We start from the raw sequence: 52,165 nt of genomic DNA, 5'->3' as shown, positions 1-52,165 counted from the left end.
CCCAGCTCGGCGCCCTCGACTCCCTCCTCCCCGCCGGCGGAGCCTCCCGCACCGACCTCGTCCACCACCTCGAGCTCCAGCACTCCGCCACCCGCTCCACCGACCCCGGCCGCACCGCGCGGCGCTCGCGGACCGCCCGCCCCCGCCAGGTGGACGGCCAGCTCGCCCTGGACGTGCCGGACACGGAGCTCACCGCCCTGACGCCGCTGTTCCCGGAACCCAGCCGGGACGCGGCGGTGCGCACGGAGCTGGACCTCACCGCCCTGGACGTCACGGCGCACCTGATGGACTCCCACGCCCCCTACCTGGGCGCGCTCGGCGTCACCCGGGCGGAGGACCTGCTCTCCCTGCGCTCCCAGTCCCGGGTGCTCGTGGCCGGGGTGCGGGTGGCCACGCAGACCCCGCCGATGCGCTCGGGCAAGCGCGTGGTGTTCGTCTCCGTGGACGACGGCACCGGTTGCGTGGATGCGTCCTTCTTCACCGAGGCCCAGCACGCCTCGGGGGAGATGCTCTTCTCCGCCCGGCTGCTGCTGATCGAGGGCACCGTCCGGCGCACCGGGGCGCGGGCGGTGTCCGTCCAGGGTGTGCGGGCCTGGGACCTGCACCGCCCGGAGCGCCTGCCGGACCCGGACTACCTGGACGCCACACGCGAGCAGTGGCGGGCCTGGCTCGCCGCGGACCGCAGGGCCGCCGCCGCCCGCCGGCGGGGGGAGACGCCGGTCGGGGCGGTGCCGGACATCCCCCACCACTCCACGGGGGGCTGGCCGGTGAAGGTCCGGGCCGACGTCGCCGTGGGCCGGGAACGCGCCGCGGTGGAGCGCCCCGCCCCGGCGCCCTCGTCCCGGCCGATCCCCGTGCCGCACCCGGAGACGTGGGAGCTGCTGCCCACGCCCGAGTCCTGACCCTCCCGGGCCCCGACCCGCCCCGGGACCCCGCCGGCCGCGGCGCGCCTAGAATGGTCCGCGGCTGGCGGTGGCCCCCGTACGCCATCGGCCATGAAGCCTGACCCCGAGAAGGAGACCTCGTGAGCGAGTCGAACCCCATCCTGCTGACCGTCGACGGTGAGATGCGGGAGGTGACCCACGCGATCACCGGCGCCGAGCTGTTCAAGGACCAGCCCACCGCGGTGGTCATGCGCGTGGATGGCCAGCTCTGGGACCTCTCCCGCGAGCTGCACGGCGGTGAGGCCGTCGAGTCCGTGGACATCACCGAGCAGGACGGCCTGAACGTGCTGCGCCACTCCACCGCCCACGTGATGGCCCAGGCCGTGCAGGAGCTCCGCCCCGACGCCAAGCTGGGCATCGGCCCGTTCATCACGGACGGCTTCTACTTCGACTTCGACGTCGCCGAGCCCTTCACCCCCGAGGACCTCAAGCAGCTGGAGAAGATGATGCAGCGCATCGTCAAGTCCGGCCAGACATTCCGCCGCCGCGTGGTCACCGAGGACGAGGCCCGCGCCGAGATGGCGGACGAGCCCTACAAGCTGGAGCTGCTCGGCAAGAAGAACGACGCCGAGGCCGCCGGCGAGGGCGCCACCGTCGAGGTCGGCGCGGGCGAGATCACGATCTACGACAACGTGGACCGCAAGTCCGGCGACGCCGTGTGGTGCGACCTCTGCCGCGGCCCGCACCTGCCCACCACCAAGCTGATCGGCAACGGCTTCGCCCTGACCCGCTCCGCGGCCGCCTACTGGCTGGGCAACGAGAAGAACAAGCAGCTGCAGCGCATCTACGGCACGGCCTGGCCCACCAAGGAGGACCTCAAGGCCTACCAGGAGCGCCTGGCCGAGGCCGAGCGCCGCGACCACCGCAAGCTCGGCGCCGAGCTGGACCTGTTCTCCTTCCCGGACGAGCTGGGCTCCGGCCTGCCCGTGTTCCACCCGCGCGGCGGCATCATCCGCAAGGAGATGGAGGACTACTCCCGCAAGCGCCACGCCGCCGCCGGGTACGAGTTCGTCTACACCCCGCACATCACCAAGCAGCACCTCTACGAGGTCTCCGGCCACCTGGACTGGTACGCGGACGGCATGTTCCCGCCCATGCAGATCGACGAGGTGCGGGACCCGGAGACCGGGCAGATCACCAAGCAGGGGCAGAACTACTACCTCAAGCCGATGAACTGCCCGATGCACAACCTGATCTACCGCTCCCGCGGCCGCTCCTACCGCGAGCTGCCCCTGCGGCTGTTCGAGTTCGGCTCCGTGTACCGGTACGAGAAGTCCGGCGTGGTCCACGGCCTGACGCGCGTGCGCGGCATGACCCAGGACGACGCCCACATCTACTGCACCCGCGAGCAGATGAAGGACGAGCTCACCACCACGCTGAACTTCGTCCTGGACCTGCTGAAGGACTACGGGCTGGACGACTTCTACCTGGAGCTGTCCACCAAGGACCCGGAGAAGTTCGTGGGCTCGGACGAGATCTGGGAGGAGGCCACCCGCACCCTCGCCGAGGTCGCCGAGGCCTCCGGCCTGGAGCTGGTCCCGGATCCGGCGGGCGCCGCGTTCTACGGACCCAAGATCTCCGTGCAGGCCCGCGACGCGATCGGCCGCACCTGGCAGATGTCCACCATCCAGCTGGACTTCAACCTGCCCGAGCGCTTCGACCTCGAGTACCAGGCCGCCGACGGCAGCCGGCAGCGCCCGGTGATGATCCACCGTGCCCTGTTCGGCTCCATCGAGCGCTTCCTGGGCGTGCTCACCGAGCACTACGCGGGCGCGTTCCCCGCGTGGCTGGCGCCCGAGCAGGTCGTCGCGATCCCGGTGGCCGAGGCGTTCAACGACTACCTGGCCGATGTCGTCGCGACGCTGAAGGCCGAGGGGATCCGGGTGCGCCTGGACGACTCCTCGGACCGCTTCCCGAAGAAGATCCGCACCGCCTCCAAGGAGAAGGTGCCGTTCGTGCTCATCGCCGGCGGCGAGGACGCCGAGGCCGGCGCCGTGTCCTTCCGCTACCGGGACGGCTCGCAGGACAACGGCGTGCCCGTGGACGAGGCCGTCGCCCGCATCGTGAAGGCGGTGCGCGAGCGCGAGGTCACCCCGTGACCACCACCCCGCACGACGACGCCGCGGAGGTCTCCGCGGACGGCGCCCCCGCCGGGGAGCGCCCCTACGGTGACCCCGCGGCGGACGCGGCGGCACTGGACGGCTTCGAGCTGCCGGGCACGCCGGACGCGTTCGACCGGCTCTGGAACCCGCACCGGCTGGCCTACATCCAGAAGGGCCCGGAGCAGGTGAAGGACGAGGACACGTGCCCGTTCTGCGCCGCACCCGGCCGGGACGACGAGTCCGCGCTGATCGTGCACCGCGGCGCCACGTGCTTCGTGATCCTCAACCTGTTCCCGTACAACCCGGGCCACCTGCTGATCTGCCCGTATCGGCACATCCCCATGTACACGGACGCCACGGCGGAGGAGACCGCGGAGCTGGCCGACCTGGCGCAGACCGCCATGATCGCCTTCGAGCTGGCCACCCGCCCGAAGGGCTACAACCTGGGCATGAACCAGGGCGTGGCCGGCGGGGCCGGGATCGCCGCGCACCTGCACCAGCACGTCGTGCCCCGCTGGACCGGCGACGGGAACTTCCTGCCGATCATCGCCCAGACGAAGAACATGTCCCAGACCCTGGGCCAGACCCGCGAGATCCTCGCGGACGTGTGGCCGCAGGCCCTGGCCGAGCACGCGGAGCGCCGCGCCCGCAACGCGGCCGCCGCGGCGCAGGCCCCCCGGGCGGACGCCTGATGCTGGACCGCCGCGCGCGGGGGACCACCACCGCCCTGTTCACGCCGCTGGCCCGTCGCCTGCTGCGGGCCGGGGTCACCCCGGACGCGGTGACGGTGGCGGGCACGGTGGGCGTCAGCGCCGCGGCGCTGCTGCTCTACCCGGCCGGCCACCTCTTCTGGGGCACGATCGTCATCACGCTGTTCGTGTTCTCCGACGTGCTGGACGGGGTCATGGCGCGGGAGGCCGGGACGACGGGCCCCTGGGGCTCGTTCCTGGACTCCACCCTGGACCGCGTCCAGGACGCCGCGATCTTCCTCGCGCTGTCCTGGTGGGGGTTCGGCGTCGGGGCGCACCCGGCCGTCGGCGTCCTGGCCGGGGTCTGCCTGGCGCTCGGGATGCTCGTCTCCTATGCGCGCGCCAAGGCCGAGTCCCTCGGCTTCACGGCCGCCGGCGGCATCGCCGAGCGGGCCGAGCGCCTCATCGTCACCCTCGTCTTCGCCGGGCTCACAGGCCTCGGCCTGCCGTCCGCCGTGCTCACGGCCGTCCTCGGCCTGCTCGCGCTGGCCTCCCTGATCACCGTGGCCCAGCGCGTCGCCGGCGTGCGCCGCCAGTCCCGCACCGCCTGAGCGCACGCTTCAGCGCGCGGCGATCGGCGCCACCACGGCATCGGTCACCGCCACGAGGTCGGCGGGGGCGAGTTCGAGGTCGCGGCCGCGCTGCCCGGCGGAGACGTAGAGGACGTCGCCGTCGAGGGCGGAGGAGTCCACGACCACGGGATGCCGCTGGCGCTGCCCCAGCGGGGAGATCCCGCCGCGCACGTACCCGGTGCGCCGCTCGGCGACCGCCAGGTCGGCCATGGCGACCTTCTTCACGCCCAGCGCCGTGGCCGCGGCGCGCAGGTCCAGCTGCCCGGACACGGGAACGCAGCACGCCGCGAGCGAGCCGTCCGGCAGCGCGACCATCAGCGTCTTGAACGTCCGCTCGGGCGGCACGCCCAGCGCCTTGGCGGCCTGCACGCCGAACCGCTCGCCGGCGGCGTCGAGGTGGACGTCGAAGGACAGCACCCGGTGCGGCACGCCCGCATCCACGAGGGCCCGGATCGCGGGGGTCGCGGCCCCGTGGGCGGCGTCGGCGGCCTTCCTCCGGCCCATCGGCTCAGGCGATCCCGGCCTGCTCGCGCACGTTGCGCTTGATGCGGCCGAGCATCGCGGACATCCCCCGCAGGCGCAGCGGGGTCAGGGCCTTCTGCAGGCCCAGGCGGGAGGGGATGTCCTCGGGGACGGCGAGGACCTGCCGGGCGGTGCATCCGTCCAGGCCCTGGGTGAGCACGGAGGCGAAGCCGCGCGTGGTGGGGGCCTCGGGCGGGGAGGAGATGAACAGGCGGACCACGGCGTCGTCGCCGGTGGCCCCGTCCTCCAGCTCCACGGCGAGGAACAGCGGGGACTGGCACTCCACGACCTGCTCCATCTCGTCCTCATGCCCGGCGTAGCGCTCGGGCAGGGCGGGCAGCTCGTCGGAGAACTCCAGGAGCAGCTCCAGCTTCTGCGGGTCGGGCACCCCGGCGAAGTCGTCGACGATCTCAGCAAGGTTCGCGGGCACGGCGGTGTCGGTCATGGTCCCCGAGTCTACCGACGACGACGGCGCCCGCCCCGGGAGAGGGGACGGGCGCCGTCGAGGACGGGGCCGGGGCCGGCCCGGCGGCGGCCCGGACGGTCTCCGCCGGCTCAGCGGGCGGGGGCCTCGCCCGGCTCGTCGCCGAGTGCGATGGGCAGGCGCACGCCGTTGCCCCACTCGGTCCAGGAGCCGTCGTAGTTGCGCACGTTCTCGTAGCCGAGCAGCTGCTTGAGCACGAACCAAGTGTGCGAGGAGCGCTCACCGATCCGGCAGTAGGCGATCACGGAGTCGGACTCGCCGAGGCCGGCGCCCTCCTTGTAGATCTCCTCCAGCTCGGCGCGGGACTTGAAGGTGCCGTCCTCGTTGGCGGCCTTGGCCCACGGCACGGAGGCGGCGGTCGGGATGTGGCCGCCGCGCAGGGTGCCCTCCTGGGGGTAGCCGTCCATGTGCGTGGTCTCGCCGGTGTACTCCTTGGGGGAGCGGACGTCCACCAGGGGGGTGGAGCCGATCGCGGCGAGCACGTCCTCGCGGGCGGCGCGGTCGGTCGCGTCGTCGCGCTGGGACACGGGGTAGGAGGGCGCGGGGGTGACCTCGGGGACCTCGCGGGTGGTGGGGCGCCCCTCGGCGATCCACTTGTCGCGGCCGCCGTTCATGAGGCGCACGTCGCGGTGGCCGTAGAGGGTGAACACCCAGAGGGCGTAGGCGGCCCACCAGTTGGACTTGTCGCCGTAGAACACCACGGTGGTGTCCGGGCCGATGCCCTTGGACGCCACGAGCTCGGCGAACGCCTCGGGGCCCACGAAGTCGCGGGAGACCGGGTCGTTGAGCTCGGTGTGCCAGTCGATCTTCACGGCGCCGGGGATGTGGCCGGTGGAGTAGAGGAGGGTGTCCTCGTTCGACTCGAGGACCACCACGCCCTCGTCGTCGATGTGGTCCGCCACCCACTGGGTGGAGACGAGCTTCTCGGGGTGGGCGTACTCGGCGAACTCGGCGGGGGTTTCGGTCATGGCGTTCCTGCCTTCACATCGGGACGGGCCCGTCCGGGCCCCTGGGCGTTCTCGGCACGACGACGCCGCGCGCCGTGTGCTCTCGACCGTCAGATTACGCCACACCCATGCGACGTAATAGGCGCAGGCGGGCGGTCCGGCGACACGGGAGGTCATGTGGCCCGGCCGGTAGCATGGCGGGACCACGCCGCCGTCACGAGAGAGGGAGCGCCCGTGCCCCAGACCGTCCACCTCGCAGACCGCTCGCCGCAGGTCTCCGCGGACCAGCTCCTCGCGGGCCTCCACCCGTCGTACCGCTTCGGGGAGGTCTCGTTCGACTCCTACATCCCGGATCCGGCGCACCCCTCCCAGGCGCAGGCCGTGGAGCGGCTGCGCAGGTTCGCGGCGAGCCTCGGAGGCCCCCGCGGGGGCTCCGGCGGGGGCGGCTTCCTCGGCGGCCTGTTCGGCGGAGGGAGGAAGCGCGGGCCGGAGCCCGCGGGCATCTACCTCGACGGCGGCTTCGGCGTCGGCAAGACCCACCTCCTGGCCTCCACCTGGCACGCGGCCCCGGGACCCAAGGCGTTCGGCACCTTCGTCGAGTACACGAACCTGGTGGGCGCGCTGTCCTTCCGCCAGGCCGTGGACGTGCTCAAGGGCTACACCCTGGTGTGCATCGACGAGTTCGAGCTGGACGACCCGGGTGACACCGTCCTCATGTCCCGCCTGATGCGTGAGCTGGCCGACGCCGGCGTCCGCCTGGTGGCCACGTCCAACACGCTGCCGGGCTCGCTGGGCGAGGGGCGCTTCGCGGCGCAGGACTTCAAGCGGGAGATCCAGGTCCTCGCGGACCAGTTCGAGGTCATCCGTGTGGACGGTGAGGACTACCGCCACCGCGGCCTGTCCGCCGCCCCCGAGCCCCTGGCCGACGACGCCGTGGAGTCCACGGCGCAGGCGAACTTCCCGCACGCCGACGTCGTCTCCGTGGACGACTTCGCCGCGCTCACCGCGATGCTCTCCCGCGTGCACCCCTCCCGCTACCGCGAGCTCGTCAAAGACGTGGACGTGGCGGCGTTCCACGACGTGCAGACCATCACGGAGCAGGCCACGGCGCTGCGCTTCGTGGTGTTCGCCGACCGGCTCTACGACAAGGACGTGCCCGTGGTGGCCTCCGGCGTGCCGTTCGACCAGCTCTTCACGTCCGAGATGATGCACGGCGGCTACATGAAGAAGTACTTCCGCACGGTGTCCCGCATGACCGCGCTGGTCCGCGAGGGCCAGACGGGCGAGACCGTGGAGAAGTGACCTCCGGCGTCCGCTGAGGTCCTCAGGATCCCCCCGACGACGGCGACGCACCCTTCCGGGGGTGCGTCGCCGTCGTCGTCCGTGGGGGAGGGGGCGGGCGGTGCCCTGCATCGGGGGATGCGCGAAGGGCCCCTCCGAACGGAGGGGCCCTTCCCATGGAGCGGATGACGAGATTCGAACTCGCGACCTCCACCTTGGCAAGGTGGCGCTCTAGCCAACTGAGCTACATCCGCGTGGTGCGATCCTCACGGATCTCATCCGTGCGCGATACTGGGTTCGAACCAGTGACCTCTTCCGTGTCAGGGAAGCGCGCTACCGCTGCGCCAATCGCGCTCGACCTCAGCCCGGGGGCTTCGGCAAGCTTGCCGCCGTTCCTCATCGGAAGGGCCTGCGAGGTCGGGACGGGATTCGAACCCGCGTATACGGCTTTGCAGGCCGCTGCCTCGCCTCTCGGCCACCCGACCAGGGATGGGGGACTTGCGAGCGGATGACGAGATTCGAACTCGCGACCTCCACCTTGGCAAGGTGGCGCTCTAGCCAACTGAGCTACATCCGCATGATGGGCTTCGCAGCACCGGTTCAGAACCGTTCTCCGCGATTTCCAACGAGAAAGAACTCTAGACCATCTTCGCGGCGGATGCCAAATCGAGGATCGGGGGAGCGTGTCGTGTCCGGTCGTTCGGCCAGAATGGAGCACCATGACGCAGCCTCGCCTCGCCCACCAGACGCCCCAGGGACGCATGTACGCGCGCTCCCTCTCCGGGCTGCCGGAGGTCCCCTCGATCACCACCGTGATCGGCATGGAGAGGACCGACCTGGACGGCTGGGTGGGGTGGATGGCGGCCAACGCCGTCGCCCAGGACCCTCGCCTGGGGGAGTCGCTGGGCTCGCCCGCGCGCCTGCGGCAGGTGGCCAAGCAGTCCGCCGACGCCGCCGCCCGCTACCGCGATGCCGCCGCCGAGCGCGGGGACCGCGTCCACGACTACGCCGAGCAGGTGGCCCTGCGTGCCCTGGGGCGGCCCCACACCATGGCCGCGTCCCGCGAGGAGCTGCAGCGTCACGGCGAGGGCGCCTACGCCGACCGCTTCGACGAGTGGTGGGACCTCTACGACGTCCAGCCCGTGGCCGCCGAGATCACCGTCTGGAACCACTCCGTGGGCTACGCCGGGACCCTGGACCTCGTGGCGCGGATCGGCGGGCGCCTCTGCCTCATCGACTACAAGACCAAGGGCACCGGGCGCGACGGCCGCGTGAAGGCCCTGGACCCGAAGGTGGTCATGCAGCTCACCGCCGGGCTCAAGGCGGAGGAGTCGCTCGTGGACGCGGAGGCCGGCACGTGGGAGCCCTGGGCGCACGGCGGGGCGGAGATGCTGCTCGGCGTCGCGCTGGGGGAGACGGAGGTGGCGGTCCACCAGGCCAACAACGCCGCGCTGCCCCGCCACTGGCACAAGTTCTGGGCCCTGCGGCAGGTGTGGAAGCACGCCCTCGCCGTGGACGACGCCGGACCCGCCCTCCGTGTGATCGGCCCGCCCCCCGTGTCCGTCCCGGGAGCGGCCGGCGGCCTGAGCGCCGCCCGCGCGGCCGCCTTCGGGGCACCGCCGGCCGTGGCGCACGACCCGGGGACGTCCGCCCCCGCCGATAGGCTTCAACCGTGACCGTCCTGACCCTGCGTACCGTGCCCGACCCCGTCCTGCGCACCCCCGCCGCGCCCGTCGCCGCCGGGCAGGACGTGCGGGCCCTCGTGGAGGACATGGTGGAGACCATGCACGCCGTGGGCGGCGTGGGCCTGGCCGCGCCCCAGGTCGGCGTGGGCCTGCGCGTGTTCGTGTTCGACTGCGCCGGCGCGTCCGGCCACGTGCTCAACCCCGTCCTGGAGACGTTCGGCAGTCCCGTCCGCGAGCCCGGCGAGGGCTGCCTGTCCGTCCCCGGGCTGCGCTACCACCCGGCCCGCGCCGAGCGCGCGGTGGTCCGCGGCGTCGACGTGGGCGGGAATCCGGTGGAGCACCGCGGCGAGGGCCTGCTGGCCCGCTGCCTCCAGCACGAGACCGACCATCTGGACGGGATCCTCTATGTGGACCGCCTGGACGGGGACGACCGCCGCGAGGCCCGGCGCCGCCTGCGCGCCGACGCCCCCGATCCGGAGGCGGAGCGCATCCGCGCCCGCCGGGACGCCCTGGCCGGCTCGGTCTTCGGCGCCCGACCGTCGGTGTCCCCCTCCGCCGCCCGCACGACCCCCCGCCGAGGAGCACAGTGAGCATCCCCGAGACCGCCCTCAGCCCCGACGCCGGCAGCGCGCCGGCACGATCGCTGCGCGTCCTGTTCGCCGGCACGCCCGAGGCTGCCGTGCCCGTCCTCCGCGCGCTGGTGGGCTCAGCCCACGAGGTCGCCGGCGTGCTCACCCGCACCGACGCCCCCGTCGGCCGCAAGCGCGTGCTCACCCCGTCGGCCGTGGCCCGGGCCGCCGCCGAGTCCGCGCCCGACGTGCCCGTCCTCAAGGCCGACCGGCTGCGCGGCCCGGAGGCGGCGGAGGTGCTCGAGGCCATCCGCGCGCTCGAGGCGGACGTGGCGGTCGTCGTCGCCTACGGGGCCCTTGTGCCCGCGGAGGCGCTGACCATCCCGGCGCACGGGTGGCTGAACCTGCACTTCTCCCACCTGCCGGCCTACCGCGGGGCCGCTCCCGTGCAGCGCGCCCTCATGGACGGGGTCGAGCGCACCGGCGCGGACGTGTTCCAGCTCGAGGAGGGCCTGGACACCGGTCCCGTGTTCGCGCGGATCGGCCGGGACGTCGCCCCCGAGGGCACCGCCGGTGACCTCCTCGCCGCGCTCGCCGAGGACGGCGGGCCGCTCGTGCTCGAGGTGCTCGACGCCCTCGCGGCCGGCGAGGCCCGGTCCGTGCCGCAGACCGGTGAGCCCACCCACGCCCCCAAGCTCACCGCCGCCGACGGCCTGGTGGACGCCGCGGCGGGGACGCGCGAGGTCGCCGCCCGGATCAACGGCACCACCCCCGAGCCAGGGGCGTGGGGCTGGCTCGTGCCGGCCGGGGAGGCGGACGCCGCCCCCGCGCGGCTCAAGCTGGGCGGCGTGGTCCCGACGCACCCCGGGGAGGACGGCTGGCCCGAGGCCGCCGAGGCGGCCGCCCCCGGGGCGATCGTCGCCGCGGGCGGGACGGCGTGGCTGCGCACCGCCGGCGGCGCTGTCCGCCTGGACCAGGTGCAGCCGGCGGGCAAGAAGCCCATGTCCGCCGCCGACTGGGCCCGGGGCCTCACCGCGCCGGTGCGGTTGCTGGCCGGGGACGAGCTCGCCGCCCACCAGGCGGCACTGGACGCGGAGGCGGCCCGCAGGGCCGCGCAGCAGGCCGCGGCACGCGCCGCGCAGGCAGGGGAGGGCGCATGAGCGCTGGACAGGGCGGATCGACCGGACGCGGTGCCGGTCAGGGCGGCCGGGGACGAGGCGGTGCCGAGGGACGGCAGGGCCCCGGCGGCCGGCAGGGTGCTGGCGGGCAGGACCGCCGCGATGCCCAGGGCCGGCAGCGGAACCGCGGCGCCTCCGGCACGGGGCGCCATCGCACGACCCTGGCGCCGAAGGAACGCGCCCGCCGGGCCGACCCGGCCCGGCGGGTCGCGTTCGAGGTGGTGCGGGCGGTCCACGCCGAGGACGCGTACGCGAACCTCGTGCTGCCCGCCCGCATCCGGCAGGGGCGCCTGGACCGCCGTGACGCCGGGTTCGCCACGGAGCTGACCTACGGGACGCTCCGTGAGCAGGGTCTCTACGACGCCGTCCTGGCCCGCTGCGTGGACCGCGCGCTCGACGCGCTCGACGCCCCGGTCCTGGACGCGCTGCGCCTGGGCGCCCACCAGCTGCTGGGCATGCGTGTGCCCGCACACGCCGCCCTCGACGCGACGGTCGCCCTCGTGCGCGCGGAGGTCGGCGCCGGACCCGCGGGATTCGTCAACGCCGTGCTGCGCCGCGTCTCCGAGCGGCCCCGCGAGGACTGGCTCGCGGAGGTCGCGCCGGCCGACGGCGGCGACACCGCCCGCGCGGTGCGCCACTCCCATCCGGCATGGATCGTCCGCGCCCTCCGCCAGGCCCTCGCCGGCCACCCCGGCACTGCGGACGTGGAGGACCGCGACGCCGAGCTGGAGGCGCTGCTCGCCGCAGACAACGCGGCCCCGGTCGTGAACCTCGTCGGGCTCCCCGTGCCCGGCGGCCGCGAGGCCCTCGCCTCCGCGCTGGGGGACGGCGCCGAGCCCCACCCCCTGACCCCGGACGCGGCCCTGCACGCCGGCGGCGACGCCGGCCGCCTCCCCGGCGTCCGGGAGGGCGTGCTGCGCGTCCAGGACGCCGGGTCCCAGCTCACCGCGCGGGCCCTGGCCGCGGTGCCCGCCGCGTCCGGCCGCGACGCCGGCGGCCGGAAGGCCGAGCGCTGGCTGGACCTCTGCGCCGGGCCCGGCGGCAAGGCCGCCCTGCTCGCCGCCCTGGCCTCCGAGCGCGGGGCCACGGTCCTGGCCAACGAGGTCGCCCCGCACCGCGCGGACCTCGTCCGGTCCGCGCTGGCAGGCGTGCCCGCGTCCGCGTGGGAGGTGCGTACCGGTGACGGGCGGACCATCGCGGAGGACGCCCCCGCCGGCGGCTTCGACCGGATCCTCGTCGACGCCCCCTGCACCGGACTGGGCGCGCTGCGGCGTCGCCCCGAGTCACGGTGGCGGCGCACCCCGGCCGACCTCGCCGAGCTGACCGGCCTGCAGGCCGAGCTGCTGGACGCGGCCGTCGGCGTGCTCGCCCCCGGCGGCGTGCTGGCCTACGTCACCTGCTCGCCGCACGTGGCCGAGACGCTGGTGCAGGTGCAGGACCTGCTGCGGCGGCACCCGGTGCTCGAGCAGCTCGACGCCCCGGCGGCCCTGCAGGACGTGGCCCTCGCCGACCTCGGCCTCGCCGCGCCGGAGGACGCGGACCCGGTCCTCGCCCGCACCGCGCAGCTGTGGCCCCACCGGCACGGCACGGACGCGATGTTCCTGGCCCTGTTCCGTGCGCCCGTCGCCTGAGCGGCCTGTCCGAACACACCTGCAGCCACCGACCGCCCCGAGGAGCACCGTGAGCGCCCACCCCTGCATCCACCCCTCGATCCTCTCGGCGGACTTCGCCCGCCTCGCCGACGAGCTGGCCCGCATCCCCGGCTCGGACGCCGTCCACGTGGACGTCATGGACGGTCACTTCGTGCCGAACCTGACCCTGGGGCTCCCCGTGGTGGAGGCCATCCGGGCGGCGACGGACCTGCCCTTGGACATCCACCTGATGATCGAGGACGCCGACCGCTGGGCTCCCGCCTACGCCGACGCCGGGGCGGAGTCCGTGACGTTCCACGCCGAGGCGGCCCGCGCGCCGATCGTCCTGGCCCGCTCCCTGCGGGCCGCCGGGGCGCAGGCCGGTCTGGCGGTGCGACCAGCCACCCCGATCGAGCCGTACCTGGACCTGCTGCCCGAGCTGGACATGCTCCTGATCATGACCGTCGAGCCCGGCTTCGGTGGGCAGTCGTTCCTGGACGTGACGCTGCCCAAGATCCGCCGGGCGCGGCAGGCCCTCGACGGTGCCCCCGTGCCGGTGCGACTCCAGGTGGACGGCGGCGTGAACCGGGAGACGATCCTCCGTGCCGCCGAGGCGGGCGCCGACGTGTTCGTGGCCGGTTCCGCCGTGTTCGGCGCCGACGACCCCGGCGCCGCGATCGCCGGTCTGCGCGATCTGGCTGCCGGCGTCGCCCCCGCGTGCCATACTCGCTGACAGCAACGTGCTCCGAGATGCGGTGGAAGTCCGCACCGGCGGTGACAGCCCGCTAACCGCGCGTCCGCCCCTCGCCCGAGGGACCCGGACCGCGGCCTGACCGGTGGAATTCCGGTGCCGACCGTACAGTCGGGATGGGAGAGGCACGCGGCCGAGCCCTCCTGCGCCCGTCGGCGCGGACAGGGTCCCGGAGCGCACCCCTCGGAGCCTGATCCGAGGAGGAACCGGTCGGCATGCAGTCGCTCGTGGACGTCTTCAACTGGACCATCCCCGTCGCCGGCGGCGGCCTGCTCATGCGCGAGGTCGTCGGCAACGTGTTCGGGCTCGCCTCCGCCCTGGGCGGCATGGCCCGCAAGGTCTGGGCGTGGCCGGTGGGCATCCTCGGCAACCTGCTGCTCCTCACCGTCTTCCTGGCCTCCCTGTTCAACGACGCCCCCCACGCCACGCTCCTCGGCCAGGCCGGCCGCCAGGTCATGTTCATCGCCGTGTCCGTCTACGGCTGGAAGCGCTGGCGGGACGCTCAGCGCGGCCGGGCCGACCACGCGCCCGCCATCACCCCGGAATGGGCCGGCTGGGGCAACCGGGCCTTCCTGGCGGTCGCCCTGGTGCTGGGCACCGTGGCCCTCACCCCGGTCTTCCGCGCGCTCGGCTCGTGGGAGCCGGTGTGGGCGGACGCCTGGACGTTCGTCGGCTCGCTGCTGGCCACGTACGGCATGGCCCGCGGCTGGGTGGAGTTCTGGCTGATCTGGGTGGCCGTCGACGTCGTCGGCGTGCCCCTGCTGTGGTCCTCCGGGTACTACGCGTCCGCCGTGATGTACGCCTTCTACGGGGCGTTCACCCTGACCGGCTTCTTCGTGTGGATGCGTGCCCGGGACCGGGACAAGCCCGCCGTCGAGACCCTCCTGCCGGACGGCCCCGCACCCGAGGAGGCCGCCCGATGAGTGCCCCTGCCGCCCGCCACGACGACGCCGGCCGGCCCGCCGAGCCCCTCGACCTCGCGGCGGCGGCCGCCCTCGCCGGCGTGCGCGGCGCCAACCCGCTGGTCGGGGCCGTGATCACCGGCCCCGACGGCGCCGTCCTGGCTGTCGGGCACCACCGCGGCCGCGGCACCGCCCACGCCGAGGTCGACGCCCTGAACCGCTGGGCGGCCGCCCGCGCCGCGGATCCGTCCCTCCACGTCGACCCGGCCGCCTGCACCATCCACGTCACCCTCGAGCCGTGCGACCACACCGGCTCCACCGGGCCCTGCGCCGGCGCCATCCTCGACGCCGGCCTGGGGGCCGTCCGCTACGCGGTCGCCGACGCCACCGGCACCGCGGGCGGGGGAGCTGCCCGCCTCACGCGCGCCGGGCTGCGCGTCGAGGGCCCCACCGGGCACGCCGCCTCGGCCGCCCTCACCGCCCGCTGGCGGCGCGTGCGCGACGCCGGCCGCCCGTGGATCACCGTGCACCTGGCCCAGTCCCTCGACGGGAGGGCCGCCGCCGCGGACGGCACCAGCCGGTGGATCACCGGCCCCGCCTCCCGAGCCCACGCCCACGCGGTGCGGGCCCGCGTGGACGCGGTCGTCTGCGGCACCGGCACCGTGGCCGCCGACGACCCGCGCCTCACCGCCCGGGACGCCGCCGGGGAGCAGCTGCCCGTCCAGCCTGTGCCCGTGGTCATGGGGGAGCGCGACCTCCCCGCCGGCGCAGCCCTGGCCGCCCGCGCCGACCTGATCCACGTGCGCTCCCACGACCCCCGCGCCGTGCTCGCGGCGCTGGCCTCCCGCCCCGGCCCGTGGCCGCACGGCGGCTCGCGCCCCGGCCACGTGCTGATCGAGGGCGGCCCCCACGTCCTCGGGGCCTGGCTGGCCGCCGGCCTCGTGGACGAGGTGTTCGCCTACACCGCACCGGTGCTGCTCGGGGACGGACTGCCCGGCGTCGCCGGCCTGGACGTCCCCACCCTCGCCGCGGGCCACCGGTGGGCGCCCGACCCCGCCGAGGACGGACCCGTGCGCGCCCTCGGCGACGACGTCCTCACCCACCTCGCGCCCGTCACCGACCCCGCCGACTGACGCCGACCGAAGGAGCCCCATGTTCACCGGGATCATCACCCACCTCGGCACCGTCCTCTCCCTCGAGGAGCGCCCGGAGACCGACACCGCCGTCCTCACCGTGGACGCGGGCGGCGCCCTCGACGGCCTGCCCGCCGGCGGCTCCCTCGCCGTGGACGGGGTCTGCCTCACCGCCCTCGACGACGACGCCGCCTCCGCCGCGCCCGGCGTCTTCCGCGCCGACCTCATGGGCCAGACCCTGCGCATGACCAGTCTCGGCGGCCGTCGCCCCGGGGACCGCGTCAACCTGGAGCGCTGCCTGCGCCCCACCGACCACCTCGACGGGCACGTCGTCCAGGGCCACGTCGACGGCACTGGCACCGTCCTGGCGGTCAGCCCGCACGGGGACTGGACCACGCTGCGCATCGGCCTGCCCGCCCGCCTGGCCCGCTACGTCGCGGCCCAGGGGGCCATCGCCCTCCAGGGCGTGTCCCTCACCGTCACCGGCGTGTCCCCGGCGGACGCGCGCGAGCACTGGTTCGAGGTTGGCCTCATCCCCGCCACCCTCGAGGCCACCACCCTGGGGCGGCTGGCCGCGGGGGACACCGTCAACCTGGAGACCGACGTCCTCGCCCGCTACGCCGAGCGTCTCGCCGCGATCCCCGCCCCGACCACCGAGGAGCCCCACGCATGAGCATCGACACCGCCGTCGAGCCCGCCGCCCCGGTGGACATCCGCCTGGACCCCGTCGCCGACGCCGTCGCCGCGATCGCGCAGGGTCGGCCCGTCGTCGTCGTGGACGACGCCGACCGGGAGAACGAGGGCGACCTCATCTACGCCGCGGCCCTGGCCACCGACGCCGTCACCGCGTTCACGGTCCGCCACACCTCCGGCGTGATCTGCGCGCCCCTGCCCGCAGAACTGGCGGACCGCCTGAACCTCCCGCCGATGACCGCCCGCAACGAGGATCCCAAGGGCACCGCCTACACGGTGTCCGTGGACGCGGCCGCCGGGGTCACCACCGGCATCAGCGCAGCTGACCGCACCGTCACCCTGCGCGTGCTCGCGGGGGAGGAGTCCACCGCCGCGGACCTGACCCGCCCCGGCCACGTCTTCCCGCTCCGCGCCGTCCCCGGGGGCGTGCGCGCCCGACGTGGGCACACCGAGGCCGGCGTCGAGCTGTGCGAGCTGGCGGATCTGCCCCCCGTCGCCGCCATCGCCGAGCTCGTCCACGACGACGGCACGATGATGCGCCTGCCCGCGCTGCGCGAGTTCGCGGACGAGCACAGCCTCGTGCTCATCTCCATCGAGGACCTCGTCGCCCACCTGCACGAACACCGCCCCGAGCAGCGCGTCGTCCCCGCGGAGGCCGCCCTGCCCACCGCCCACGGCGACTTCCGCATCTCCGTCCACCCCGACACCGCCACCGGAGCCGAGCACGTCCTCCTCGTCGCCGACCGTCCCGGGTCCGCCGCGGACGGCGACGCCGACGCGCCCGTCACCGTCCGCGTGCACTCCGAGTGCCTGACCGGCGACGTGTTCGGCTCCCTGCGCTGCGACTGCGGCCCCCAGCTGCAGGCCGCCCTCGACGCCGCCGCCCGCGACGGCGGGGCCGTGCTGTACCTGCGCGGCCACGAGGGCCGGGGCATCGGTCTGACCAACAAGATCCGGGCATACCGGCTCCAGGAGGAGGGCCTGGACACCGTCGAGGCGAACCTCGCCCTCGGCCTGCCCGCCGAGGGGCGCGCCTACGCCGGCGCCGCCGACCTGCTGCGCGAGGCCGGCCTCACCCGCATCCGCCTGGTGACCAACAACCCGGCCAAGGTGGACGCCCTGCGCGCGGCCGGCATCGACGTCGTCGAGCGCGTGCCGGCCCCGACCCCGGTGACCGAGCACAACGCCGCGTACCTGCGCACCAAGCGGGACCGCATGCACCACGAGCTCGCCGACCGCGACCTCGGCGACGCCTGAGCGCCGCCGTCCCACCCGGCACCCCCGACAGACACCCCGACCCGACACCCGTCACGACCGTCCAGGAGGACACCCCATGAGCGGAGCAGGCGCCCCGACCCTCGCCCTCACCACCCTGACCGACGCCGACCGCACGGCGGCCGGGTCCCTGCGCGTGGCCGTGGTCGCCGCGCAGTGGCACACGGAGATCATGGACGGCCTGATCGCCGGATCCCGGGCCGCCGCCGCGGACCTGGGCATCGACGTGGACCTGGTGCGCGTGCCCGGCACGGTCGAGCTGTCCGTGGCCGCCGCGCGCCTGGCCGCCACCCACGACGTCGTGGTGGTGCTGGGCGTCGTCGTCCGCGGCGGCACCCCGCACTTCGACTACGTGTGCCAGTCGGTCACACAGGGGGTCACCGAGGTGTCCGTCCGCACCGGCGTGCCGGTGGGCTTCGGCGTCCTCACGGTGGACACCGTGGAGCAGGCCCGCGACCGCGCCGGCCTGCCGGGCTCGCAGGAGGACAAGGGGCGCGAGGCCCTCGAGGCGGCAGTGCTCACGGAGCTCGCGCTGCGCGCCGCGCTCGGCTGAGCGCTCGTGGACCACGCCTAGGATCGACGCGTGAACCCATCCGAGCGGACAGCGTCGCCCGATCCCGTCGCCGACCTCCTCCCGACGCTGCGATCCCTGCCCCTGGTGCGGCGGCCGACCACGCCTGACCGCACGGCGCGCACGGTCGGCGCGCTGGGCTGGGTCCTGCTCGTGGCGGCGATGGTGGTCTTGGTGGTGGTCGGTTTCCACGCCGCTCGCCTGGGCAGGGACCCCGCGTTCCTCTTCGACTGTGATGACTTCAACCAGTGCGAGGACCTGTGGCTCGACGCGCGGACCCACTACCGCATGGTCACGCTCATCGCCGCACTGGCGGCTGCCGCAGGCTGGTTCCTGGCCGGCACCGGGCGCACCGCGCCGGTCCCGTCGACGCCCCCGATGGACGCTCGGCATCCCCGGTCGCCGCGCCGTCGCGGTGTGGACGCCCCCGCGGTGCTCGCCGCGCTGGGTGGCGGGCTCCTGACGGCGACGGCGGCCGGGTTCGCCACCTCGATGATGAGGTCCGGGCACCCCGGCCTTCCCGGTGCAGACGCGCTCGCCGGTGTCGTGGCGACGGCTCTCGTCAGTGCGACTCTGCTCCTGATCGTGGTGCCGCGGTGTCAGGCGGGGTGGGTGCTGCTCGTCGCGATCCCCCTCCTCGACATGCTGGCGCTCCTCCTGGGAGTCCTCGCCCTTCCGCAGTCCCTCAATCTCGTCGGCGCGGTCCTCGTCGGTTCCGCCACCATGGCCGCGGTCCTCGGGCGCCGCTTCCTCGATGTCCACGGGCGAGGGGCCCGAGACGCCCATCGACTCGCAGGAACGGTTGCGGCGACCACCGCAGCGGTCGGACTGCTCGGCGTGCTCCCGCTGCTGGTGGCGTGGACCTTCGCCTGGCCGATCGGCGTGATCCTCACGTGCGCCGCGCTGGTGTGGCGAGGCCTGTGGTTCAGGTCGCTGGCGCGGACGTCGGACGGAGCGACGTCGTCCGCACCGGTGGAGGCAGAAGCGCCTCCGCGCGTCCTCTGGTCCGTCCTCGCCCCGGGCGCGGTGGCGATCGCCCTCCTGGCCGTCTGGGCCGCCTGGCCGGTGCCCGCGCCGCCGGCGGACGCCACGCCGCCGGACAACGTGGTGCCCCCACCGACGCCAGCCCCTGCACCGGTGCCCGGCACGGCCTCGGCAGACCCGACGCGAGATCCGCAGGCTCGCCCCACGCCGGTGGCGGTTCCTCCGGACATACCCGCCTGCGCGCCGGAGCAGCTGACCCTCCAGGTGACCGGCTTCGACAGCGCGATGGGCAAGAGCGGCGCGGGGATCAGGGCCGCGAACACCGGCTCCCAGCCCTGCGCCCTGCGGGGGCGCCCGGTCATCACCATCGTCCAGGGCGGCGACCCCATCGACCTGCGCCCGGTGCCCATGGACGACAGGACGGGTGAGGTCCCGGCCGCGGACCTCGCCCGGGAGGACCCGGACTCCGGTGCGGTCCTGGCGCCCGGAGGCACCGCGACGGCGGGGCTGTTCTGGCCCGGGTACCGCAACGCCGCGGATCAGACGACGCCCCAGTCCGTGTCGGTCGCGCTCACGGTAGGCGGACCGCCGATCCCCGCGCCGATCACGGGAGACGGCACGGTGAGCGGGTCGCCCGGCCCGGCGCCGTTCGACCTCAAGGACGGGGTGCCCGGCGGCGCCGAGCTGCGGGTCGGGGCCTGGACGCCGTCAACCTGAGGCACGGGCCGCGGGCCGCCGGTGTGGCGGTCACCGGCACAGGAGGGGGACGTCGGCCTCGGACGTGATGGGCGCTCCTCCGCGCCCACCCGGTTGGCCCTCGCACCATTCCTCGGTCCCGGCCGCGAACAGGCTCAGGACCATGGGAGCGGCCACCGCCAGGAGGAGCAGCGCCACCGCGACGGTGAGCACGCTTCTCGCCGCGGGGGCCCGGGCGTGGCGTGCCGCGGCCGTCCCGGCGACCGCCGCGAGCAGGGCCGCTCCGAGGCGCAGGGCCGAACGGAGCGCGGCCGTCCCGGCGGAGGACGACGCCTGGGCGACGGCCGAGCCTCCGACCACGACCAGGCAGAAGAGCACGGGCACGATCAGCAGAGCCCAGACCACGATCAAGGCCCGGGGCACCCCCGGTGACGAGTCGGAACAGGCGGCTGCGGTGGCGGATGGCCGGCGGGGCGTGGTCACGGGTCCATCATGCCGGTCCGTCACACGGCGACGACGGGGCCGAGCGCCCGGCCGCCGTCGGTAGGCTGACCTGCGTGAAGACCTTCGAAGAGCTGTTCGCGGAACTGACGCGCAAGGTGGCCGAACGCCCGGAGGGCTCCGGCACGGTGGCCCAGATCGACGCGGGCGTCCATGCGATCGGCAAGAAGATCGTCGAGGAGGCCGCCGAGGTGTGGATGGCCGCCGAGTACGAGTCCCATGACGCGGCCGCCGAAGAGATCTCGCAGCTGCTCTACCACGTGCAGACCATGATGATCGCCAAGGGCATCAGCCTCGAGGACGTCTACCGCCACCTCTGAGCCGTCCCACCCCCAGGAGAGACCGAAGTGCTGCGCATCGCCGTGCCCAACAAGGGCGCCCTGTCCGAGTCCGCCCGCGAGATCCTCATCGAGGCCGGCTACCGCCAGCGCCGCGACTCCCGCGAGCTCGTCCTCGTGGACCCGGAGAACAACGTCGAGTTCTTCTACCTGCGCCCCCGGGACATCGCCGTGTACGTCGGCCAGGGCACCCTGGACGTGGGCCTGACCGGCCGCGACCTCTTCCGCGACGCCCGCGTGGGGGAGACGGCGGAGGAGATCATGGCACTGGGCTTCGGCAAGTCCGTGTTCCGCCTGGCCGCGCCGGTCGGCTCGTTCACCTCGGCGGAGGAGCTCGCCGGCAGGCGCATCGCCACCTCCTACGACGGCCTGCTCACCGAGTACCTGGCCGAGTCCGGCCTGGACGCGCGCGTGGTGCACCTCGACGGCGCCGTCGAGTCCTCCGTGAAGCTCGGCGTGGCCGACGCGATCGCCGACGTGGTGGAGACCGGCAGCACCCTGCGCGCGGCCGGCATGGAGACCTTCGGCGAGCCGATCCTGGACTCGGAGGCCATCATGATCGCCCGCGTGGGCGCCCGGCCCGAGGGCCTGGACGTGCTGCTGCGCCGGCTCAAGGGCGTGCTCGTGGCCCGCCGCTGGGTCATGATCGACTACGACATCCGCCGCGACCTGCTCGAGCAGGCCACCGCGGTCACCCCGGGCCTGGAGTCCCCGACGGTGTCCCCGCTGCGCGACGAGTCCATGGTGGCCGTGCGCTCCATGGTCCGCAAGGCGGACGCGAACCGCGCGATGGACGACCTCTACGACCTCGGCGCCCGGGGCATCCTGATCTCCGCGATCCACGCGATCCGCCTCTGACGCCCCCGCGCCGCCCCGTTCCCGACAGCCCTGAAGGAGCCCGCCCCATGACCGTCGCCGTGCGCGTGATCCCCTGCCTGGACGTGGACGCCGGCCGGGTGGTCAAGGGCGTGAACTTCGAGAACCTCCGCGACGCCGGCGACCCGGTCGAGCTGGCCGCCCGCTACGGGGCGCAGGGTGCGGACGAGCTCACCTTCCTGGACGTCACGGCGACCACGGGCGACCGCGCGACCATGTTCGACGTCGTCACCCGGGCGGCGGAGCAGATCTTCATCCCGCTGACCGTGGGCGGCGGCGTGCGCTCGGTCGAGGACGTGGACCGGCTCCTGCGCACCGGCGCTGACAAGGCCTCGGTGAACTCGGCCGCGGTCGCCCGCCCCGAGCTGATCGGGGAGATCGCGCGGCGGTTCGGCAACCAGGTGCTGGTGCTCTCCCTCGACGCGCGGCGCACCCGGGACCCCGGCTGCGCCTCCGGCTACGAGGTCACCACGCACGGCGGCAGGAAGGGCACCGGCATCGACGCCGTCGCGTGGTGCCGGGAGGCCACCGAGCGCGGCGTGGGGGAGATCCTCCTGAACTCCATCGATGCCGACGGCACGCGCGACGGCTTCGACCTGGAGATGATCCGCGACGTGCGCGCGGTGACCACCGTGCCGCTCATCGCCTCCGGCGGGGCGGGCCTGCCGGAGCACTTCCCCCCGGCCGTCGACGCCGGTGCCGACGCCGTGCTCGCGGCCTCGATGTTCCATTTCGGCCCGGACGACATGATCGGCCAGGTCAAGGACGCCCTCCGCGCCGCCGGGCACGTCGTGCGTTGACCACGCCCGCGGTCCGGTCGGTGCGCTGACGGCCGTCACATGAGGGGTCCCTCCCTAGAATGGACTCCCATGAGCCCCTCCGACGTCGTCGCCGACCTGCCGCCCCTGATCTTCGACGAGCGCGGGCTGATCCCCGCGATCGCCCAGCAGCACGACTCCGGCGAGGTGCTGATGATGGCGTGGATGAACGAGGAGTCGCTGCGGCGCACCCTGGAGGACGGCTGGGCCACGTACTGGTCCCGCTCCCGGCAGGAGTACTGGCGCAAAGGGGAGACCTCGGGGCACCTCCAGCGCGTGCTCGCCGTCGCCGCGGACTGCGACGGCGACACCCTGCTGCTGACCGTGGACCAGACCGGCCCCGCGTGCCATACGGGCACGACGTCGTGCTTCACGGACCGGCGCTTCGCCGCGCCGACGGCCGCCGACGAGGACCCGCAGACCGAGGACGCGGAGGCGGTCCGATGAGCGGCGTCGTGCCCTCGCGGGAGGAGTTCCTGGCGGTCGCGCCGACGTCGCGCGTCATCCCCGTGGTGCGGAGGGTCCTCGCGGACGGGCTGACCCCGCTGGCGATCCACCGCCGCCTGGCCGACTCGCGACCGGGCACGTTCCTCCTGGAGTCCGCGACGCCGGGCGCGGCGTGGTCCCGGTACAGCTTCATCGGCGCCGGCTCCGCCGCGACCCTCACCGCGCGTGGCGAGGACGCGGTCTGGCTGGGCGAGCCGCCGGAGGGCCTGCCGACCGAGGGCCGCGCGCTCGACGTGCTCGCCGAGTCCCTCCGCCTGCTCAGCACGGACGCCCGCACCCGCGTGGACGCCGCGCTGCCCCACCTGGTCTCCGGCATGGCCGGGTTCCTGGGCTGGCCCGCGGTCCGGGCGTGGGAGCGCCTGCCGCACCCGCCCGAGGACCACCTGGGCCTGCCGCTGCTGGCGATGAACCTCATCTCGGACCTGGCCGTGCACGACGCCCAGGACGGCACCGTCACGCTCATCGCGCTGGCGATCAACGGCGACGGCCTCGCCACGGGCGCGGAGCGCGCCTACGACGACGCCGTCGCTCGCCTGGAGGACATGGTCGCCCGCCTGCGCGCGGGGGCTGAGGACCCGGTGGACGAGGTGCCGCGCCGCTGGCTCGACGCCACGGCGGAGGAGGTCGCGGCCGAGGCCGAGGACCGCTGGGGCGCGGCGGGCTTCCGGGACGCCGTCGGGCGGGCGCAGCAGGCCATCACGGACGGCGAGGTGTTCCAGATCGTCGTGTCCCGCCGCTTCTCCGTGGACACGGCGGCGTCGGGGGTGGACGTGTACCGGGTGCTGCGCATGGTGAACCCGAGCCCGTACATGTACCTGTTCTCCTTCCAGACCCCGGACGGTGAGCCCTACGAGATCGTCGGCTCGTCCCCGGAGGCGCTCGTCACGGTGCAGGACCGCCGCGTGGTCACCCACCCGATCGCCGGCTCCCGCCGCCGCGGCGCCACGCCGGAGGACGACCGCCTGCTCGGCAAGGAGCTTGCGGAGGACGAGAAGGAGCGGGCCGAGCACCTGATGCTCGTGGACCTCTCCCGCAACGACCTCTCCCGCGTCTGCGAGGCGGGCACCGTGGAGGTCACCCAGTTCATGGAGCTGGAGGCGTTCAGCCACATCCTGCACCTGGTCTCCCACGTGGAGGGCCGCCTCCGCGACGACGTCACGTCCCTCGACGCCCTGCGGTCCGCCTTCCCGGCGGGCACGCTCTCCGGCGCGCCGAAGCCGCGGGCGCTGCAGCTGCTGGACGAGTGGGAACCGACGGAGCGCGGCCCCTACGGCGGCGTCGTCGGCTACTTCGACCTCGCGGGGAACATGGACATGGCCATCAACATCCGCTCCGTCACGCTGGCGGGCAGGCAGGCGCACGTTCAGGCGGGCGCGGGGATCGTCGCGGACTCCGACGCCGACGCCGAGACCGCCGAGACCGTCACCAAGGCGACGGCGCCCCTGCGCGCCGTGCTGACCGCCGCCGAGCTGAGGGGGGCCTGATGCGCCGCCGCTGGATCGTGCTGGCCGCACTGCTGGCCGGAGTGCTCGTCCTCGCCGCCACCGGGCAGACCTGGGTGACCGCGTCCGGCCTGGAGGGCAGCCCCGTCCCGCAGGCGACGGCGGGCGGCGGCCGCGTGGCGCCCGTCGCCACCGCGCTGGCCCTCGTGGTCATGGCCGGGGCGCTGGCGCTGACCACGGCCCGGCGCGTGGGCGTGGTGCTCGTGGGCGTGCTGATGACGCTGGCGGGCGTGGTCATCGCTTCGACCGCCGTGACCGCGGCGCTGGATCCCGTCGCGGCCGCCGCCGGGGCGGTCTCCGAGCTCACCGGCACCACGGCCCCGGCCGCGGCGTACGCGGTGTCGGCCTGGCCCTGGGTCTCCGCCGCGGGCGGCGTGATGGCGGCGGTGCTGGGCGTGGCGACGCTCGTCGTCGGGCCCCGCTGGGCCGCGAGCCGGCGCTTCGAGTCGCCCGCGACGGCGGACGAGCCCGCCGCGGCGGCGCCGCCGTCCAGGCACGTGGACCGCATGGACGCCTGGGACGAGCTCTCCCGGGGCGAGGACCCCACCTGAGCCGGCCGGCGCGGCGGGGCCTGCGCGCGCCGCGCCGGGGGTCAGGCCCGGCCTGGCCCGCGCGCGGCGTGGCACAATGAACAGCAGTCGTCATCACCGCATCCAGAGGAACGAGGGACTCCCCATGAGCCACACCGAGGCCACCGTGAACCACACCGCCCAGGCCGGCGCGCACGCCGCCGGGCACACCACGGGGCACACCGCCTCCCGTGAGGTCGTCGTCACCGAGGACGGCCGCGTCCTCAACGACCCGACCCATGCGAAGGTGCCGGGCCACGGCAACTCCCCGGCCGCCTGGGCCATGGCCGGCCTCGTGGTGCTCGGCTTCCTGGCCGGTTGCATCGGTCTGCTCAATGACGCCCTCGTCATCGTCTGGATCGGCGTCGCCGTCATCGTCGTCGGCGTCCTCGTGGGCATCGTCGGCGGCAAGGCCGCCGGCCGGTCCGACCACTGATGCCGGAGACCGTCCTCGACTCCATCGTCGCGGGGGTCCTGGAGGATCTGGCCCCGCGGCGTGAGGCGGTCCCCGAGGCGCGCCTCCAGGAGCTGATCGCCCAGGCGCCGGCACCGCGGGACGCGTACGCCGCGCTCCGCGACGGCCGCTCTGACCCCGCGGGGATCCACGTCATCGCCGAGGTCAAGCGGCGCAGCCCGTCCAAGGGCGCCCTGGCCGAGATCACCGAGCCCGCCGCGCTGGCCGCCTCCTACGCCGACGGCGGGGCCGGCGCGATCTCCGTGCTCACCGAGCAGCGCCGCTTCGGCGGCTCCCTCGCCGACCTGGACGCGGTCCGGGCCGCCGTGGCACGGCCGGTGCTCCGCAAGGACTTCACGGTCACGGAGTACCAGATCCTCGAGGCGCGCGCCCACGGCGCCGACCTCGTGCTGCTGATCGTCGCCTCCCTGGACGACGCGCGGCTGCGGGGCTTCCGCGAGCTCGCCGAGTCCCTGGGCATGCACGCCCTCATCGAGGCGCACACCTCCGAGGAGATCGCCCGCGGCGTCGACTCCGGCGCGCGCATCCTGGGCGTCAACGTGCGCAACCTGAAGACCCTGGACGTGGACCCCGACCGCTACGCGGCCCTCGCCGGCGACCTCCCCGAGGACGTCGTGCGCGTCGCCGAGTCCGGCGTCGAGTCCGAGGCGCAGGTGCGGCAGTACGCCGCCGCCGGCGCCGACGCGATCCTCGTGGGGGAGGCGCTCGTCCGGCACGGCGCCCCCGCCGACGCGCTGCGCGCGTTCCGGGCCGCGTCCCTCACCGTCCGCTGACCGTCCCCACCCCCTAGGAGGGCACACCATGACCAGCACCGAGTCCGTCGACGTCGCGGGGCCGTTCCAGGACCAGCCGGGGCCGTACTTCGGCCGCTACGGCGGGCAGTGGATGCCGGAGTCCCTCATGGCGGCCCTGAAGGAGGTGGCCGACACCTACGAGGCCGCCCGCCAGGACCCCGAGTTCCTCGCCGAGCTCGAGGACCTCTACGCCAACTACGTGAACCGTCCCTCCCTGCTCACCGAGGCCCCCCGGTTCGCGGCCGAGGTGCCGGGCGTGCGGATCTTCCTCAAGCGCGAGGACCTCAACCACACCGGCTCCCACAAGATCAACAACGTGATCGGCCAGGCCCTGCTGGCGCGGCGCATGGGCAAGACCCGCCTGATCGCGGAGACCGGCGCCGGCCAGCACGGGGTGGCCACGGCCACCGCCGCCGCGCTGTTCGGCATGGAGTGCACGGTGTACATGGGAGAGGAGGACACCCGCCGGCAGGCCCTGAACGTGGCCCGCATGCAGATGCTCGGTGCGGAGGTCATCCCCGTGACCATCGGCGCCCGCACGCTCAAGGACGCGATCAACGAGGCGCTGCGCGACTGGGTCGCCTCCGTGGACACCACGCATTACCTGATGGGCACGGTCACGGGCCCGCACCCGTTCCCCGCCATGGTGCGCTACTTCCACTCCGTGATCGGCGAGGAGGCGCGCGAGCAGATCCTGGCCCAGACCGGCCGGCTGCCGGACGCCGTCGCGGCGTGCGTGGGCGGCGGGTCCAACGCCATGGGCCTGTTCCACGGCTTCCTCGACGACCCTGAGGTGGAGCTCTACGGCTTCGAGGCCGGCGGCGACGGCGTCGAGACCGGCCGTCATGCCGCCTCCATCACCCTGGGCCGCACCGGCGTGCTGCACGGTGCGCGCACCTACCTGATGCAGGACGAGGACGGGCAGACGATCGACTCGCACTCGATCTCCGCCGGCCTGGACTACCCGGCCGTCGGGCCGGAGCACGCCTTCCTCAACGACACCGGCCGGGCGACCTACGAGCCCGTCACCGACACGGAGTGCATGGACGCGCTGCTGCGCCTGACCCGCACCGAGGGCATCACGCCGGCCATCGAGTCGGCCCACGCCCTGGCCGGCGCCCTGCGCCTCGCGCGCCGCTGGCGGGACGAGGGCCTCGTCGGGGAGGGCACCCCGGAGGGCGAGGAACGGATCATCATCGTCAACCTGTCCGGTCGCGGGGACAAGGACGTCGCCACGGCCGCCGCCTGGTTCGGCCTGGGCGAGGCGGACGAGCAGAAGGACCCGCTCGAGGAGATGACCCCCGGAGAGGAGCAGTGAGCGCCCCCATGAGCACTCCCGACCAGCAGCACGAAGCCACGGCGGAGAAGCCGCCGACGGCCGGCGACGCCATCGAACGCGCGCGCGCCGCCGGGCGCACCGCCCTGATCGGGTACCTCCCGGCGGGCTACCCGAGCATCGACGAGTCCGTCGAGGCGGCCGTCCAGCTCGGGGAGAACGGCGTCGACGTCATCGAGATCGGCCTGCCGTACTCGGACCCCGTGATGGACGGCCCGGTCATCCAGGCCGCCACGAGCCACGCGCTGGCGAACGGCTTCCACACGCGCGACGTGTTCGAGGTGGTGCGCCGCATCACCGAGCGCACGGACGCCGCCGTCGTGGTGATGACCTACTGGAACCTCGTGGACCGGATGGGCGTCGACGAGTTCGCGCGCCGACTCGCCGAGGCCGGCGGCGCCGGTCTCGTGACCCCGGACCTCGTCCCCGAGGAGGCCGGCGAATGGTTCGAGGCCTCGGAGGAGCACGGCCTGGACCGCATCTTCCTCACCGCGCCGTCCTCGTCGGACGAGCGCGTCCGCCTGGCCGTGGAGTCCTCCCGCGGCTTCGTCTACGGCGTCTCCGTCATGGGCGTCACGGGCGCCCGGGGCAAGGTCTCCGACGCCGCGGAGCGCGTCGTCGCCCGTGCCAAGGCCGCCGGCGCCCGCAACGTGTGCGTGGGCCTGGGCATCTCCTCGGCCGACCACGTCCGGGAGATCGGCTCCTACGCGGACGGGGCCATCGTCGGCACCGCCCTCGTGAAGGCGCTGCGCGACGGCGGCCCCGAGGCCGTCGGGGCACTGGCGCGCGAGCTGGCCGCCGGCACCGCGAAGGAGTCCTGAGCGTGGGCAGCGGAGCGCTGACGCCGCTGGCCGCGTTCCCCGCGCCCGTCTGGGACGGGTTCGAGCTCGGTCCCATGAAGATCCATGCCTACGCGCTGTGCATCATCGCGGGCATCGTGGTGGCCCTCTGGCTGTCGGGCCGTCGCTGGGCGGACCGCGGGGGCCCCGAGGGCCGCGTCCTGGACATCGCGCTCTGGGCCATCCCCTTCGGCTTCGTCGGCGGGCGGCTCTACCACGTGTTCTCCTCGCCGGACCTGTACTTCGGCCCCGGCTACGACGGCACGGGCGACCCGATCAAGATCCTCTACGTGTGGAACGGCGGCCTGGGCATCTGGGGCGCCATCGCGCTCGGCGCGGTGGGCGCGTGGATCGCGTGCCGCCGGTACGGCCTGCGCCTGACCGCGTTCGCCGACGTCGTGGCACCCGGGGTGCTGCTGGCCCAGGCCATCGGCCGCTGGGGCAACTGGTTCAACCAGGAGCTCTTCGGCGGGCCCACCACGCTCCCGTGGGGGCTGACGGTGGACCCGGCGAGCCCGAACTTCCCGGCGCAGTACCCCCCGGGCACGCTGTTCCACCCGACCTTCCTGTACGAGAGCCTCTGGAACCTGCTCGGCGTGGCGGTCCTGCTGCTGGTCGACCGCCGGCTGCACCTGCGCCACGGCGCCATGCTGTGGTCCTACGTGGCGTGGTACACCGCCGGGCGCACGTGGATCGAGATGATGCGCATCGACGACGCCGAGCTGGTCACCCTCTTCGGCGTCACCCAGCGGCTGAACGTGTGGACCTCGCTGCTGATGTTCGCGATCGCCCTCGCGTTCCTGATCGGCATCCTGCTGCGCCACCGCGGCGCGGCGGCCGGTCCGCACGCCCGGCAGAGCGTCTGGCATGACGGCCACGGGCCCGTGGGAGAGGACGTCGAGGGCGCCGGACCCGCTGCGGCACCCGCCGTCCGCACGGCCCAGGGCGGCTCCGGCTCCCACGCGCGGGACGACGTCGACGCCTGACAGTCCCGCCCCTCGAGGGCCCCTCCGCCGCTGCGGAGGGGCCCTCGTCGTCCCCTCCCGGGGCCGCCGAACGCCCGACGGTCCCCACCGGACGGGCTGCCGAGAGGCCTGCGTCACACAACCGGCCCGTGTGAACGGGAGCACAGTGACGGGTGTACTGTCTTCCCGTCCCGGAGTGACCGTTCCGGGGCGAGGGGCCGACGCCGTCCCCGTCCGAGCACCTGCGCACCCGGAAAGGACGGCGACCATGACCGTTGCCCCCCTGTCCGCTCCGACCCCCCGTTCCGGGCGGTCGGACGATCCCTTCGTCCGCTACGCGGCGTTCCCCGAGCCCCAGGGCCTGTACGACCCGGCCCGGGAGACGGAGAACTGCGGTCTGGCCGTCATCGCCACGCTGCGTGGCACCCCCGGCCACGACATCGTCGAGCACGCCCTCACCGCGCTGCGAGCCCTGGAGCACCGCGGCGCCGTGGGCGCGGACGAGGGCACCGGCGACGGCGCGGGTCTGCTCACCCAGCTCCCGGACGAGCTGTTCCGGGCCGTCCTGGACGTGGAGCTGCCCCCCGTGGGGGAGTATGCCGCCGGCATCGCCTTCCTCCCGCCGCTCGAGGGCGAGCGCGCCGAGGCCAAGGCGGCCGTCGAGGAGCTCGCCCAGGCCGAGGGCCTCGACGTCCTGGCCTGGCGCGTGGTCCCCACCGACCCCTCCGCGCTGGGCACGGGCTCGCGCGCGGCGATGCCCTCCTTCGAGCAGGTCTTCCTCGCGCTGGCCGAGGGTGAGGACGGCACCGAGCCGGGGCAGTCCCTCGACGTGCGGGCCTGGCGCCTGCGCCGCCGTACCCAGTCCCGGGCCGGCGTGTACTTCCCGTCCCTGTCGTCGCAGACCATCGTCTACAAGGGCATGCTGACCACCGCCCAGCTCGAGCCGTTCTACCCGGACCTCTCCGACCCGCGGTTCACCACGCGGCTGGGCATCGTGCACTCCCGGTTCTCCACGAACACCTTCCCGTCCTGGCCGCTGGCCCAGCCCTTCCGCACGATCGCGCACAACGGCGAGATCAACACGGTCAAGGGCAACCGCAATTGGATGCGCGCCCGCCAGGGCCAGCTCAAGCACCCGATGCTCGGGGAGGTGCCGGAGGAGCTGTTCCCGCTGATCAGTCCCATCGGCTCGGACTCGGCCTCCTTCGACGAGGTCGCGGAGCTCCTGATGCTGTCGGGCCGGCCGCTCACCCAGGCCGTGATGATGATGATCCCGGAGGCCTGGGAGAACCACGCCACCATGGACCCGGCCCGCCGCGCGTTCTACCAGTACCACTCGATGCTCATGGAGCCGTGGGACGGCCCCGCCGCCGTCGCGTTCTCCGACGGCACGCAGGTAGGGGCGGTCCTGGACCGCAACGGACTGCGTCCGGCCCGCTACTGGGAGACCCGGGACGGCCTCGTGGTGCTCGCCTCCGAGGTGGGCGTCGTCTCGATCGACCCCGCCGACGTCGTCCGGAAGGGACGCGTGGCCCCCGGCCGCATGTTCCTGGTGGACACGGAGCAGGGCCGGATCGTCGAGGACGAGGAGATCAAGGCCGAGGTCGCCGCCGCCGCGCCGTGGGAGGAGTGGGTCTCCCAGAACCTCCTGGACCTCGACGCGCTGCCCGAGCGCGAGCACCTGCGGCCGTCGTCCGAGTCCATCCAGCAGCGTCAGCGGATCTTCGGCTACACGGCGGAGGAGCTGCGCGTCCTCGTCGGCCCCATGGCCCGTGACGGCGCCGAGCCTCTCGGCGCGATGGGCACCGACACGCCCATCGCGGTGCTCTCGAAGCGTCCGCGCCTGCTCTTCGACTACTTCGTGCAGTCCTTCGCGCAGGTGACGAACCCGCCGCTGGACGCCATCCGCGAGGAGCAGGTCACCTCGATGCGCACCGGGATCGGTCCGCAGGGCAACGTGCTCTCCGCGGAGCGGGTGCATACCCGCCAGGTGGACGTGCCGTTCCCGGTGATCGACAACGACCAGCTGGCCCGCATCCAGCACCTGCGGGACGGCGACGGCGGCCGGCTGGCCCTCAAGGTGACCGGCACCTATCGGGTGGCCGGCGGGGCCGAGGAGCTCCGCACCCGCCTGAAGGAGATCTGCGAGCAGGTCTCCGCGGCGGTGAACCGCGGCGTCGAGTACGTCGTGCTCTCGGACCGGGGCGCGACGGCGCAGTGGGCGCCGATCCCGTCCCTGCTGCTGACCTCGGCCGTGCACCACCACCTGCTGGCCAGCGCCAACCGGACCCGCACGTCCCTGGTCGTCGAGGCCGGCGACGTCCGCGAGGTCCACCACGTGGCCGTCCTGCTGGGCTACGGCGCCTCCGCCGTGAACCCGTACCTGGCCATGGAGTCCGCCGAGGAACTCGTCCGCACGGGCGAGATCGAGGGCGTCACCGCCGAGCAGGCCGTGGCGAACCTGATCAAGGCCCTCGGCAAGGGGGTGCAGAAGATCATGTCCAAGATGGGCATCTCCACCGTGGCCTCCTACACGGGCGCCCAGACCTTCGAGGCGCTCGGCCTGTCCCGCCGGTTCGTTGACCGGTACTTCGCGGGCACCACCAGCCCGCTCGACGGCGTGGGCCTGGAGGTGGTCGCCGCGGAGATCCAGGCGCGCCACGAGTTCGCGTACCCGCCGGACGGCAACGACATCAACCCGTACCGCGAGCTCGAGGTGGGCGGCGAGTACCAGTGGCGGCGCGAGGGCGCCCCGCACCTGTTCAACCCGGAGACCGTCTTCCGCCTGCAGCACTCCACCCGGGAGCGCCGCTACGACGTGTTCAAGGACTACACGCGGCGCGTCGACGGCCAGGCGGAGGAGCTGATGACCCTGCGCGGGCTGATGCGGCTGCGCTCGGAGGACCGCACCCCGGTGCCGATCTCCGAGGTGGAGCCCGTCGAGTCGATCGTCCGGCGCTTCTCCACCGGCGCCATGTCCTACGGATCCATCTCCCAGGAGGCGCACGAGACCCTGGCGATCGCCATGAACCGACTCGGCGCGCGCTCCAACTCGGGTGAGGGCGGCGAAGACCCCGAGCGTCTGCTGGACCCGGAGCGCCGGTCGAAGATCAAGCAGATCGCCTCGGGCCGGTTCGGCGTGACCAGCCTGTACCTGACCACCGCCACGGACCTGCAGATCAAGATGGCCCAGGGCGCCAAGCCCGGCGAGGGCGGCCAGCTCATGGGCGCGAAGGTCTACCCGTGGGTGGCGCGGACCCGGCACTCCACCCCCGGCGTGTCCCTGGTGTCGCCGCCCCCGCACCACGACATCTACTCGATCGAGGACCTGGCCCAGCTCATCCACGACCTCAAGCGCTCCAACCCGGCGGCGCGGGTGCATGTCAAGCTGGTCTCGGAGTCGGGCGTGGGCACCGTGGCGGCCGGCGTGGCCAAGGCGAAGGCCGACGTCGTGCTGATCTCCGGCCATGACGGCGGCACGGGCGCCTCCCCGCTGAACTCGCTCAAGCACGCCGGCACACCGTGGGAGCTCGGCCTGGCCGAGGCCCAGCAGACGCTGATGCTCAACGGGCTGCGTGAGCGGGTGACCGTGCAGGTCGACGGCCAGCTCAAGACCGGCCGCGACGTGGTGGTCGCCGCCCTGCTCGGCGCGGAGGAGTTCGGCTTCGCCACCGCCCCGCTCGTCGTCTCCGGCTGCATCATGATGCGCGTGTGCCACCTGGACACCTGCCCGGTGGGCGTGGCCACGCAGAACCCCGAGCTGCGCTCCCGGTTCACCGGGAAGCCGGAGTTCGTGGTCAACTTCTTCGAGTTCGTCGCCCAGGAGGTGCGCGAGCTGCTCGCCGAGCTGGGCTTCCGGACCCTCGACGAGGCGATCGGCCACCGCGAGCTGCTGGACGTCGACGCCGCCCTGCACCACTGGAAGACGGAGGGCCTCGACCTCTCCGGCATCCTCGCGGACCCCTCGGTGGGCCGCCGCGCGGGCGCCGCGGACGCGCCGATGCGTCGCATGGTGGACCAGGACCACGACCTCGCGGCCCACATCGACAACCGCCTGATCGCCCGACTGGGGGACACCCTCGCGACGGGCGCCCCCGTGGTGATGGACGAGTCCGTGGTGAACACGGACCGCTCGATCGGCACGATGCTCGGCCACCACGTCACCAGCACCCGGCTGGCCGACGAGCTGCCGGCAGACACGATCACCGTGCGGCTCACCGGTGAGGCGGGGCAGTCCCTCGGCGCCTTCCTCCCGGCCGGCGTCACGCTGCGCCTCGACGGCGACGCGAACGACTACGTCGGGAAGGGCCTGTCCGGCGGCCGCGTGGTCGTCCGCCCGGACGCGACCGCCCCCTTCGCCGCAGAGGACAACACCGTGGCGGGCAACGTGATCGGCTACGGCGCCACCTCCGGCGAGCTGTTCCTGCGGGGCCGCGTGGGCGAGCGGTTCCTCGTGCGCAACTCCGGCGCGACCGCGGTCGCCGAGGGCATCGGCGACCACGGCCTGGAGTACATGACCGGCGGCGAGGCCCTCGTGCTCGGAGAGACCGGGCGCAACCTGGCGGCCGGCATGTCCGGCGGCCGCGCGTGGATCCTCGACCTGGACCGGGCCGACCTGAACCCGCTGGCCGTCCGCGAGGGCGATCTGCTCCTCTCCACCCCCTCCGCGGCGGACCGGGAGCGCATCGCCGCGCTGCTGCGCACGCACCGGGCGGAGACGGGCTCCGCCGTCGCCGAGCGGCTGCTCGCGGACCTCGACGCCGGCGGCGACGCCGCCCAGGGCGTCTGGGACCGCTTCACGACCATCCTGCCCCGCCGGTACGACCTGGTCCTGCGGACCCGGGCCGAGGCGGTGGCCGAGGGACTCGACCCGGACGGAGAGGCCGTCTGGGACCGACTGCTGGAGGTGACCCGTGGCTGATCCGCGCGGATTCCTGAAGAACCGGGAGCGCGTCGAGCGCCCCACGCGCCCGGTGCCGGTGCGCATCATGGACTTCAAGGACGTGTACGTCCGTCAGGACGAGGCCGTCGTGCGCACCCAGGCGAGCCGCTGCATGGACTGCGGCATCCCGTTCTGCCACTCCGGCTGCCCCCTCGGGAACCTCATCCCCGAGTGGAACGACCTCGTGCGCCGCGGGCGCTGGGAGGACGCGGCCGCCCGGCTGCACTCGACGAACAACTTCCCCGAGGTCACCGGGCGCATCTGCCCGGCCCCCTGCGAGGACGCGTGCACGCTGGGCATCAACCAGCCCGCCGTGACCATCAAGCAGACCGAGGTCGCCATCGCCGAGCAGATCTTCGACCATGACTGGCTGGAGCCGGTCGTGCCGACCCGGATCAACGGCCACACGGTGGCCGTGGTCGGCTCCGGGCCGGCCGGACTGGCCGCGGCCCAGCAGCTCACGCGGGCCGGCTTCACCGTGGTCGTCTACGAGCGGGACGACCGCCCCGGCGGCCTCCTGCGCTACGGCATCCCGGACTTCAAGCTGGAGAAGGACGTCCTGGACCGCCGCCTGGCGCAGATGGAGGCGGAGGGCACGCGCTTCCGCACCGGGGTGGAGATCGGTCGGGACCTCGCCTGGGACGCCCTCAAGGCCCGCTTCGACGCGGTGATCGTGGCCACCGGCGCCCCCGTGGGACGGGAGCTGCCCGTGCCCGGCCGCAGCCTGGACGGCATCCACCTGGCCATGGACTACCTCGTGCAGTCCAATCACGCCACCGCCGGCGACGACGTGCCCGGCCAGATCACGGCGGAGGGGCGTCACGTCGTCGTCCTGGGCGGCGGCGACACCGGTGCGGACTGCATCGGCACCGCGCACCGCCAGGGCGCGGCCTCGGTGACCACGCTCGCGATCGGCCAGCAGCTGCCCGTGGACCGTCCGGTGCACCAGCCGTGGCCGACCGTGCCGAAGGTCCACCAGATGACCACGGCCGACGCCGAGGGCGGTCAGCGTGAGCACCTCGCCTCCACCGTGGAGTTCCTCGGCGATGAGAACGGCCGCGTGCGCGCCCTGCGCGTCGCGGAGACCGAGTACCGGGCGGACGGCACCCGGGGGCCCAAGGCCGGCACCGAGCGCGAGGTCAAGGCGGACCTGGTGCTGCTCGCCCTGGGCTTCACGGGGGTCGAGGAGGAGGCGCTGACCGCGCAGCTGGCCGTGCGCACGGAACGCGGCCTCGTGGCCCGGGCGGGGACCTACGAGACGGACGAGCCCGGCGTCTTCGTCTGCGGCGACGCCGGGCGCGGCGCCTCCCTGGTCGTGTGGGCCATCGCCGAGGGGCGCGCGTGCGCGCAGGCCGTGGACGAGTCCCTCGAGAGCTGGTCGCGGCTCCCGCACCCGGTGGACCCCACGGACCGGGGCCTCGTCCTCGGCTGAGACCTGCGTCACCCCGCACCGGCGGAGCGCGGGCCCGTCCTCCTCGGAGGGCGGGCCCGCGGCCTAGGGTGGACCCCATGAGACACGCCAAGATCATCGCCACCTTCGGCCCGGCCACCCAGACCGACGAGACCACCCGCGCGCTGATCCGGGCAGGCGCCGACGTGGTCCGTCTGAACATGAGCCACGGAGACCACGAGGTCCACGCCTCGTCCTATGAGCGCGTCCGTCGGCTCTCGGTCGAGGAGAAGCGCCCCGTCGCGATCTTCGCGGACCTGCAGGGCCCCAAGATCCGCCTGGCCCGCTTCTCCGACGGGCCGCACGAGCTCGCCGTGGGGGACCGGTTCACCATCACCACCCGCGAGGTCACCGGCAGCAGGGAGATCGTCGGCACCACCCACAAGGGCCTGCCCGGGGACGTCAGCGTGGGCGACCCGCTCCTGGTCGACGACGGCAAGGTCCGGCTGCGCGCCGTGGAGGTGACGGACACCGACGTGGTGACCGAGGTCGTCGTCCCCGGCAAGGTCTCCGACAACAAGGGCATCAACCTGCCCGGCGTCGCCGTGAACGTGCCCGCCCTGTCGGAGAAGGACGAGGAGGACCTGCGCTGGGCCCTCGAGACCGGGGTGGACATGGTCGCCCTCTCCTTCGTGCGCGACGCGGCGGACGTCACGCGCGTGCACGAGGTCATGGACGAGGTCGGGCGCCGGATCCCGGTGATCGCCAAGATCGAGAAGCCGCAGGCCGTGGACAACCTCGAGGCCATCGTCGACGCCTTCGACGCCATCATGGTGGCGCGCGGCGACCTCGGCGTGGAGCTGCCGCTGGAGGACGTGCCGATCGTCCAGAAGCGCGCCATCGAGCTCGCCCGCCGGTGGGCGAAGCCCGTCATCGTTGCCACCCAGGTCCTGGAGTCCATGATCGAGAACCCCCGGCCGACGCGCGCCGAGGCCTCGGACTGCGCCAACGCGGTGCTGGACGGCGCGGACGCCGTGATGCTCTCCGGCGAGACCTCCGTGGGCGCCTACCCGGTGCAGACCGTCGAGACGATGGCGCGGATCATCGAGTCCACGGAGACCCACGGCCTGGACATGATCCACCCCCTCGGCTCGCGCCCCCGCACCCGCGGCGGCGCGATCACCCGTGCGGCCGTGGAGGTGGCCGGCCAGCTGGACATCCCGTTCCTGGCCACGTTCACGGAGTCCGGTGACACGGCGCGTCGGCTGTCCCGCCTGCGCCCGAGCCAGCCGATCTACGCGTTCACGCACGAGGAGCACACCCACAACATCCTGTGCCTGACGTGGGGCGTCTACCCGAAGATGGTCCCGTTCGCGGACTCCACGGACAAGATGACCATGCAGGTGGAGGAGTCCCTCACCAGCGAGGGGATCGCGGAGCAGGGCGACCTCGTCGTGATCGCGGCGGGCTCTCCTCCTGGGAAGGTCGGCTCCACGAACACCCTGCGCGTCCACCGGGTGGGCGACGGCGTCGCCGCGGACTCCTCGCCCGTGGCCCCGGAGGATCGCGAGCCGGTCGGCTTCTGGGCGGCGCACTCGCCGATGTGATCCCCGCGGGGGACCGGAGGGTCAGGCGCCGATCTGGTCGACGACCGTCTGGGCGACCTCGCGCATGGTCAGGCGCCGGTCCATGGACGTCTTCTGGATCCAGCGGAAGGACTCGGCCTCGGAGAGGTCCATGTGCGCCTGCAGCAGGGACTTGGCGCGGTCCACGAGCTTGCGCGTGGCCAGCCGGTCCTCCAGGCCGCGCACCTCCTCCTCGAGCCCGCGCAGCTGGTCGAAGCGCGCCACCGCGAGCTCCATCGCGGGCAGGAGGTCCTTCTCCGTGAAGGGCTTGACCACGTAGGCCATGGCACCGACCTGGGAGGCCCGCTCGACGAGGTCCCGCTGGCTGAACGCGGTGAGCATGACCACGGGGGCCAGCCGCTCGGCGGCGATCTCCCCGGCGGCGGCGATGCCGTCCATGACGGGCATCATCACGTCCATGACCACGATGTCCGGGCGGTGCTCCCGGACGGCCGCGACCGCGGCCTGGCCGTCGCCGACCTCCGCGACGACCGTGTGCCCGGCGTGCGTCAGGGTCTCCACGACGTCCAGGCGGATGAGGGCCTCGTCCTCGGCGACGACGACGCGCAGCCCGGCGGTCGGGTCGGCGCTCTCAGCGGGGATGGTCATCGGGCGACTCCTCGTGCAGGACGGACGGCGGGGGCGCGCCGACGAGCGGTCGCCCGGAGCCCCGGGGCCGGCGTCGAGGGCGGCACTGCGACCCAGCCTACTCGGGCGCGGGAGGGCGGGAGCCGGTACGTCCGAGCGCGTCCGCCCCGGAGTGTCACGCGCGTCACTGGTACAGTGTCCGCGTCCGCCGATCGGCGGCCGGCCCGAATGGTGGAATCGGTAGACACGCCGCACTCAAAATGCGGTGCCGCAAGGCGTGTGGGTTCGAGTCCCACTTCGGGCACCGTCAACCGCGTCAACCGCGCGCCGGGAGGAGGCCCCCGTGTCCGCTCCGCAGCGTCACGCCGTGAGCCTGCTGGCCACCGCGTGCCCGGTGCGCGCCGTGGGGACGAACGGGCAGATCTCCGAGTGGGGGAGCGTCCAGGCGGGGGAACCGCCCCGGCGCTGAGCCGCCGCCGCCCGTCGTCCGCCCTCGAGCCCCCGAGGTGTCCATGCTGCTGACCAGCCTCCTGCTCACCCTCCTCGCCGTCGTCCTGGCCGCCCCCCTCGGGCGCACCCTCGGCCGCGACGCCGGATGGGTCCTCGCCCTTCCCCTGCTGACCTCCGCGGGGGCCCTCGTGTCCGCGCGCGCCGGCGGGGGCGGGGAGACCGTCGTCGAGCGCCGTCCGTGGATCCCGTCCCTGGGAGCCCACCTGGACCTGCGCCTGGACGGACTCGCGTTCGTCTTCGCGCTGCTGGTGCTCGTGGTGGGCGCGGGCATCCTGGCCTACTCCAGCCGGTACCTGCCCCGGGACCGAGACGAGGCCCGCGCCGGCTCCTTCTACACGCTGATGACGGCGTTCGCCGCGTCCATGCTGCTGCTGGTGCTGGCGGACAACCTGGTGGTCCTGTTCGTGGCGTGGGAGTTCACGTCCTTCGCCTCGTTCCTGCTGATCGCCCGTTCCGGGGACCACGCGCGCCGCCCGGCGATCCGCACCCTCCTCGTCACGGTCGGCGGAGGGCTGTGCCTGCTCGCCGCGGTCGCGCTGACGGCCGCGCGCACCGGGACGGCGTCCCTGTCCGGGGCGCTGGCCTCGGACGCGTGGGCGGACCCGGGCTTCGCCGCCCCGGTGGCCGCGCTGCTGGCCGTCGCCGCGTTCACCAAGTCGGCGCAGTTCCCGTTCCAGTCCTGGCTGCCGGACTCCATGGTGGCCATCTCCCCGGTCTCCGCGTACCTGCACGCCGCCGCCATGGTGAAGGCCGGCATCTACCTGCTGCTGGTGTTCAGCCCCGTGCTGGCCGGCACGCCCGTCTGGTCCGCCCTCCTGATCGGCTCCGGCCTGACGACGGCGCTGCTCGGCGCGGTCTCCGCGATCCGCCGGCACGACCTCAAGGGCCTGCTGGCCTACTCCACCATGAGCCAGCTCGGCCTCCTGGTGACGGCGATCGGCGTCGGCACCCCCACCGCCCTGGCCGCCGCGGTGGTGCACACCGTGGCGCACGCCCTGTTCAAGTCCACGCTGTTCATGCTCATCGGGGTCGTGGACCACGAGGCGGGCACCCGCGACCTGCGCGACCTCGCCGCCCGCCACGTGCGGATGCCCGTCACCGGCGCCGCGATCGCCGTGGCGGCCGCCTCCATGGCGGGTCTGCCCCCGCTGCTGGGCTTCGTCTCCAAGGAGGGCCTGCTCGACGCCGCCCTCGGTGCGCAGGGCCCGGCCTGGCTGCCCGGCCTGGTCACCGCGGGCATCGCCCTGACCAGCGTGTTCACCGTCGCCTACTCCGGTCGCCTGGTGCTCGGCGCCCTCGGCGTGTGGGGCACCGCGCCCGCCGGTGCCGCCGACATGTGGTCGGCGGGCCGCGGCGAGGACGTCCACGAGGCCCCCGCGGCCTTCTGGGCCGTGCCCGTGCTCGGCGTGGTCGTGACCCTGGTCCTCGGGCTGGTCCCCGGCGTCCTCGACGAGGCCGTCGCGGCCGCCGCCACGGCCGCGGCCGGCGCCCCGGTCCACGCGCACCTCGCACTCTGGCACGGCGTGACCCCGGCGCTGCTCGTCTCGGCAGGCGTCATCGCGGCGGGCCTGGCCCTGGTGGCCGCGCGCCGTCCGGTCGAGCGCGTCGCCTCCCATGCGGGGCTGCCGTTCTCGGGCCTCGGCGTCGTGGACGGGATCCTGCGCGGGGCCGTGTCCCTGGGCGCCGCGGTCTCCCGCGTCTCCGGCGGCATCGCCCCGCGGGCGCACCTGCTGATGCCCGCACTGGTGCTCGGTGCCTTCGCCGTGGCCGGGGTCGTCGCGTCGCCGGATCTGCCGGCCGTCGTCGGGCAGCCCTCGCGCTGGCATGACTGGGCGTTGGTCGCCCTCGTCGGCGTGGGCGTGGCCGCCACCCTGCGCGCGCGCACCCGCATCGCGGCCATGGTGGTCGTGGGCACGGTGGGCTTCGGCGTCACGCTGTGGTTCTTCACCCTCGGGGCCGTGGACGTGGCCCTCACCCAGCTGATGGTGGAGGTCCTCACCGTCTGCGTCATGGTGCTGCTGCTCCGCCGCCTGCCCGCCCGATTCTCTGCGGAGTCCACGCCGCACCGCGCGGGGGCGGTGGCCGCCGCGGTGATCGCCGGCGTCGCCTCCACCCTGAGCGTGCTGGCCTTCACGGGCCGGCGGGAGATCTCGGACATCGCGCAGTACTACCTGGACCGCACCTACCCGGACGCCGGCGGGCACAACGTCGTCAACGTGATCCTCGTGGACTTCCGCGCGCTCGACACGCTGGGGGAGATGACGGTGCTCGGTGTGACCGGTCTGACCGTCGCCGCCCTGCTCATGAACCGCCGCCCGGCGCCCCCGCAGCCGTCCGCCGTGGACGTGCGCTCCCCGCTGGCCGCGGTCCACGAGAACCTCGTCTACGCCCGGACCTTCGGCCGCGCGCTGGGGCCCATCATCCTGGTGCTGTCCGTGCTGCTGCTGCTGCGCGGCCACTACGAGCCCGGGGGCGGGTTCATCGCCGCGCTCGTCGGCGGCGCGGGCTACGCGCTGCTGCACCTCTCCGCGGACACGGACGACGAGCCGCGCCTGCGCTGGCCGTACCTGGCCCTGATCGGCGGCGGCGTGACCCTGGGCACCGTGGCCGGCCTGGCCGGGTACCTCACCGGCAAGGGCTTCCTCGGGTCGGCGAGCGTCAAGGTCCTCGGCTACAGCCTGGGCACCACCCTGGCCTTCGACATGGGCGTGTACCTCGCCGTCCTCGGGCTGATCGTGGCCGCGTTCCGCCTCCTGGGCCCGGACAACGCCACCGCCGACGACGCCGCCCCCGCACCGACCACCGGCGGCGAGTCCGCCCGAGAGGAGGCGGCCCGATGACCGTCGCGCTCACCGTCGGCCTGCTCATGGCCGGCGCCGTCTACCTGTTCTCCAAGCGCGAGCTGCTGCGCGTGATCCTGGGCATGGTCCTGCTGGGCCATGCCGCGAACCTCGCGATCCTGGCCACCGGCGGCACCGACCGCCGCGCCCTGCCGTTCGTGGACGGCGGCCCCGCCCCGGCCGGGGCTGCCGACCCGTTGCCTCAGGCGTTCGTGCTGACGGCCATCGTCATCTCCTTCGCGGTGACCGTCCTGCTGCTCGTGCTCGCCGTGACCGGCCGTGCGGACGACGCCGTCGCCGCCCCGGGCGAGCGCCCCGACGTCCGCGAGGCCGCGGCCGCGGACGCCCGCTTCCCCCTGGCCGAGCGCCATGCGGCGGCCCGCACCCTGACCGGCTCCCTGCCCGCCGCGCCGGAGGCCGGCGCCACGCCCGAGCGGGAGGAGCGCGCATGAGCGACCACGCCGTCGGACTGCTGCTGCCCCTGTTCGTCGCCGTGCCGCTCCTGTCGGCGGGGCTGCTCGTCGTCGCAGGCTCCCGGCCCCGCCTCCATCGGGCCGTGCTGGCCGCCGTGCTCGCCGGCGGGACCGTCGGGGGAGGCCTGCTCATGGCCCGCGCGGCGGACGGCTCCGTGGCCGCCGCGGGCGTGGGCGGATGGCCGGACGGCATCGCGATCGCGTTCGCCGCGGACATGCTCACCGGGCTGATGGTCGCGCTCACGGCGGGGCTGACGCTCGTGGGCGCGTGGTTCGCCTACGGCTCCCGCGTGGCCAACTCGGCCCACTTCGCGCCCTTCATGCTCGTGCTCATGGCCGGCGTGCACGGGGCCCTGCTCACCGCGGACCTGTTCAACCTGTTCGTGTTCATCGAGGTCATGCTGCTGCCCTCCTACGGGCTGTACGTGCTCTCCGCGAACCGCCGTGAGCCGCTGCGGCGCGTGGACGGCGCCCGCATGTACGTGACCCTGAACCTGCTGACCTCCACGATCCTCGTCACGGGCGTCGGCTTCGTGTACGCCCTCACGGGCTCGGTGAACATGGCCGTGCTGGCCGGGGCCGCGCGCGGCGACGTGCGCGTCGCCCTCGCGGCGGGCCTCGTCCTCTTCGCGCTGTCCATCAAGGCGTCCATGCTGCCGATGCACGGCTGGCTCGCCCGCGCCTACCCGTCCACCTCCCCGGCGGTGACGGCGATCTTCGCCGCGCTCCACACCAAGGTCGCGGTCTACGCCATGTACCGGATCTACATGGTCGTGTACGACGGCGACCCCCGCCTCCTCGGGCTCATCCTGACGCTGTGCCTGGCCACGCTGATGGTCGGCGCCGTGGCGTCCGTGGGCGAGCACGGGGCGCGCGCGGTGCTGTCCTGGCAGATGGTCTCGGGCATCGGCGGCATCATGGTCGGACTCGGCCTGGCCACCCAGGCCGGGCTGTCCGCGGGCCTGTTCTACCTGGTGCACCACATGGTGGTCATGGCGTGCCTGCTCACCGCCACGGGCGCGATCGAGGTGCGCTACGGCTCCGGCCGGCTGGCCGACCTGCAGGGCCTCGCGGTGCGCGAGCCGCTGATCGCCGCCGCGTTCTTCGTCGGCATGCTGTCCCTGGTGGGCATCCCGCCGTTCTCCGGGTTCGCCGGCAAGCTCGCCCTGGTGCTGGCCGGCGTCGCGGCGGGCCGCACGGTCACGGTGGTGCTCGTCCTGGTCGCCTCCCTCATCAGCCTGTGGGCGCTTCTGCGGATCTGGGACGCCTGGTTCTGGGGTCGCCCCCGGGCCCCGCACGGCCATCGGGAGCGGCTCGACACCGCCGCGCTGCCCCTGGTCCACGGGGACGGCGTCATGCCGGCCGCCGGCGCCCCCGTGCACCCCGCGGGCCGCGGCTCGAGCACGGACTCGGAGCGCGCGGAGGCCTGGGCGTCGACGGAGACCCTGGACACGCCCACGGGCGTCCTGCCCGTCGTCGTCGACCCGGACGAGGACCACACGGCCTCGCGCATCCCGCTGCGCCTGGCCGGCCCGGCCGTGCTGATGGCCGCCGCCACCCTCGCCCTCGGCCTCGGCGCCGAGGGGCTCTGGTCCGTGACGGACCAGGCGGCCCGCGGCCTGGCCGACCCCACCGCGTACATCGAGGCGGTGCTCGGCCGATGACCCCGACCCGAACCGTCCGTCCGCCGCGTGAGGAGGCCTCGTCATGACCGTCCACCATCCCGACGGGGGCGTCGACCTGACCCCCGGCACCGCTTCGGCGGCGTCCTGGCCGCTGCGCTGGCTCCTGTTCTGGTGCTGGTACGCGTGGGCCCTCGTGACGTCCTCGGGCGCGGTGCTCCAGGACCTGCTGACCCCCGGGGACCAGGCTCGCTCCGGCATCGCGCGGGTGCGCAGCAACTGCCGCACCGACGCCGAGGTCACCCTGCTCTCCGCCCTGATCACCCTCACCCCGGGCACCCTCACCTTGGGCACCCGGCGCGAGGGCGCCCAGGGCCAGGAGCCGGGCGCCCCCGAGGCCCGCCGCCTGCTGTACGTCCACGGCCTGTACGCCGACGACGCCGACGCCCTGCGCGCCGAGATCCACGACATGGAGGCCCGCATGCTCCACGCGATGCGCCGCACGGGGGTGGCCCGATGAGCGGGCTCCTGCAGGACTACGACTGGTCGTTGGCGGGGATCGACCTCGCCATCGCCCTGCTGCTCGTGGCCGCGCTGGTGTCCGCCGTGCGCATCCTCCGCGGCCCGCTCGACGCCGACCGCGCCGTCTCCGGGGACCTGCTGACCTTCAGCGTCCTGGGCATGGTGGTGATGTTCGGCGTCCGCGCGCAGAACCCGTTCACGTTCGACCTGGTGCTGGTGGCGGCGATCGTCGCGTTCCTCTCCGGGATGTCCCTGGCCCGCGCGCTGACGCGCGGCAAGCGCTGAGAGGAGGACCCCCGTGGACCTCGTGATGACCGTGGCCGGCTCCGTCCTCGCCGTGGCGGGCGCCGTCGTGTTCCTGGGCGCCGCCGTCGGGCTGATCCGCTTCCCGGACCCCTACACCCGCATCTCCGCGACCGGCACGGCCGGCGGCGTCGGGATGATTCTGATCGTCACCGGTGGGCTGCTGCTCATGCCGTCCGTCGCGAACCTCGTGAAGGTCGTCCTGATCGTGGTGCTGCAGCTGGGCACCGCGGCGATCGCCACCATGGCCCTGGGCCGGTCGGCGTACCTGACGGGCGTGCCGATGAACCTCGCCCACTACGACGAGCTGGCGGAGGACACCCCCGGGCGGGAGCACGGCGAGCCCGCGCCCCGGCACCCGGAGGACTGACGCCGCGCAGGATCGGGCCGCGCGTCGGCCCTCAGCGGGGGTCGAGCAGCATGTTCGTCATCCGCACCGTGGAGAGGCGCCGCCCCTGCTCGTCCGTCATGACGATCTCGTGCGTGGTGAGCGTGCGCCCCAGGTGGATCGCGGTGGCCGTGCCGGTGACCAGGCCGGAGCGGACCGAGCGGTGATGCGTCGCGCCGATCTCCGTGCCCACGGCGCCGCGGTGCGGCCCGGCATGGACCTTCGCGGAGAGGGAGCCGAGCGACTCGGCCAGCACCAGGTGCGCTCCCCCGTGGAGCAGCCCCACGGGCTGCTCGTTGCCGGCGACCGGCATGGTGGCGACGGAGCGCTCTGCGGACAGCTCGAGGAACCGGATGCCCATCTTCAGGGCGAGGTGGCTCACGGCCGGGCCGCCGAGGGCCTCCTGCACGGCGGGCGTCATGCCCGCCGCCGTCGCGAGCGCCGCCCGCTCCTCGTCGGTGAGCTCGGGGCGGATTCCGGCGTGGAAGGTGAGCCCCGCGAGGAGGGCCTGGGCACGCTCGGGAGCGGTGGTCGTGTCGGTCATGCCCAGTAGGCTGGCAGGGTCTGTCGAGAGGAGCAACACCACATGGGTGAGAACAGCACCGAGGCCCGTCCCCGCCTGCTCGTGCTGGACGGCCATTCCATGGCCTTCCGCGCGTTCTACGCGCTGCCGGCGGAGAACTTCGCCACGGACACCGGCCAGCACACCAACGCCGTGTACGGGTTCACGTCCATGCTGCTCACGATGATCCGGCAGCAGGCCCCCACCCACGTGGCGGTCGCCTTCGACCTCTCCGGCCCCACGTTCCGCTCCGCCGAATACGGCGAGTACAAGGCGGGGCGCTCCGAGACCCCGGCCGAGTTCGCGGGCCAGATCGAGCTGACGGTCAAGGTCATGGAGGCCCTCGGCATCCCCACGCTCACCAAGGAGGACTTCGAGGCCGACGACATCGTCGCGACCCTCTCCGCCCAGGCGGAGGCCCAGGGCTGGGACGTGTGCGTGGTCTCGGGGGACCGGGACGCGTTCCAACTCATCTCGGAGCGCACCCAGGTGCTCTACCCGAAGAAGGGCGTCTCCGACATCCCGCCCATGACGGCCGCGGACGTGGAGGCCAAGTACGGCGTCCGCCCGGAGCAGTACCCCGAGCTGGCGGCCCTCGTCGGGGAGTCCGCGGACAACCTGCCCGGCGTGCCCGGCGTCGGCCCCGGCTTCGCGGCGAAGTGGCTGCAGAAGTACGGGGACCTGGACGGCGTGCTCGCCCACGCGGACGAGATCACCGGCAAGAAGGGCGAGGCGCTGCGCGCGCACCTCGACGACGTGCGCCGCAACCGCCGCCTGAACGCGCTCGTGCGCGACCTGGACCTCGACGTCTCCCTGGACGCCATGGAGCTGACCATGCCGGAGCGGGAGGTCGTCGAGGAGCTGTTCGACGCGCTGCAGTTCCAGCGCATCCGGGAGCGCGTGTTCGAGGTGTTCGCCGAGCGCCTCGGCTCGGCCGCTCCGGCCGCCCCCGTGGCCGAGGCCCCCGCCGCCGTGCTCGCCGCCACCGCGGACGACGTCCACGCGTTCGTCTCCGCCCACGCCGGCACCCTGCTCGGCCTGCACGTGGAGATCGACGGCCCGGACCTGCTGCCCAAGCGCAAGGTGCCGGTCCCGGGGACGTTCGGCACGCCCGTCGGGCTCGCACTGGCCGCCGAGGACGCCGCCCTCTACGTGGACCTGACGGACGCCGACGCGGACCCCGGCCTGGTCGCCGCCCTCGGCGACCCGCTGGCGGAGGACGGTGCGGCCAAGGCCGTGCACGACCTCAAGCGCACCCTCAAGGCGATCGCCGTGCCCACCGGCCCCACCGCCCTGCCTGCGGACACGTCCCTGCACGGCGTCGTCGACGACGTCGCCCTCTCGGCCTACCTGATCCAGCCGGATCGGCGGGACACCGACCTGGCCACCCTCTCCCAGGCGCACCTGCAGGAGCCGCTCGAGGCGCCCGAGTCGGCCGCCGGCGCGGGGGAGCAGGGCGCCTTCGACCTGGACGGCGCGCAGGAGGAGGCCGAGCGCACCGCGCGCGCGGCCCGGGCTGCCCGCTCCGCGTGGGTGGTGCGCCGGCTGTCCCAGGCGTTCACCCCGCAGGTGCTCGAGCGCGGCGCCCAGCGGCTCCTCCAGGAGATGGAGATCCCGCTGGCGCGCCTGCTGGCCCGCATGGAGCTCGCCGGCATCGCCGTGGACGGGGACGCCCTGTCCGCCCTGCTGGCCGACTTCACCGACCGCGCCGAGGCGGCCAAGGAGTCCGCGTGGGCGTCCGTGGCCGAGGAGACCGGTGGGATGAAGGTCAACCTGGGCTCCCCGAAGCAGCTGCAGGAGGTGCTGTTCGAGCACCTCGACATGCCGAAGACCCGCAAGACGAAGACGGGCTGGTCCACCGACGTGGACTCGCTGCAGGACCTCCTGGAGCAGACGCAGCACCCGTTCCTCGAGAACCTCATGGCGCACCGGGACGCCACCAAGCTCAGGCAGACCGTCGAGGGGCTGCGGGAGACGGTCGCCCCGGACGGCCGGATCCACACCACGTACTCGCAGACCGTCGCGGCCACCGGCCGCCTGTCCTCGCTGCACCCGAACCTGCAGAACATCCCGGTGCGCACCGAGGCCGGGCGGCGGATCCGTGAGGCCTTCGTGGCCGCGCCCGTGGACGGCGAGCCGGCCGAGCTGCTCTCCGCCGACTACTCGCAGATCGAGATGCGCATCATGGCGCACCTCTCCGAGGACGCCGGCCTGATCGAGGCGTTCAACTCGGGGGAGGACCTCCACTCGTTCGTGGGCTCCCAGGTGTTCGGCGTGGACCCCGACGACGTCACCTCGGAGCAGCGCTCCAAGGTCAAGGCGATGAGCTACGGGCTGGCCTACGGGCTGTCCTCCTTCGGCCTGTCCAAGCAGCTGAAGATCTCCGTGGACGAGGCGCGCGGCCTCATGAAGGGGTACTTCGACCGGTTCGGCGGCGTGCGGGACTACCTGCGCGACGTCGTCGCCCAGGCTCGCAGGGACGGCTTCACCTCCACCATCGAGGGACGTCGCCGCTACCTGCCGGACCTCACCAGCGACAACCGCCAGTTGCGGGACATGGCCGAGCGGGCCGCCCTCAACGCACCCATCCAGGGCTCGGCGGCGGACATCATCAAGCGCGCCATGCTGGACGTGCAGGCGGGCCTGGTGGAGCAGGGGCTCCGATCGCGCCTGCTGCTGCAGGTCCACGACGAGCTCATCCTCGAGGTCCCGGCCTCCGAGCTCGACGCCGCGACCGCTCTGCTGCAGGAGCGGATGGGCCGGGCCGCCGACCTCTCGGTGCCCCTGGACGTGCACGTGGGCCACGGAGGGACCTGGCATGCGGCCGCACACTGACCTTCAGCCGACGGCGACGCCGCGGGCCGACGCGGAGGTGCTTGCCGAGCAGGGCCTCGCGCTCGTGGTCGCACCGGGGCGGGCGGCCGATCCGGCGTTCGAGCGGCACACGACGGCCGTCGAGCGGGGCTTCTATGAGCAGGTCCCGTCCGGAGAGGCCATGGCCCAGCTCCTCGAGGCAGGGGAGGCGGACGGCCGACGCATGGTCGACGTGCGCCCGCTGGGCGCGGATCCCGCGACGACCCGCCCGGTGGCGACGTTCGAGGACTTCCGCTCCGAGTTGACGGTCAGCCCCGGCGTCGCCGTGTCCGCGTGGCTGATCTCCGGCGTCACCGTGGACCCGGGCTTCCGCCGCCGCGGCCTGCTGCGCACCATGATGACGCGCAGCCTGGCCGACGCCGTGGCGGCCGGGGTCCCGGTGGCCGCCCTGACGGCCTCGGAGGCGGCCATCTACGGCCGCTTCGGCTTCGGTGCGGCCACCCGCTGGCGCCGCGCCCGACTCGACACCCGGGGGGACGTGCGCCTGCGCGGGGCCCCGTCCACCGGCCGGGTGACGCGCGAGGAGCCTCGGGAGGTCGGAGCACTGGCCGACGAGCTCTACCAGCGCGTGCGACGGCTGACCCCGGGGGCCACTCAACGTCCCACCATGACCGCGATCGGGTGGGAGGACCGGAGCCGCTTCAAGAACGACGGCAAGGGGTCCGGCCTCTACGCGGCCGTGCACCGCGACGCGGCGGGGACGGCCCAGGGGATCGCGCTCTACCGCCCCCAGGGCTGGGACGTCGAGCCGCCCACGGTGACCATGGAGCTCTTCCTGGCGCTCACTCCCGATGCACGGCGCGGCCTGCTGACCCATCTGACCTCTCTGGACCTCATCGAGCGGATCGTCTGGGAGCGGGCGCCCGAGGCCGGGTGGCCGGAGGCTCTGCTGGAGGACGAGCGCCGCCTGCGCACGGAACGCGACGGCGACGACCTCTACCTCCGGATCCTCGATGTCCCCGCCGCCCTGGGGGCGCGGGCGGACCTCGGCGACGGTGAGGTCGTCGTCGACGTGACGGACCCGCTCGGGCACGCGGCGGGGGCCTGGCGGATCCGGGCGCGCGACGGCGTCGCCGAGGTGACGGAGGCCGCCGAGGGCGAGGCCGAGCTCGGGCTGGACGTGGCGGACCTGTCGGCGGTGTGGCTGGGAGGGCACGGCGCGGCCGGCGGGGTCGCGGCACGGGTCGCCACGGGGCTGGTGCGCGAGGTCGTCCCCGGTGCCGGGGCGCGGCTGGACGCGCTGCTGCGGCCGAGCGTGCCCGTGCGGTCACTGGTGGGTTTCTGATAGTCTGGTGCAGCACATTCGTGCGCATTCGTGAACTGACCAATCCAACCCACGTCGGGTGGGGGCGCTGTCGTGCCCCGGGGGCCTCCGCTGAGGCGCCGCGCCGGACGTGATCCCTGATCCCAACGGAGTCCCTCCTACATGACCACCACTTCCAACGCCCCGCAGGTCGCCATCAACGACATCGGCTCTGCCGAGGACCTGCTCGCCGCCATCGACGCGACCATCAAGTACTTCAACGATGGCGACCTCGTCGAGGGCACCGTCGTCAAGGTGGACCGCGACGAGGTCCTGCTCGACATCGGCTACAAGACCGAGGGCGTCATCCCGTCCCGCGAGCTGTCCATCAAGCACGACGTGGACCCGGACGAGGTCGTGGCCGTGGGCGACACCGTCGAGGCCCTGGTCCTCACCAAGGAGGACAAGGAGGGTCGTCTGATCCTCTCCAAGAAGCGCGCCCAGTACGAGCGCGCCTGGGGCGACATCGAGAAGGTCAAGGAGGAGGACGGCGTCGTCGAGGGCACCGTCATCGAGGTCGTCAAGGGCGGCCTCATCCTCGACATCGGCCTGCGCGGCTTCCTGCCGGCGTCGCTGGTCGAGATGCGCCGCGTGCGTGACCTGGCCCCCTACATCGGCCAGAAGCTCGAGGCGAAGATCATCGAGCTGGACAAGAACCGCAACAACGTGGTGCTGTCCCGCCGCGCCTGGCTCGAGCAGACCCAGTCCGAGGTCCGCTCCAACTTCCTCCACAAGCTGGAGAAGGGCCAGGTCCGCCAGGGCACCGTGTCCTCCATCGTCAACTTCGGCGCCTTCGTCGACCTGGGCGGCGTGGACGGCCTCGTGCACGTCTCCGAGCTGTCCTGGAAGCACATCGACCACCCGTCCGAGGTCGTCGAGGTGGGCCAGGACGTCACCGTCGAGGTCCTCGACGTGGACATGGACCGCGAGCGTGTCTCCCTGTCGCTGAAGGCGACCCAGGAGGACCCGTGGCAGCTGTTCGCCCGCACCCACGCCCTGGGCCAGGTCGTGCCGGGCAAGGTCACCAAGCTCGTCCCCTTCGGCGCGTTCGTGCGCGTCGAGGACGGCATCGAGGGCCTGGTGCACATCTCCGAGCTGGCCTCGCGCCACATCGACACCGCCGAGCAGGTCGTGTCCGTCAACGACCAGCTGTTCGTCAAGGTCATCGACATCGACCTCGAGCGCCGTCGCATCTCGCTGTCCCTCAAGCAGGCCAACGAGGGCGTGGACCCCGAGGGCACCGAGTTCGACCCGGCGCTGTACGGCATGGCCGCCGAGTACGACGACGAGGGCAACTACAAGTACCCCGAGGGCTTCGACGTCGAGACCAACGAGTGGATGGAGGGCTTCGAGTCCGAGCGCGCCTCCTGGGAGCAGCAGTACGCCGACGCCCAGACCCGCTGGGAGGCCCACAAGGAGCAGGTGCGCCGCTCCCTCGAGGAGGAGGCGCAGGCCCCGGCTGGCAACGCCTCCACGGCGTCCTCCTACTCCTCCGAGGCTCCGGCCTCCGACGGCGGCACCCTGGCCTCCGACGAGGCCCTCGCCGCCCTGCGCGAGAAGCTCACCGGCAACTGATCCCCTGGATCACGCCGTGAGCGGCGCGGCCGCCTGAGACCGCGCCCCGCACCCCGACGGGCCCCGTCCTCCCCACGGAGGGCGGGGCCCGTCGCCGTCCGCGCGGACGGACGCCGTCGTGTCCGGCAGGCGGTCGCCCGGGTCAGCGCCGGGTGGAGACGGTGACCGTGAAGGTGCGGTTGCGTGCGACCTGCCGCGTGGGCCCCACGGCGGTCTCGAGGACGGGGCGGTGGCGCAGGTGGGAGTTCCACACACACCACAGCTCCCCGCCGGGGGCGAGGATGCGCCCGGCGGCCTCGATCATCCGGTGGGCCACGGTGGGGTCGACGGCCGTGCCGTCGTGGAACGGCGGGTTGAGCAGCACCGCGCGGACGGACGCGTCCGGGAGTGCACCCAGGGCATCGTCCTGGACGGCCGTGATCCGCTCCGCCAGGCCGTTGGCCTCGGCCGTGGCGGCGGAGGAGGCGACGGCGTCGGCGGACTGGTCGCTCGCCAGCACCGCGGCGTCGGGCCAGACGCGCGCGGCCACCACGGAGAGCATCCCGTTGCCGGAGCCGGCGTCCACGACGTCCGGCGCGCCGGCCCGCGCCGCCCACGGGATGTCCACGCCGAGGCCGGAGTCCGTGCGCATCCGGTGCGGCGCGGGCACGGGCAGGGCGGGGGAGCGGTCCGCGAGCGTGCCCGCCAGCAGGAGGCTGCCCGGATCCGCCGCGGCGCCGCCGAAGGTCGCCCAGCCGCCCACGAGCGTCACCGCTCCCAGCCGGCCCAGCCGGTGCTGCGCGCGGCGCGGGGCGGGCTCGGTCGCGTCGTCCACCGGGCGGGCGGCGGTGATCACGCGTGACTTGGACCGGCCCCGCCCGGGCACGACGGCGGCGAAGGAGCGGGCCAGGACGTCGTTCATGGACGGCGTCATGTGCTTGTCCCGGCCCGCGCCGAGCACCAGCACGTCGGGGGCCGCATGGACCGCGATGCGCGCGGCCGTCAGGTGCAGGGCGTCCAGGGCCCGGGGGAGCAGCAGGAGCACCGTCCGCGCGTCGGCGAGGGTGGCGGCGTCCACCCCGCCCACCGTGAGGCGCCCCCAGCCGGCGGGCAGGGCCCCATCCGCGTCCCGGAACAGGTCCAGGTTGCGCGCCACGGAACGGGCCGCGGACGCCTCGTCCAGACCAAGCCGCACGTTCAGCCCGCGGGCGAGCAGCGGGAGTGACACGGCGCCGTGCTGGTCGTGCAGCACCGCCACGGGTCCCGGCACGCGCCCGTCCGCCGTCCACCCGGCGAGGGTGTCCACCAGCAGGAGGTCGGCGGCGTCATGGGCCTGGCGCTCCCGGGACTCGGGCAGCGGCCAGCGCCCGAGCCGCTCGAAGGGGAACTCCGCCGTCCAGTCCCGCGGCAGCCCCCGTCCCGCGGCGTCGGGCGTGACGAGCTCCGTGGCGGTCAGGCGGGCGGGGCCGGGGTCCCGGGG

The 52,165-nt window shown here is 74.1% G+C and carries 47 protein-coding genes and 5 tRNA genes; 41 read left to right on the top strand and 11 right to left on the bottom strand.

From position 1 onward, the window contains the following. The 4 genes from MHY29_RS00915 to pgsA all read left to right on the top strand — a co-directional run. The coding region (locus MHY29_RS00915; RefSeq protein WP_239237938.1) for an OB-fold nucleic acid binding domain-containing protein at positions 1-902 on the top strand (902 nt) is incomplete at its 5' end. A gap of 122 nt (positions 903-1,024) precedes the next feature. Continuing rightward, on the top strand, positions 1,025-3,043 hold the full coding sequence (thrS, locus tag MHY29_RS00910; protein WP_239237937.1) for a threonine--tRNA ligase: 2,019 nt from the start codon (positions 1,025-1,027) through the stop codon (positions 3,041-3,043). A 95-nt stretch (positions 3,044-3,138) separates the two neighbouring features. Then, on the top strand, positions 3,139-3,738 hold the full coding sequence (locus tag MHY29_RS00905) for an HIT domain-containing protein (RefSeq protein ID WP_239237942.1): 600 nt from the start codon (positions 3,139-3,141) through the stop codon (positions 3,736-3,738). After that, the gene (gene pgsA / locus MHY29_RS00900) at positions 3,738-4,346 is read left to right on the top strand and encodes a phosphatidylinositol phosphate synthase (protein WP_224354975.1); all 609 of its coding nucleotides are present in this window, start codon (positions 3,738-3,740) and stop codon (positions 4,344-4,346) included. Before MHY29_RS00905 ends, pgsA begins: the two co-directional genes overlap by 1 nt. A gap of 9 nt (positions 4,347-4,355) precedes the next feature. On the opposite strand, the gene ybaK is transcribed toward pgsA, so the two are convergent. The 3 genes from ybaK to MHY29_RS00885 all read right to left on the bottom strand — a co-directional run bounded on the left by ybaK (position 4,356) and on the right by MHY29_RS00885 (position 6,341). After that, a complete protein-coding gene (gene ybaK, locus MHY29_RS00895) occupies positions 4,356-4,871 on the bottom strand; it encodes a Cys-tRNA(Pro) deacylase (protein WP_239237936.1) in 516 nt (171 codons plus the stop codon). Positions 4,872-4,875: 4 nt separating this feature from the next. Further along, a complete protein-coding gene (locus MHY29_RS00890; protein WP_224354973.1) occupies positions 4,876-5,334 on the bottom strand; it encodes a SufE family protein in 459 nt (152 codons plus the stop codon). Between the two features lie 110 nt (positions 5,335-5,444). Then, positions 5,445-6,341, bottom strand: coding sequence for a sulfurtransferase (locus MHY29_RS00885; protein WP_224354972.1), 897 nt, complete (start codon positions 6,339-6,341; stop codon positions 5,445-5,447). A gap of 213 nt (positions 6,342-6,554) precedes the next feature. Here MHY29_RS00885 and zapE point away from each other — a divergent pair, with 213 nt between their 5' ends. Further along, on the top strand, positions 6,555-7,622 hold the full coding sequence (gene zapE, locus MHY29_RS00880) for a cell division protein ZapE (protein WP_224354971.1): 1,068 nt from the start codon (positions 6,555-6,557) through the stop codon (positions 7,620-7,622). Between the two features lie 156 nt (positions 7,623-7,778). Here zapE and MHY29_RS00875 read toward each other — a convergent pair. The 4 genes from MHY29_RS00875 to MHY29_RS00860 form a co-directional block, all read right to left on the bottom strand. Next, a tRNA-Gly gene (locus MHY29_RS00875) sits at positions 7,779-7,855 on the bottom strand. Positions 7,856-7,883: 28 nt separating this feature from the next. Then, positions 7,884-7,955 (bottom strand) — tRNA-Val (locus tag MHY29_RS00870). A gap of 60 nt (positions 7,956-8,015) precedes the next feature. Further along, positions 8,016-8,086 (bottom strand) — tRNA-Cys (locus MHY29_RS00865). 18 nt (positions 8,087-8,104) lie between these two features. Further along, positions 8,105-8,178 (bottom strand) — tRNA-Gly (locus MHY29_RS00860). 142 nt (positions 8,179-8,320) lie between these two features. Here MHY29_RS00860 and MHY29_RS00855 point away from each other — a divergent pair. The 11 genes from MHY29_RS00855 (at position 8,321) to MHY29_RS12415 (ending at position 19,690) form a co-directional block, all read left to right on the top strand. Beyond that, positions 8,321-9,277, top strand: a complete 957-nt coding sequence (locus MHY29_RS00855; protein ID WP_224354970.1) for a cytochrome — start codon at positions 8,321-8,323, stop codon at positions 9,275-9,277. Continuing rightward, a complete protein-coding gene (gene def / locus MHY29_RS00850; protein ID WP_239237935.1) occupies positions 9,274-9,876 on the top strand; it encodes a peptide deformylase in 603 nt (200 codons plus the stop codon). Before MHY29_RS00855 ends, def begins: the two co-directional genes overlap by 4 nt. A gap of 53 nt (positions 9,877-9,929) precedes the next feature. Continuing rightward, entirely contained in the window at positions 9,930-11,015 is a 1,086-nt protein-coding gene (locus MHY29_RS00845; RefSeq protein WP_239237941.1) for a methionyl-tRNA formyltransferase, read from the top strand. Next, entirely contained in the window at positions 11,012-12,664 is a 1,653-nt protein-coding gene (locus MHY29_RS00840; protein ID WP_239237934.1) for an RsmB/NOP family class I SAM-dependent RNA methyltransferase, read from the top strand. The genes MHY29_RS00845 and MHY29_RS00840 overlap by 4 nt, the downstream gene beginning before the upstream one ends. Before the next feature lie 49 nt (positions 12,665-12,713). Next, positions 12,714-13,397, top strand: coding sequence for a ribulose-phosphate 3-epimerase (rpe, locus tag MHY29_RS00835; RefSeq protein WP_224354967.1), 684 nt, complete (start codon positions 12,714-12,716; stop codon positions 13,395-13,397). A 233-nt stretch (positions 13,398-13,630) separates the two neighbouring features. Then, positions 13,631-14,338, top strand: a complete 708-nt coding sequence (gene pnuC / locus MHY29_RS00830) for a nicotinamide riboside transporter PnuC (protein ID WP_239237933.1) — start codon at positions 13,631-13,633, stop codon at positions 14,336-14,338. Continuing rightward, the gene (gene ribD, locus MHY29_RS00825; protein WP_224354965.1) at positions 14,335-15,450 is read left to right on the top strand and encodes a bifunctional diaminohydroxyphosphoribosylaminopyrimidine deaminase/5-amino-6-(5-phosphoribosylamino)uracil reductase RibD; all 1,116 of its coding nucleotides are present in this window, start codon (positions 14,335-14,337) and stop codon (positions 15,448-15,450) included. The genes pnuC and ribD overlap by 4 nt, the downstream gene beginning before the upstream one ends. A 19-nt stretch (positions 15,451-15,469) precedes the next feature. Then, on the top strand, positions 15,470-16,123 hold the full coding sequence (locus MHY29_RS00820) for a riboflavin synthase (protein ID WP_224354964.1): 654 nt from the start codon (positions 15,470-15,472) through the stop codon (positions 16,121-16,123). Beyond that, the gene (ribB, locus tag MHY29_RS00815) at positions 16,120-17,400 is read left to right on the top strand and encodes a 3,4-dihydroxy-2-butanone-4-phosphate synthase (RefSeq protein ID WP_239237932.1); all 1,281 of its coding nucleotides are present in this window, start codon (positions 16,120-16,122) and stop codon (positions 17,398-17,400) included. The genes MHY29_RS00820 and ribB overlap by 4 nt, the downstream gene beginning before the upstream one ends. Positions 17,401-17,476: 76 nt before the next feature. Continuing rightward, positions 17,477-17,971 (top strand): 6,7-dimethyl-8-ribityllumazine synthase, encoded by a 495-nt coding sequence (gene ribH / locus MHY29_RS00810; protein ID WP_239237931.1) that lies wholly within the window; start codon positions 17,477-17,479, stop codon positions 17,969-17,971. A gap of 30 nt (positions 17,972-18,001) precedes the next feature. Then, positions 18,002-19,690, top strand: coding sequence for a DUF4232 domain-containing protein (locus tag MHY29_RS12415; protein WP_239237930.1), 1,689 nt, complete (start codon positions 18,002-18,004; stop codon positions 19,688-19,690). 30 nt (positions 19,691-19,720) lie between these two features. Here MHY29_RS12415 and MHY29_RS00800 read toward each other — a convergent pair whose 3' ends face one another. Further along, on the bottom strand, positions 19,721-20,152 hold the full coding sequence (locus MHY29_RS00800) for a hypothetical protein (protein ID WP_239237929.1): 432 nt from the start codon (positions 20,150-20,152) through the stop codon (positions 19,721-19,723). A gap of 74 nt (positions 20,153-20,226) precedes the next feature. On the opposite strand from MHY29_RS00800, the gene MHY29_RS00795 reads away from it, so the two are divergent. From MHY29_RS00795 to pyk, 14 genes are all read left to right on the top strand, one after another. Continuing rightward, the gene (locus MHY29_RS00795; RefSeq protein WP_239237928.1) at positions 20,227-20,490 is read left to right on the top strand and encodes a phosphoribosyl-ATP diphosphatase; all 264 of its coding nucleotides are present in this window, start codon (positions 20,227-20,229) and stop codon (positions 20,488-20,490) included. 27 nt (positions 20,491-20,517) lie between these two features. Next, positions 20,518-21,366, top strand: a complete 849-nt coding sequence (gene hisG, locus MHY29_RS00790) for an ATP phosphoribosyltransferase (RefSeq protein WP_224354958.1) — start codon at positions 20,518-20,520, stop codon at positions 21,364-21,366. Between the two features lie 47 nt (positions 21,367-21,413). Beyond that, complete coding sequence (hisF, locus tag MHY29_RS00785; protein WP_224354957.1) at positions 21,414-22,184, top strand: imidazole glycerol phosphate synthase subunit HisF; 771 nt, start codon at positions 21,414-21,416, stop codon at positions 22,182-22,184. 69 nt (positions 22,185-22,253) lie between these two features. Further along, complete coding sequence (hisI, locus tag MHY29_RS00780; RefSeq protein ID WP_224354956.1) at positions 22,254-22,649, top strand: phosphoribosyl-AMP cyclohydrolase; 396 nt, start codon at positions 22,254-22,256, stop codon at positions 22,647-22,649. Beyond that, positions 22,646-24,193, top strand: a complete 1,548-nt coding sequence (locus tag MHY29_RS00775) for a chorismate-binding protein (RefSeq protein WP_224354955.1) — start codon at positions 22,646-22,648, stop codon at positions 24,191-24,193. The genes hisI and MHY29_RS00775 overlap by 4 nt, the downstream gene beginning before the upstream one ends. Next, positions 24,193-24,762, top strand: coding sequence for a Trp biosynthesis-associated membrane protein (locus MHY29_RS00770; protein WP_224354954.1), 570 nt, complete (start codon positions 24,193-24,195; stop codon positions 24,760-24,762). Before MHY29_RS00775 ends, MHY29_RS00770 begins: the two co-directional genes overlap by 1 nt. A 124-nt stretch (positions 24,763-24,886) precedes the next feature. Then, positions 24,887-25,216: an HGxxPAAW family protein gene (locus tag MHY29_RS00765; RefSeq protein ID WP_224354953.1), complete on the top strand. Its 330-nt coding sequence runs from the start codon at positions 24,887-24,889 to the stop codon at positions 25,214-25,216. Further along, a complete protein-coding gene (gene trpC / locus MHY29_RS00760) occupies positions 25,216-26,028 on the top strand; it encodes an indole-3-glycerol phosphate synthase TrpC (RefSeq protein WP_239237927.1) in 813 nt (270 codons plus the stop codon). The genes MHY29_RS00765 and trpC overlap by 1 nt, the downstream gene beginning before the upstream one ends. Before the next feature lie 28 nt (positions 26,029-26,056). Further along, positions 26,057-27,367: a tryptophan synthase subunit beta gene (gene trpB / locus MHY29_RS00755; protein ID WP_224354951.1), complete on the top strand. Its 1,311-nt coding sequence runs from the start codon at positions 26,057-26,059 to the stop codon at positions 27,365-27,367. 8 nt (positions 27,368-27,375) lie between these two features. Beyond that, complete coding sequence (gene trpA, locus MHY29_RS00750; protein ID WP_239237926.1) at positions 27,376-28,206, top strand: tryptophan synthase subunit alpha; 831 nt, start codon at positions 27,376-27,378, stop codon at positions 28,204-28,206. Next, on the top strand, positions 28,203-29,210 hold the full coding sequence (gene lgt / locus MHY29_RS00745) for a prolipoprotein diacylglyceryl transferase (protein WP_370643412.1): 1,008 nt from the start codon (positions 28,203-28,205) through the stop codon (positions 29,208-29,210). The genes trpA and lgt overlap by 4 nt, the downstream gene beginning before the upstream one ends. 247 nt (positions 29,211-29,457) lie before the next feature. Continuing rightward, on the top strand, positions 29,458-34,110 hold the full coding sequence (gene gltB / locus MHY29_RS00740) for a glutamate synthase large subunit (RefSeq protein WP_224354949.1): 4,653 nt from the start codon (positions 29,458-29,460) through the stop codon (positions 34,108-34,110). After that, a complete protein-coding gene (locus MHY29_RS00735; protein ID WP_239237924.1) occupies positions 34,103-35,563 on the top strand; it encodes a glutamate synthase subunit beta in 1,461 nt (486 codons plus the stop codon). The genes gltB and MHY29_RS00735 overlap by 8 nt, the downstream gene beginning before the upstream one ends. A gap of 77 nt (positions 35,564-35,640) precedes the next feature. Continuing rightward, on the top strand, positions 35,641-37,128 hold the full coding sequence (gene pyk / locus MHY29_RS00730) for a pyruvate kinase (protein ID WP_224354947.1): 1,488 nt from the start codon (positions 35,641-35,643) through the stop codon (positions 37,126-37,128). 21 nt (positions 37,129-37,149) lie between these two features. Here pyk and MHY29_RS00725 read toward each other — a convergent pair whose 3' ends face one another. Next, entirely contained in the window at positions 37,150-37,755 is a 606-nt protein-coding gene (locus MHY29_RS00725; RefSeq protein WP_239237923.1) for an ANTAR domain-containing response regulator, read from the bottom strand. Positions 37,756-37,956: 201 nt separating this feature from the next. Here MHY29_RS00725 and MHY29_RS00720 point away from each other — a divergent pair. The 8 genes from MHY29_RS00720 to MHY29_RS00690 all read left to right on the top strand — a co-directional run bounded on the left by MHY29_RS00720 (position 37,957) and on the right by MHY29_RS00690 (position 44,374). Then, positions 37,957-38,038 (top strand) — tRNA-Leu (locus MHY29_RS00720). Between the two features lie 39 nt (positions 38,039-38,077). Beyond that, a complete protein-coding gene (locus tag MHY29_RS12260) occupies positions 38,078-38,203 on the top strand; it encodes a hypothetical protein (protein ID WP_255612516.1) in 126 nt (41 codons plus the stop codon). A gap of 43 nt (positions 38,204-38,246) precedes the next feature. Beyond that, positions 38,247-41,084 (top strand): DUF4040 family protein, encoded by a 2,838-nt coding sequence (locus MHY29_RS00715; protein ID WP_224354945.1) that lies wholly within the window; start codon positions 38,247-38,249, stop codon positions 41,082-41,084. Continuing rightward, entirely contained in the window at positions 41,081-41,536 is a 456-nt protein-coding gene (locus tag MHY29_RS00710; RefSeq protein WP_224354944.1) for a sodium:proton antiporter, read from the top strand. Before MHY29_RS00715 ends, MHY29_RS00710 begins: the two co-directional genes overlap by 4 nt. Beyond that, on the top strand, positions 41,533-43,221 hold the full coding sequence (locus MHY29_RS00705; RefSeq protein ID WP_239237922.1) for a monovalent cation/H+ antiporter subunit D family protein: 1,689 nt from the start codon (positions 41,533-41,535) through the stop codon (positions 43,219-43,221). The genes MHY29_RS00710 and MHY29_RS00705 overlap by 4 nt, the downstream gene beginning before the upstream one ends. A gap of 43 nt (positions 43,222-43,264) precedes the next feature. Next, entirely contained in the window at positions 43,265-43,699 is a 435-nt protein-coding gene (locus MHY29_RS00700; RefSeq protein ID WP_239237921.1) for a Na+/H+ antiporter subunit E, read from the top strand. Then, a complete protein-coding gene (locus tag MHY29_RS00695) occupies positions 43,696-43,986 on the top strand; it encodes a monovalent cation/H+ antiporter complex subunit F (protein WP_224354941.1) in 291 nt (96 codons plus the stop codon). The genes MHY29_RS00700 and MHY29_RS00695 overlap by 4 nt, the downstream gene beginning before the upstream one ends. A gap of 13 nt (positions 43,987-43,999) precedes the next feature. Next, on the top strand, positions 44,000-44,374 hold the full coding sequence (locus tag MHY29_RS00690; protein ID WP_224354940.1) for a monovalent cation/H(+) antiporter subunit G: 375 nt from the start codon (positions 44,000-44,002) through the stop codon (positions 44,372-44,374). A gap of 31 nt (positions 44,375-44,405) precedes the next feature. Here the strand turns inward: MHY29_RS00690 and MHY29_RS00685 are convergent, their stop codons facing one another. Beyond that, entirely contained in the window at positions 44,406-44,936 is a 531-nt protein-coding gene (locus tag MHY29_RS00685) for a hotdog fold thioesterase (RefSeq protein ID WP_370643411.1), read from the bottom strand. Positions 44,937-44,978: 42 nt separating this feature from the next. Here MHY29_RS00685 and polA point away from each other — a divergent pair, with 42 nt between their 5' ends. From polA to rpsA, 3 genes are all read left to right on the top strand, one after another. After that, on the top strand, positions 44,979-47,789 hold the full coding sequence (gene polA / locus MHY29_RS00680) for a DNA polymerase I (protein WP_239237920.1): 2,811 nt from the start codon (positions 44,979-44,981) through the stop codon (positions 47,787-47,789). After that, on the top strand, positions 47,773-49,113 hold the full coding sequence (locus MHY29_RS00675; RefSeq protein WP_239237919.1) for a GNAT family N-acetyltransferase: 1,341 nt from the start codon (positions 47,773-47,775) through the stop codon (positions 49,111-49,113). The genes polA and MHY29_RS00675 overlap by 17 nt, the downstream gene beginning before the upstream one ends. A 141-nt stretch (positions 49,114-49,254) precedes the next feature. Beyond that, positions 49,255-50,706 (top strand): 30S ribosomal protein S1, encoded by a 1,452-nt coding sequence (gene rpsA, locus MHY29_RS00670; protein WP_224354937.1) that lies wholly within the window; start codon positions 49,255-49,257, stop codon positions 50,704-50,706. A 142-nt stretch (positions 50,707-50,848) separates the two neighbouring features. On the opposite strand, the gene MHY29_RS12370 is transcribed toward rpsA, so the two are convergent. Continuing rightward, positions 50,849-52,165: class I SAM-dependent methyltransferase (locus MHY29_RS12370; protein ID WP_370643409.1), on the bottom strand; the 1,317-nt coding region annotated here is incomplete at its 5' end.

It is taken from the genome of Micrococcus sp. ACRRV (assembly GCF_022346985.1).
In the GTDB taxonomy this organism is placed as follows: Bacteria; Actinomycetota; Actinomycetes; order Actinomycetales; family Micrococcaceae; genus Micrococcus; species Micrococcus porci.
Note: the sequence above shows the minus strand (reverse complement) of the source record. Positions and strands in the feature narration are given on the sequence as shown.

What these genes read in the sequence shown, in the direction of transcription:
- MHY29_RS00695 (WP_224354941.1), top strand. Translation starts at nt 43,696, where the DNA reads ATGAGCGGGCTCCTGCAGGACTACGACTGGTCGTTGGCGGGGATCGAC.
- ybaK (WP_239237936.1), bottom strand. Translation starts at nt 4,871, where the DNA reads ATGGGCCGGAGGAAGGCCGCCGACGCCGCCCACGGGGCCGCGACCCCC.
- hisF (WP_224354957.1), top strand. Translation starts at nt 21,414, where the DNA reads ATGACCGTCGCCGTGCGCGTGATCCCCTGCCTGGACGTGGACGCCGGC.
- MHY29_RS00820 (WP_224354964.1), top strand. Translation starts at nt 15,470, where the DNA reads ATGTTCACCGGGATCATCACCCACCTCGGCACCGTCCTCTCCCTCGAG.
- MHY29_RS00885 (WP_224354972.1), bottom strand. Translation starts at nt 6,341, where the DNA reads ATGACCGAAACCCCCGCCGAGTTCGCCGAGTACGCCCACCCCGAGAAG.
- MHY29_RS00715 (WP_224354945.1), top strand. Translation starts at nt 38,247, where the DNA reads ATGCTGCTGACCAGCCTCCTGCTCACCCTCCTCGCCGTCGTCCTGGCC.
- MHY29_RS00705 (WP_239237922.1), top strand. Translation starts at nt 41,533, where the DNA reads ATGAGCGACCACGCCGTCGGACTGCTGCTGCCCCTGTTCGTCGCCGTG.
- ribH (WP_239237931.1), top strand. Translation starts at nt 17,477, where the DNA reads ATGAGCGGAGCAGGCGCCCCGACCCTCGCCCTCACCACCCTGACCGAC.
- MHY29_RS00770 (WP_224354954.1), top strand. Translation starts at nt 24,193, where the DNA reads ATGCGCCGCCGCTGGATCGTGCTGGCCGCACTGCTGGCCGGAGTGCTC.
- gltB (WP_224354949.1), top strand. Translation starts at nt 29,458, where the DNA reads ATGACCGTTGCCCCCCTGTCCGCTCCGACCCCCCGTTCCGGGCGGTCG.
- trpC (WP_239237927.1), top strand. Translation starts at nt 25,216, where the DNA reads ATGCCGGAGACCGTCCTCGACTCCATCGTCGCGGGGGTCCTGGAGGAT.
- MHY29_RS00840 (WP_239237934.1), top strand. Translation starts at nt 11,012, where the DNA reads ATGAGCGCTGGACAGGGCGGATCGACCGGACGCGGTGCCGGTCAGGGC.
- trpA (WP_239237926.1), top strand. Translation starts at nt 27,376, where the DNA reads ATGAGCACTCCCGACCAGCAGCACGAAGCCACGGCGGAGAAGCCGCCG.
- MHY29_RS00725 (WP_239237923.1), bottom strand. Translation starts at nt 37,755, where the DNA reads ATGACCATCCCCGCTGAGAGCGCCGACCCGACCGCCGGGCTGCGCGTC.
- MHY29_RS00685 (WP_370643411.1), bottom strand. Translation starts at nt 44,936, where the DNA reads ATGACCGACACGACCACCGCTCCCGAGCGTGCCCAGGCCCTCCTCGCG.
- MHY29_RS00855 (WP_224354970.1), top strand. Translation starts at nt 8,321, where the DNA reads ATGACGCAGCCTCGCCTCGCCCACCAGACGCCCCAGGGACGCATGTAC.
- MHY29_RS00710 (WP_224354944.1), top strand. Translation starts at nt 41,081, where the DNA reads ATGACCGTCGCGCTCACCGTCGGCCTGCTCATGGCCGGCGCCGTCTAC.
- hisI (WP_224354956.1), top strand. Translation starts at nt 22,254, where the DNA reads ATGAGCCCCTCCGACGTCGTCGCCGACCTGCCGCCCCTGATCTTCGAC.
- MHY29_RS00765 (WP_224354953.1), top strand. Translation starts at nt 24,887, where the DNA reads ATGAGCCACACCGAGGCCACCGTGAACCACACCGCCCAGGCCGGCGCG.
- polA (WP_239237920.1), top strand. Translation starts at nt 44,979, where the DNA reads ATGGGTGAGAACAGCACCGAGGCCCGTCCCCGCCTGCTCGTGCTGGAC.
- pgsA (WP_224354975.1), top strand. Translation starts at nt 3,738, where the DNA reads ATGCTGGACCGCCGCGCGCGGGGGACCACCACCGCCCTGTTCACGCCG.
- MHY29_RS00700 (WP_239237921.1), top strand. Translation starts at nt 43,265, where the DNA reads ATGACCGTCCACCATCCCGACGGGGGCGTCGACCTGACCCCCGGCACC.
- trpB (WP_224354951.1), top strand. Translation starts at nt 26,057, where the DNA reads ATGACCAGCACCGAGTCCGTCGACGTCGCGGGGCCGTTCCAGGACCAG.
- pyk (WP_224354947.1), top strand. Translation starts at nt 35,641, where the DNA reads ATGAGACACGCCAAGATCATCGCCACCTTCGGCCCGGCCACCCAGACC.
- MHY29_RS00675 (WP_239237919.1), top strand. Translation starts at nt 47,773, where the DNA reads ATGCGGCCGCACACTGACCTTCAGCCGACGGCGACGCCGCGGGCCGAC.
- pnuC (WP_239237933.1), top strand. Translation starts at nt 13,631, where the DNA reads ATGCAGTCGCTCGTGGACGTCTTCAACTGGACCATCCCCGTCGCCGGC.
- rpsA (WP_224354937.1), top strand. Translation starts at nt 49,255, where the DNA reads ATGACCACCACTTCCAACGCCCCGCAGGTCGCCATCAACGACATCGGC.
- ribD (WP_224354965.1), top strand. Translation starts at nt 14,335, where the DNA reads ATGAGTGCCCCTGCCGCCCGCCACGACGACGCCGGCCGGCCCGCCGAG.
- MHY29_RS00890 (WP_224354973.1), bottom strand. Translation starts at nt 5,334, where the DNA reads ATGACCGACACCGCCGTGCCCGCGAACCTTGCTGAGATCGTCGACGAC.
- MHY29_RS00775 (WP_224354955.1), top strand. Translation starts at nt 22,646, where the DNA reads ATGAGCGGCGTCGTGCCCTCGCGGGAGGAGTTCCTGGCGGTCGCGCCG.
- ribB (WP_239237932.1), top strand. Translation starts at nt 16,120, where the DNA reads ATGAGCATCGACACCGCCGTCGAGCCCGCCGCCCCGGTGGACATCCGC.